At 70.8% G+C, this 57,671-nt stretch carries 40 protein-coding genes and 1 riboswitch (2 of these 41 cut by a window edge); of the genes, 13 read left to right on the top strand and 27 right to left on the bottom strand.

Translation table 11 applies throughout. The annotated features are described in order from the left end of the window. Positions 1–10: the final stretch of a dihydroxy-acid dehydratase gene (gene ilvD, locus AB0J86_RS09435; protein WP_363855036.1), read on the top strand. Its footprint begins 1,838 nt before the window's first position; the window shows 10 of its 1,848 coding nt (coding positions 1,839–1,848); the start codon falls outside the window, past its left edge; it ends in the stop codon at positions 8–10. A gap of 257 nt (positions 11–267) precedes the next feature. Here ilvD and AB0J86_RS09440 read toward each other — a convergent pair whose 3' ends face one another. The 6 genes from AB0J86_RS09440 to AB0J86_RS09465 all read right to left on the bottom strand — a co-directional run bounded on the left by AB0J86_RS09440 (position 268) and on the right by AB0J86_RS09465 (position 12,758). Next, positions 268–483 (bottom strand): hypothetical protein, encoded by a 216-nt coding sequence (locus AB0J86_RS09440; protein ID WP_363855039.1) that lies wholly within the window; start codon positions 481–483, stop codon positions 268–270. A gap of 80 nt (positions 484–563) precedes the next feature. Continuing rightward, positions 564–2,693: a DEAD/DEAH box helicase gene (locus tag AB0J86_RS09445; RefSeq protein ID WP_363855041.1), complete on the bottom strand. Its 2,130-nt coding sequence runs from the start codon at positions 2,691–2,693 to the stop codon at positions 564–566. Next, on the bottom strand, positions 2,690–3,991 hold the full coding sequence (gene brxD, locus AB0J86_RS09450) for a BREX system ATP-binding protein BrxD (RefSeq protein WP_363855043.1): 1,302 nt from the start codon (positions 3,989–3,991) through the stop codon (positions 2,690–2,692). Before brxD ends, AB0J86_RS09445 begins: the two co-directional genes overlap by 4 nt. After that, positions 3,988–6,735: a BREX-2 system phosphatase PglZ gene (gene pglZ, locus AB0J86_RS09455; RefSeq protein ID WP_363855046.1), complete on the bottom strand. Its 2,748-nt coding sequence runs from the start codon at positions 6,733–6,735 to the stop codon at positions 3,988–3,990. Before pglZ ends, brxD begins: the two co-directional genes overlap by 4 nt. Next, positions 6,732–10,454, bottom strand: a complete 3,723-nt coding sequence (locus tag AB0J86_RS09460) for a phage resistance protein (protein ID WP_363855049.1) — start codon at positions 10,452–10,454, stop codon at positions 6,732–6,734. The genes pglZ and AB0J86_RS09460 overlap by 4 nt, the downstream gene beginning before the upstream one ends. A 156-nt stretch (positions 10,455–10,610) precedes the next feature. Next, positions 10,611–12,758, bottom strand: coding sequence for a hypothetical protein (locus AB0J86_RS09465; protein ID WP_363855052.1), 2,148 nt, complete (start codon positions 12,756–12,758; stop codon positions 10,611–10,613). 368 nt (positions 12,759–13,126) lie between these two features. Between AB0J86_RS09465 and AB0J86_RS09470 the strand changes: the two genes are divergently transcribed. The 6 genes from AB0J86_RS09470 (at position 13,127) to AB0J86_RS09495 (ending at position 16,102) form a co-directional block, all read left to right on the top strand. Next, on the top strand, positions 13,127–14,008 hold the full coding sequence (locus AB0J86_RS09470) for a helix-turn-helix transcriptional regulator (protein WP_363855055.1): 882 nt from the start codon (positions 13,127–13,129) through the stop codon (positions 14,006–14,008). Continuing rightward, on the top strand, positions 14,001–14,195 hold the full coding sequence (locus AB0J86_RS09475; protein WP_363855058.1) for a DUF397 domain-containing protein: 195 nt from the start codon (positions 14,001–14,003) through the stop codon (positions 14,193–14,195). Before AB0J86_RS09470 ends, AB0J86_RS09475 begins: the two co-directional genes overlap by 8 nt. A 111-nt stretch (positions 14,196–14,306) precedes the next feature. Beyond that, on the top strand, positions 14,307–14,669 hold the full coding sequence (locus AB0J86_RS09480) for a nuclear transport factor 2 family protein (RefSeq protein ID WP_363855061.1): 363 nt from the start codon (positions 14,307–14,309) through the stop codon (positions 14,667–14,669). 89 nt (positions 14,670–14,758) lie between these two features. Further along, the gene (locus AB0J86_RS09485; protein WP_363855065.1) at positions 14,759–15,019 is read left to right on the top strand and encodes a hypothetical protein; all 261 of its coding nucleotides are present in this window, start codon (positions 14,759–14,761) and stop codon (positions 15,017–15,019) included. Beyond that, the gene (locus tag AB0J86_RS09490; protein WP_363855068.1) at positions 15,016–15,687 is read left to right on the top strand and encodes a hypothetical protein; all 672 of its coding nucleotides are present in this window, start codon (positions 15,016–15,018) and stop codon (positions 15,685–15,687) included. The genes AB0J86_RS09485 and AB0J86_RS09490 overlap by 4 nt, the downstream gene beginning before the upstream one ends. Then, entirely contained in the window at positions 15,671–16,102 is a 432-nt protein-coding gene (locus AB0J86_RS09495) for a hypothetical protein (RefSeq protein ID WP_363855071.1), read from the top strand. The genes AB0J86_RS09490 and AB0J86_RS09495 overlap by 17 nt, the downstream gene beginning before the upstream one ends. A gap of 51 nt (positions 16,103–16,153) precedes the next feature. On the opposite strand, the gene AB0J86_RS09500 is transcribed toward AB0J86_RS09495, so the two are convergent. The 8 genes from AB0J86_RS09500 to AB0J86_RS09535 all read right to left on the bottom strand — a co-directional run bounded on the left by AB0J86_RS09500 (position 16,154) and on the right by AB0J86_RS09535 (position 31,384). Continuing rightward, positions 16,154–17,125, bottom strand: coding sequence for a hypothetical protein (locus tag AB0J86_RS09500; RefSeq protein ID WP_363855074.1), 972 nt, complete (start codon positions 17,123–17,125; stop codon positions 16,154–16,156). 165 nt (positions 17,126–17,290) lie between these two features. Beyond that, positions 17,291–20,782 (bottom strand): BREX-2 system adenine-specific DNA-methyltransferase PglX, encoded by a 3,492-nt coding sequence (gene pglX, locus AB0J86_RS09505; RefSeq protein WP_363855077.1) that lies wholly within the window; start codon positions 20,780–20,782, stop codon positions 17,291–17,293. Further along, positions 20,779–24,903, bottom strand: a complete 4,125-nt coding sequence (pglW, locus tag AB0J86_RS09510; RefSeq protein WP_363855080.1) for a BREX system serine/threonine kinase PglW — start codon at positions 24,901–24,903, stop codon at positions 20,779–20,781. The genes pglX and pglW overlap by 4 nt, the downstream gene beginning before the upstream one ends. Before the next feature lie 206 nt (positions 24,904–25,109). Continuing rightward, a complete protein-coding gene (locus AB0J86_RS09515) occupies positions 25,110–27,107 on the bottom strand; it encodes a DUF2075 domain-containing protein (protein ID WP_363855083.1) in 1,998 nt (665 codons plus the stop codon). A 131-nt stretch (positions 27,108–27,238) separates the two neighbouring features. Beyond that, positions 27,239–29,086 (bottom strand): DUF2075 domain-containing protein, encoded by a 1,848-nt coding sequence (locus AB0J86_RS09520; protein ID WP_363855086.1) that lies wholly within the window; start codon positions 29,084–29,086, stop codon positions 27,239–27,241. Between the two features lie 174 nt (positions 29,087–29,260). Next, a complete protein-coding gene (locus AB0J86_RS09525; protein ID WP_363855089.1) occupies positions 29,261–29,653 on the bottom strand; it encodes a nucleotide pyrophosphohydrolase in 393 nt (130 codons plus the stop codon). A 142-nt stretch (positions 29,654–29,795) separates the two neighbouring features. After that, complete coding sequence (locus AB0J86_RS09530) at positions 29,796–30,215, bottom strand: hypothetical protein (RefSeq protein ID WP_363855090.1); 420 nt, start codon at positions 30,213–30,215, stop codon at positions 29,796–29,798. Between the two features lie 401 nt (positions 30,216–30,616). Continuing rightward, positions 30,617–31,384, bottom strand: coding sequence for a 2-phosphosulfolactate phosphatase (locus tag AB0J86_RS09535; protein ID WP_363855092.1), 768 nt, complete (start codon positions 31,382–31,384; stop codon positions 30,617–30,619). Between the two features lie 188 nt (positions 31,385–31,572). Here AB0J86_RS09535 and AB0J86_RS09540 point away from each other — a divergent pair, with 188 nt between their 5' ends. After that, positions 31,573–32,211, top strand: a complete 639-nt coding sequence (locus AB0J86_RS09540; protein ID WP_363855094.1) for a hypothetical protein — start codon at positions 31,573–31,575, stop codon at positions 32,209–32,211. A gap of 168 nt (positions 32,212–32,379) precedes the next feature. Here the strand turns inward: AB0J86_RS09540 and AB0J86_RS09545 are convergent, their stop codons facing one another. Next, entirely contained in the window at positions 32,380–32,994 is a 615-nt protein-coding gene (locus AB0J86_RS09545; RefSeq protein ID WP_363855097.1) for a helix-turn-helix domain-containing protein, read from the bottom strand. Between the two features lie 38 nt (positions 32,995–33,032). Between AB0J86_RS09545 and AB0J86_RS09550 the strand changes: the two genes are divergently transcribed. Next, positions 33,033–33,359, top strand: a complete 327-nt coding sequence (locus AB0J86_RS09550; RefSeq protein WP_363855100.1) for a rhodanese-like domain-containing protein — start codon at positions 33,033–33,035, stop codon at positions 33,357–33,359. A 149-nt stretch (positions 33,360–33,508) separates the two neighbouring features. Here the strand turns inward: AB0J86_RS09550 and AB0J86_RS09555 are convergent, their stop codons facing one another. From AB0J86_RS09555 to AB0J86_RS09565, 3 genes are all read right to left on the bottom strand, one after another. Next, positions 33,509–35,131 carry a hypothetical protein gene (locus tag AB0J86_RS09555; RefSeq protein WP_363855103.1) on the bottom strand — a complete coding sequence of 541 codons (1,623 nt, stop codon included), beginning with the start codon at positions 35,129–35,131 and terminating at the stop codon, positions 33,509–33,511. Positions 35,132–35,311: 180 nt separating this feature from the next. After that, positions 35,312–37,222 (bottom strand): hypothetical protein, encoded by a 1,911-nt coding sequence (locus AB0J86_RS09560; RefSeq protein ID WP_363855106.1) that lies wholly within the window; start codon positions 37,220–37,222, stop codon positions 35,312–35,314. Between the two features lie 91 nt (positions 37,223–37,313). After that, positions 37,314–38,372, bottom strand: coding sequence for a magnesium and cobalt transport protein CorA (locus AB0J86_RS09565; protein WP_363855109.1), 1,059 nt, complete (start codon positions 38,370–38,372; stop codon positions 37,314–37,316). 341 nt (positions 38,373–38,713) lie between these two features. Between AB0J86_RS09565 and AB0J86_RS09570 the strand changes: the two genes are divergently transcribed. After that, positions 38,714–38,848: a hypothetical protein gene (locus AB0J86_RS09570; protein ID WP_363855112.1), complete on the top strand. Its 135-nt coding sequence runs from the start codon at positions 38,714–38,716 to the stop codon at positions 38,846–38,848. Continuing rightward, positions 38,845–39,555 (top strand): GNAT family N-acetyltransferase, encoded by a 711-nt coding sequence (locus AB0J86_RS09575; RefSeq protein ID WP_363855115.1) that lies wholly within the window; start codon positions 38,845–38,847, stop codon positions 39,553–39,555. Before AB0J86_RS09570 ends, AB0J86_RS09575 begins: the two co-directional genes overlap by 4 nt. Positions 39,556–39,600: 45 nt before the next feature. Here AB0J86_RS09575 and AB0J86_RS09580 read toward each other — a convergent pair whose 3' ends face one another. From AB0J86_RS09580 to AB0J86_RS09600, 5 genes are all read right to left on the bottom strand, one after another. Next, positions 39,601–40,776 carry a hypothetical protein gene (locus AB0J86_RS09580; protein ID WP_363855118.1) on the bottom strand — a complete coding sequence of 392 codons (1,176 nt, stop codon included), beginning with the start codon at positions 40,774–40,776 and terminating at the stop codon, positions 39,601–39,603. A gap of 115 nt (positions 40,777–40,891) precedes the next feature. Further along, on the bottom strand, positions 40,892–43,342 hold the full coding sequence (locus AB0J86_RS09585; RefSeq protein ID WP_363855121.1) for a glycoside hydrolase family 2 TIM barrel-domain containing protein: 2,451 nt from the start codon (positions 43,340–43,342) through the stop codon (positions 40,892–40,894). Positions 43,343–43,373: 31 nt separating this feature from the next. Beyond that, positions 43,374–44,219: a carbohydrate ABC transporter permease gene (locus AB0J86_RS09590; RefSeq protein ID WP_363855360.1), complete on the bottom strand. Its 846-nt coding sequence runs from the start codon at positions 44,217–44,219 to the stop codon at positions 43,374–43,376. Between the two features lie 68 nt (positions 44,220–44,287). Beyond that, the gene (locus tag AB0J86_RS09595) at positions 44,288–45,175 is read right to left on the bottom strand and encodes a sugar ABC transporter permease (protein WP_363855363.1); all 888 of its coding nucleotides are present in this window, start codon (positions 45,173–45,175) and stop codon (positions 44,288–44,290) included. Between the two features lie 557 nt (positions 45,176–45,732). Continuing rightward, positions 45,733–47,007, bottom strand: coding sequence for an extracellular solute-binding protein (locus AB0J86_RS09600; protein ID WP_363855124.1), 1,275 nt, complete (start codon positions 47,005–47,007; stop codon positions 45,733–45,735). Positions 47,008–47,394: 387 nt separating this feature from the next. Between AB0J86_RS09600 and AB0J86_RS09605 the strand changes: the two genes are divergently transcribed. Next, on the top strand, positions 47,395–48,417 hold the full coding sequence (locus tag AB0J86_RS09605; RefSeq protein WP_363855127.1) for a LacI family DNA-binding transcriptional regulator: 1,023 nt from the start codon (positions 47,395–47,397) through the stop codon (positions 48,415–48,417). A gap of 129 nt (positions 48,418–48,546) precedes the next feature. Continuing rightward, a riboswitch (ZMP/ZTP riboswitch) is annotated at positions 48,547–48,632 on the top strand. 23 nt (positions 48,633–48,655) lie between these two features. Next, a complete protein-coding gene (gene glyA / locus AB0J86_RS09610) occupies positions 48,656–49,924 on the top strand; it encodes a serine hydroxymethyltransferase (RefSeq protein ID WP_363855130.1) in 1,269 nt (422 codons plus the stop codon). Positions 49,925–50,084: 160 nt separating this feature from the next. On the opposite strand, the gene AB0J86_RS09615 is transcribed toward glyA, so the two are convergent. The 4 genes from AB0J86_RS09615 to AB0J86_RS09630 form a co-directional block, all read right to left on the bottom strand. Further along, complete coding sequence (locus tag AB0J86_RS09615; RefSeq protein ID WP_363855133.1) at positions 50,085–51,923, bottom strand: AfsR/SARP family transcriptional regulator; 1,839 nt, start codon at positions 51,921–51,923, stop codon at positions 50,085–50,087. Positions 51,924–52,087: 164 nt separating this feature from the next. Then, positions 52,088–52,879: a DUF4184 family protein gene (locus AB0J86_RS09620; protein WP_363855135.1), complete on the bottom strand. Its 792-nt coding sequence runs from the start codon at positions 52,877–52,879 to the stop codon at positions 52,088–52,090. A gap of 42 nt (positions 52,880–52,921) precedes the next feature. Next, complete coding sequence (locus AB0J86_RS09625; RefSeq protein ID WP_363855138.1) at positions 52,922–53,383, bottom strand: hypothetical protein; 462 nt, start codon at positions 53,381–53,383, stop codon at positions 52,922–52,924. Then, positions 53,380–57,671, bottom strand: partial view of a DNRLRE domain-containing protein gene (locus AB0J86_RS09630; protein WP_363855140.1) — the final stretch only. Its footprint extends 4,315 nt past the window's final position; only the last 4,292 of its 8,607 coding nucleotides appear in the window; its start codon lies off the right edge, out of view; its stop codon occupies positions 53,380–53,382. The genes AB0J86_RS09625 and AB0J86_RS09630 overlap by 4 nt, the downstream gene beginning before the upstream one ends.

A 57,671-nucleotide genomic window follows, 5' to 3' on the forward strand; every position in this document is an offset into this window, starting at 1 on the left:
CCCCGAGTAGCCTTCGGTCTTCTCGAAATGGGCCCCTCGTCGCCTCCGTGGTGACGAGGGGCCCTTCCGTATTCGCGTTCCCGAAGTCGAAACCATCCCGACGGCCACGGAAATCGTCGGGCGCTGTCGGATTCTGAACGGCCGACATCGCCGCCTCCCTCGACGGCGGTCCAGGGCCGTGCGACGTCCTGCCAGCCTGACGGGAATCGCGCCGTACCCGTCGCAGAACGCCAATCCCGATCGGGAGGAAGCAACGATGAGGGCTGCTCAGAAAACGCTTGCGGCGACCGTGGGCTGCGCGACGGTGCTGCTCGGGGCCGCGCCCGCAACCGGTGCTACCGGCACGACGGCGCTCACCGGACTGAGCCGGGTCAGCGTCTCCACGACCGTTGGAATCGGCAACAGAGATTCCAGCACGCCGGCCGTCAGCGCGAGCGGCCGCCACGTCGCCTTCGATTCCTGGGCCAGCAAGCTCGTGCGCATTAAGGCTCGGCCCGAGTTATAAGGCCGCCCCGCCCTCAGGGGCTGTTCTCCCTACTCTCGTCGCTTAGCTAGGCGATTGCCTAGCTAGTCATGACGGTAAATCGGGTGGGTTGGCCAAGCACGGCAGCCGCCCCGTCGAGGTCGGCAAGTCGGGCCGCGAGGGTGGCCCTGGCGAGCCGCTCCGGCAACGCCACACCGAACTTCAACCCAGCGAGCGCGCGGTTGTCCACCTCGGGGAGGGAGAGGCCGAGCGATGCGTCTTCGAGCACCGCGCGCCACTCGTCCGGTCGCAAATCCTCCCGAAGCCGGAGGGAGTAGTCGTCGAACCGGTAGGCAGGGTCGACAGCCCGATCGAGACTCGCGGCCAAGGTGGCGTTCGCCCGCAAGCCTGCCCAGGTCCACCAGTGCAGGTCGCCGTTGCGGCTCCGGACGATCAAGCTCCCGCCGGGATGCACCAGCGCCTCTCGGTCCTCACGAGCCTCCGCCAGCCGCGCTACTGCGCGGGTGGTGAGCCGTACGGGCGGGTCCGCGCCGAGCAGGACCTCACGCATCGCGCGGGCCAGTTCGTGCCCCCATCCCACCCATCCAGCAGATGTCCAGCGTGCCCGGCCTCCACCGTCGGCCGGCTCCACGAAGCAGCGGCGCCGCCGCCAGTCGACGTATGTCACCCGCCAGCTCCGGCCGCCCAGCAGCAGCCGCCGATCGCCGCGTACCTCCTCCGTCAACAGGCCGGGATCTACCCGCCCCAGTTCGGTACGTCCCTGCAGCACCGTGAACTCGGGCGGGCCGGTGAACACCGCGGTCAGCTCCATGAAATGGCGACGGCCGAACCGTCGCTCGGCCTCCGGCCCGATGAAGAGCAGGTCCTGGTCGCGGTCGAGAAAGCCATGCTCGACGAGATGCCGGAGAATGGGTTCCGCGCCGGCTCCGAAGGGTGCCAAGCCGTTCCACCACCGCGGCCAGAGCTGGTCGCCGACGCGATGCTCCTGGAGGCAGAGCGCGAGGAGTTGTTGCGCGACGATGTGCCGGGGCTCGGGCGGAGCCACGACCGGCTCGACCCAGCCCCGTCCCCAGAGCACCAGTAACGCCGCCGCCGCGACCAGTTCTGCTCCGCTGCGGCAGAGGAACAGGCAATTACGGACGCTTCCAGGTCGGCGACCGGTGCGACCAAAACGTTGCAAGAAGGAGGCGACCGTCGACGGCGAGTCGATCTGGATGACCCGGTCGAGGTCCCCTACGTCGATTCCGAGTTCCAGCGTGCTGGTGGAGACGATGACGCAGTCCCGTCCCTCCGCGAACGCCTGCTCGGATCGACGCCGCTCGTCAGCCGACAGGGAGGCATGGGAGAGGAATGTCGTGACCCCCTTTTCCCGCAGCAGTTGCCCGAGTTCTTCGACGGTCTGCCGAGACTCGCAGAACACCAGCCGTTTTTCACCGGCGTGCAGACCGGCCACCACGGTGGCGGCGTTGGCCAGTGAGCCGACGTAGTCCAGTTCGATCTCGCCTGGGGATGGACCTCCCGTGATCGGATGGTCGGTGTTTGGGGGTATACGGTCCGGCGCCACGACCCGAGCCGGCCGCGTTGCCGCACCCGAGCCCTGAAGCCAGGCCAACAACTGTTCGGGGTTTCCGACGGTCGCCGAGAGACCAACCCGTTGTACCGGACGGCCAGCCACCCGGGTCAGCCGTTCCAGCACGGCGAGCAGATGCCAGCCGCGGTCGTCGCCGGCGAACGCGTGTACCTCGTCGACCACCACGGCCCGCAGGTTCGCGAAGAAGTTCCGGTGGTCGACGTGCACGCTGACCAGCATCGACTCCAATGACTCGGGCGTGGTGAGGATGACGTCCGGTCGCTGCCAGAGCACCTTGCGCCGGGCCGACGTGTCGACGTCGCCGTGCCAGAGTGCGACCGTACGGCCCAGCCAGCCGGCGTACCGCTCCAGCCTCGGAAGCAGGTTGTTGAGCAGCGCCTTGAGCGGGCAGAGGTAGAGCATCGAGGGGCCGGTCCACCCGTTGCGCGACATGCGGGAGAGCAGCGGGAAGATGGCTGCTTCCGTCTTTCCTCCGGCGGTCGGTGCGATCAGCAGCGCGTCGTCGCCGGCGAGCAGCGGATCGATCGCGGCCCGTTGCAGCGGCCTCAGGTCCGCCCAGCCGAGGTCGTTGACGACGTGGTGCAGCACGACCGGATCGAGCGAGGACTCCTCGTTCACAGCGGTAGGTTGATGTCGTCGGCCGAGGCCGCGTTCCGCTCCACCTCGGTCAGCTCGTCAGCCCGCAGCGTCAACTGGTAGTGCTGGCGCGGATCCCAGTCGTCGAACTGGTCGACCCGGTCGAACACGTCGGCGACGAGCTTCTTGAGGTACACCCGGGGAGCCACCCCAACCTTGCCGCCCAGCCGGCCCGCCACCGCTCGTGCCAGCTCGCCGAGATAGTCGTCGTCCACGGCGGCGGTGACGCGGGGGCTGTCGTAGACGTCGCGTACCCGGGCTCCCAGTTCCACCAGCGCGTCCTCGGTGAAGCCGGGCAGCCGCAGTTGGGTGGCGCGGGGGTTGTCCCAGCGCGCTTCGGCGCCGAAGTCGGTGGCAAGCCGCTGCGCCAGAGGGCCGAGTCGCTGCACCCCCTGCGCCCCGTCGAAGAACGCCGGAGTACCGGTGATGAGGAGGAAAAGACCCGGGAAGCGTCCGGCGTAGATGTCGTCAACCAGCTGCCGCAATGCGTTGAGGGCCTTGTCCCGGGCGTCCGAACGGACCCGCTGAAGGGTCTCCACCTCGTCCAGGACCAGGAGCAGACCGGGGTGCCCGCTGTCGCGCAGCACGGTGAGCAGGCCCTGCAGGAAGCTGAGCGCACCGAAGTGGTCGAGCTCTCCCTTGACTCCCGCCGTACGCCGCGCCGAGGCGGCGACGTGCGGCTGCCCGCCCAGCCAGGCGGCGAGCCCGCCGGCCGTCACCTGGTCCCCCGCCGCGCTCGCCGTCCGGTAGCCACGCAGCGCGGCGGCAAAGCCGGGCGTGGTACGTGAGATGTCGGCCAGCCGCCGTTCGAGCAACTCGCCGACGGCCCGGTCGAGCCCGTCCTGGTCGTCCTCGGCCACGTCCCCACCGGCCAGCACGTCCTCTTCGAGCGCGAAGATCCAGCCGTCCAGGACCGGTCGGAGGGCGCTCGGCGCGAACTGCTCGGTGGCGAGTTGTTCGACCAGCCGGCGGTACACGGTCTCCATTCGGTGCAGCGGCGTTTCCAGCTCCGAGATCTGTACCTCGGAGACGGCGAAGCCCTTCCGCTTGGCCCGCTCGCCCAGCCAGCGCGTGAAGAAGGTCTTGCCGGCGCCGTACTCGCCGCGGACCGCCTTGAAGACGCTACCGCCGCCGGTCACGCGGTCGAGGTCGTCGTCGAGGGCCGCGGTGAACCGGTCCAGGCCGACGGCCAGTACGTCGAGTCCGTTGCTGGGTACAACTCCACGGCGTAGCGCGTCGACGATGTCCCGTCGCCGCCGGGCGCTCACGTCGATGGTCACGGCCACTCCAGCCCGAACTGCTCTGCCAGAAGCGGGATATCGAGTTTGGCGGTCCGCCCGTCAGCGTCCAGGGTGAGTACCGGGTAGCCCTCGACCTGCAGCAGCCGGCGCAGCGCGGTGAACGTGCCGGATATGCGGTGCGCAGGCACCCCGGCCCGCGTGGCGAGCGTGTCCAGGGTCGACCGGCCGTTGCCAGCGACGAGCGCGGCGAGCAGGGCGGCGACGCGTTCGTCCGGCAGGGGCGCGCGGGCGTCCCGACGTTCGGCGTAGACGGGGCTTGCCAGCAGCGCCTCCGTCAGCGACCGGACCGGGTCCGCCGAGATCGCCGGAGGCGGCGGCGGTACCGCCGGTGGCGCTGCGGCCGGCAGGTCGAACAGGCTTTCGTCCTGGGCGGGTGGCCGCTGGCGGCGGCCGGGACGGGGCGCTGGTAGGGCGGGCGCCTCATCGGACCCGGTCGGCGCGGACGCAGGCACCGCGTCGGTTGCCGTCAACGATTCTCGCCACCACTCAGGGCTGGCCACGGGCGCCCCGGACCATCCCGGCACCGCCGCCTCGTCCTGAGCCGCGAATACCAGTAGCGGGATGACCACCTCGGCGGGCGCGGCGCCGCCGTGATAGCCCGCCTTGCGTGGACCGTAGCGCAGTTCCTCCCGCCAGGGCAGGATCACCTTGCCCGCGCCGAGCGCCACCCGGCTGCCGGCAAACAGCAGTTCGCCCTCGCCCGCTGGGGTGGTAGCGGGTCGCCAGCGGTTCTCGCTGGAGTCCGACGCGCGCAGCACCGCCTCCGGTCCCCGGTCCACGACGTGTCCGTGGTCGGAGAGGAGCACCACGACCCGGTCCTGGGCCACGGCGAGCAGATTCCGCAGGCCGTTGATGGTCTCCCTGCTCCACTCGATGGTGCCGGGGTCGCTGCGGTCCAGCGCGTCGTCGATAGTGTTGATGACGGCCGCTACCACCGGTACACCCGGGTCGGCGATGGCGGCGGCGACCTCGGGGTCCACGGCGGCACCTGCGGGCGCCCGCAGGTCCGACTTGTGCAGCAGAACGCTGCCGGGGAAACGACCCCGGAAGGCTTTCAGTTCGTCGTTCCGGTCCCCGACGGCTATCTTCCCGCTGAACAGGCTGTACCGGCTGACGGACGTCACGGTCGGCAGCGCGGCGAGCACGCCGGTCCGTTGCCCGCCCTTCGGGGTCAGTTCGGTCCAGGCCCCGACGCGCGACAGCGAGTCGGCGACCTCGGTACCGGCCGCCGTGCTCATCCCGTCCAGGACCAGCAGCAGGATCCGCCGCTCGTTGTCGAGAATGGGCTGCACGACCCGGTCGAGAACGTCCTCCACCCGCAGTAGGCTGCCCGGTTCGCGTTCGGCGTGGGTGGTGTCCTGCAGCAGCTCCGCGAACTGCTCGTCATGCCGGGCCCGCCGGGCGTCCACCAGTGCGTGCAGCGACCGGTATGCCTGCGCCACCTGCTGGTCCGGGTCACCGGCGAAGACGTCGAGCCGAGCCCGGTCCACCCAGCCGTCGTCCCGCACCTGGCGGTGGAGCGCGTCCAGCAGCGTGACCGGCGCCGGGCCGTCCGGTACGGCGAGCCAGCGCAGCAGCCGGACCGCCATCCGCGCCGTCTCCACCCGGCTGCTGTCCGCCGAGCGGTGTTCCTCCACCTCGGCCAGCCGGTCCTGCGCAGCGGCGATCGGTGCGGCGGCGGGCTGGCCGGTACCGGTGAGCGGCAGCGCCAGCCGCACCGCGGCGGCGAAGGCGCGCATCCGCTGGGTGAACCCACTGGGCAGGACGGTGGAGGCCGCGAGCCGGTCGGCGATTTCGATCTCGGCGGCGATCTCCTCGGCCCGGTGCAGCATCCGGTACGCCTCGCGTCGCGAGGATTCGGCGTCCAGGGCGCGGTAGATCCAGGCTTCGGCGGCGTCGGCGAAGGACACGGCCTGCGCGGCGGTGAGCCGGGTGCCGCCGAACCGGGGTTCCAACCGGGTACGGGCGACGACGACCTCGACCTCCGCCGGCTTGTCCGTGCCCCGGGGCCAGAGGACCCCGGCGAGCAGCCCGATCGGGATGGCGTCGACCCCGTGCCCGGCCCGTACGGCGGCGAGAACGGGTACGGCGACCGGACCGGCGGCGTCGGCGACGAAGCCGGCGATGCCGTCGGCCCACTCCCGTGGCAGCTCGGCGAAGCGGAGCTGTGCCGGTGCGTCAGTGCTCCACTGCAACAGGCCGGCGCCGTCCAACTCGTCGGGGTCGAGGCCGAGCGCCGCCCCGGCGAGATGCCGCAGCGCGTGGTCGCGGGTGAGGATCGTGCCGGCCGGTGGTGGCCAACCGTCCACCGGAGCCAAATCGGTGAGCGCGTCGGCGACCCACCGTCCGGTGCGCACCAGCGTGGAGTCGAGCTGCGCCTGACCACCGAAGGTCTGCCGTACGAGGTCCCACGCGTCGACGCTGCGGACCTGCTGCCGGCTGGTGTGGGCGAGTAGGCCGTCGCCGAGTTCCACCTCGGTGAGGTCGGTCAGGAGCACCAGCTTCTCGCCGGCCGCCCGGTCGGCGAGGGCTGCGCGGGCAGCTATCGGCGTAGGGCAGGGCACGACGCGGACCGGGGTGCCACCGATCCGGAGCACCGGGTCGCCGGTCCACTCCGGCCGGGCACGCAAGGCGATCGCCTCCGCGTTGTCCCGCTCGGCGAGCCACGCCTCGACCTTGCGGCGCACGGCGGCGGGCCGTACGGCGGTCCGGGGCAGGTTCACGGCTGGCCGTCCCCGCCCCGGACCGTCCAGGTCACGGTGATCTGCCGACCGGGCCCGAGCGCGGCCCTGATCTGGTCGGTCAGCTTCCCGAGCCCGGCCGCGTCGCGGACGACCATCTGCCTGACCACCTCGGGCGGGACGATTTCCTCCACGTCGCGGTTCTCGGGCTTGCGCTTCTTCGGGTCATCGGGCGGAAGAGGCGGGGGCGGCGGGGGCAGTGGCCGCTTTTCCTCGGCCAGGATCGCGGCGGCTGCCGCGACCGCCTGCTGCAGGGCCGCCGCAAGATCACCGGCATGCTGCTCGTATCCCGCGACGGTGCGGAGCTGCGCGATGACGTTCCGGGCCCGCGGATCGGTCTCGGCCCGGTGCTCGACCGCCGCCAAGAGCGGCCACTGGGTGGCAGCGAGCGCGGCACGCAGCTTCCCTGCCTGCTTGAAGACCTGGCTGAGCGCCTGCCCATCGAGGTCCCCGAACTGCGCCGGTACGTTCGCGACGATGTTGACCAGTACGACGTCGTCTTGTTCCTGGGAGACCTGGGCGAGCAGGGCGGCGACGCGGCGGGCGGTGGCGAGCCGCCCGGTCGCGGCCTCGGCGTCCAGGCCGAGCACCGCGGCGTGTGCGGTCAACTCATCGACGAGTTGGCCGGCGCTGGTGGCGTAGTCCCGGGCGACCTTTCGCATCGTGCCGGCGAGGGTGCCGAGGTTGGCGGGGTTGCGGAAGAGCGGCAGCACCTCGCCGAAGAAGGGCTGGCCGAAGCGGACGGCCGCCTTCCAGCTCTCCTCGTCGGGCATCGGCGGGTGGCGCAGCTCGAACCGGTCTTCGACGCCGGTCACCAGCGCAACCTTGATCTTCCCGCCATTTTCGTACCAGCTCAACTGCTGTTCGAGCGCGAACACGGCGATGATGAGATTCTGCAGGTCGCGGTCGAAGCCGCGGGCCTTCGGCACGTCCAGTAGCCCGCGCAGCACGTGCACCGGGAAGTGGTCCCGGTAGTCCTGCTTGGCCGCCTCCTGCAGCAGGTGGCGGCTCCAGAAGCAGGTCGTCATGTCGAGCACGTACCGGTGGTCGATCAGCTCGCCGAGCTGCAGGTTGTTGCAGATCCGACGAAGGATCTTCTGGTCCGCCGGTGGCACGCTGACGCCGTGCGTCGGGTCGGCGGCTGCCTTCGTCGCGTAGTCGAGCACCTTGCCCAGTTCCGCCCGGGTCAGCGGCTTTTCGTCCACGGGCAGCGCTGGGGTGCCGGGGTACGACCAGTCGAGCAGCTCGCCGGTGAGGTTGCGGAAGGCGTCGGCGAGGGTGCCGCCGCGCGGGTCGCCGATCCGCAGCCCTTCCGCGAGTGTGTGGAGTACGCCGACCGGGTCGTCCTGCACGTCGGAGGGCTGCGGGTTGGCCGCCCCGTACGCCTGTTTGAGCGCCTGCACCAGCGCGTCGCGCAGCTGGCTCTGCCGCTGCTGGAGGTAGACCTTGCCCTGCTGCCGGTCGGCCTTGGGCCAGTCGGCGGCGAGCGTGTTGAGCCGCTCGCCCGCGCCGCCCACGCCGAGCAGGTAATTGATCTTCGCGAGCTGGGCGACGCGCCCCATCATGTCGTCGGTCAGGTAGAGCGGCAGCCAGAAGACGGTGTTGGAGCCGCGATCAAGTTCCTCGATCCGGGCCCGGTCGGCGCTGCGCGGGTAGTCCTGCGGGTCGAACGGGTAGTCGATGACGATCCGCCAGGACTCTCCGGGAGCGATCAGGGCGGCGACCGGCATGGTGTCGGGGTCGCGGACGTTGCCGAACTTCACCTGCACGACGTGCCGGCGACCTCGCCAGTCGCGCGGGTGCTGCAGTTCGCCGTGGCTGCCCTCGCCGCCCGCGAGCCCCATCTCCGCGATGATCAGCTCCCGGAGCAGTTGCTGCCGTACGCCGGCCGAGGTCTCACCGAGCGGCACGAGGTCGAGCAGCTTGTCGAAGTCGACGGTGTGCAGCTTGAGCGAGACGACCGGGTCGTGGTCGTCGGTCAGGTGCAGCTCACCGGCGTCCTGCTCGATCTTGCGGAGCCGGTTGAGCACCAGGGTGTTCTCGTAGCCGGGGATCGGCGAGGCGATCGAACCGAAGTTCAGCGCGTGCAGCTTCGCGGCGGTCAGGTTGTGCAGCGCCGGCACCTCGGGCACCAGGGCGCCGAGCAGGATGGTCTTGACCAGCTTGTCGTCGAGCTGGAACTGGGTGTGTCCGGTCGCCCGGTCCTCGTCGATGCCGTTGAGCGCGAGCAGGATCGGTCGCAGCTTGCGCAGGTAGAGCGTGCGGGCCGCCTCGAACTGCTGGCGCAGCTTGGGGCGGTCGGGCAGTTCGCCGTGCAAGACCAGCGGGTCGAAGAGGGCGGCGACGCCGATCAGGTCGTTGACCTTCAGGGTGTCCCGCCGGTCGACCAGCAGTTCGGTCATCACCTTCAGCGCGGTGCGTTCCCGTTGCAGCGCCTGCGAGAGCGCAACGAGGGTCGCCACCAGCGCGGGCGAGAACGGATAGAGCTGCCGGAACGAGGTGGCGTCGGAACCGATGCCGGCGTCGCCGTACTGTGCGCCGAGCAGCAGCGTGTCCCAGACCTCGCGGTTGTGCCGTACGGCGGCGAAGGCATTGTCGATGACCGCCCGGGCCGCGTCGTCGTTCGGCTTGAGCAGCCGCTTCTCGGTGATCTCGGGCAGGTTCGTGTCGGCCAGCACGATCTGGCCGAACCGCCCCTGGGCGCTGCGCATCACATCCGCCAGCGCCTCCCGCTCGGTACCGCCGACCTGCGGGCCGAGGAACTCCTCCAGGTTGCGTTGCCGCGCCACGAACGACACCAGCGGCAGCGGCCGGGCCTCGTCGGCCGACTCGATCAGCTTGTTGAGCTTGGCGCCCTCGGTGTTGACGAAGGTGTGGTCGGCGATCCGCCCGGAGAGCCAGAGGATCAGCTCGTCGAGGAAGAGCACGATGGCGTCGTACCCGAGGCTCTTGGCGTGCCGGGTGATGACGGCGAGGCCGGTGTCCAGGTCAAGGTATTCGCCGCTGTGCACCGCGCCCCGGAAGAACGCGGCGGTCAGCGCGCTGACCAGCGTGTCGCGGTCCTTGGTGCCGGGCGGCTGCGCGGCTGCCTCGGCGTACCGCTGCGCGGTCCAGCCCTCGGCCTGGGCCCGCAGCGCGGCGAGCCCGCCCCCGACCGCGCCAGGCGCGGTGCCGCCGTCGCGCAGCGCGGCGAAGAACTTGTCGTCGCCGAGGGTGCGCCGCAGGTCGGCCGCGTTCTCCAGCAGGGCGTCCGACCGGTGTACGGCGGGTACGGGCGCCTCGGGGTGCGCCGCGGTGACCTGGCGCAGGTAGCCCTCCAGGATTGCCTGCTCGACCGAGCGGGCGTCGAGCATGTGCAGCGTGAGGGTGAGGAACTTCCGCTCCGGCAGCCACGGGTCGGCGGCGACGACCGGACCGGCGAGCCCGGGGATCTTCCGGGCGTCCGGGTTGTGCCGCAGGATCTCCCGCAGCACGGCCATGAAGTGCGACTTGCCGGAGCCGAACGAGCCGTGCAGGAACATCGCCTGGGAGCGTGCGGTGGTGACGGCGTGCCCGATCCGCTGTAGCGCGGTGGCGAAGTTGTCCCGGAGCTGATCGGTGACGACGTACCGGTCCAGGTCGGCTCCTTCGGCCGCCTTGACCACGAAATCGCCCTCGCCGACCGAGGTCGGGATATCGATCAATTCGCGCAGCAGCGTCACGCCGTGTCCTCCCCAGGCTTCCCAGCGTGCCCACGCTACCCATCGAGGCGGCGATGCGGTATCCGGATTGGACGGTTCCATTTCGCCCTGGCGGCTTTGCCGCACTGGCCGGCGAACCGTCCGGCATCGGCTGAACGTCGGAGTTCCCGCAGGCCGTCATCGTTCTTCCGGCAGGCCCAGATTTTCCGGCAAGCCAAGGGCGCGCAGGGCGGCGGGCAGGTCGACGGCCTCGGCGAGCGGGCGTACGCCGCCGTCGCCGCCCGTGACGCGGACGGCACAGCGGTTCCGGGCGAACCAAACCGTGACGGTCTGGCCGGCGTGCCGGGCGGCGAGCCGCTCCAGCGCCGGCACCGGGTCGACGCCGAGCGGTGCGGCGGGCGCGGCCGGCACGGGGACGGCATGCTCCGGTTCGGCCGGTACCGTCCCGGCGAGCGCGCCGTCGAGATACTCCAGGAAGTAGGCGACGGCCGCCGCCACGCCCGGGCAGTGCGGAGCGTCGGGCCGCTCGGGTTCGGCGTCCCGGGGCAGCAGGTCGACCGACCAGCGCACCCCGTCGAGGCGTACCGGGTCGCCGGCGTTCCGGCGCAGGTCGCAGACGCTGACCAGCAGGGCCAGGTCCAGCCCGAGGACGAGCCGGACCAGCTCCGCCAGCGGCGGCACCTCGGGCGGGTCGGCCACCACCAGCAGCCGGGCGGCGGGCAGACCACGACCGGCCGAGCGGACGTACTCGCCGACCGGGTCGGCGCCGCGCCAGGGCAGGGTGACGTGCCCGTCCCGCAGGTCCGGCCCGATCTCGTGGCCGCCGTCGGCCTCGGTCAGCTCCTCCGGGCGTACGCCGAGCACGGCCGCCCAGGAGCCGAGCCGGTACCGCTGCGGCAGCCGGACCACCGGCTGCCCGCCGGGGTGGGTGGCGACCAGCGGGGCGACCTCCGCCGTGCCGGCCCGCCAGGTCAGGTGCAGCACCCGGTGCCGCAGGTCCGTCATGGTCACCACGACCGCCTGGTGCAGCCGGTGGCTTCCGCCGCAGGTCGGGCAGGGCAGCGACGAGGTACGCATGCCGGCCCCGCCGCAGTCGGCGCACGCGGGGTCGGGGGCGGCGCGACCGGCCAGGCAGGAGCAGGTGCGCAGCCGGCTGCCGGGCCGGCAGTCCGGGCAGGGGCGCGACGGGATCGGCTCGCCGAGCCAGCCCGGCGCGGGCGGCTCCGCGCCCCGGCGCAGCGGCACCCGCTCGCGGCGGACGATCTGGCCGGTCGGCTGCTCGACCAGCGTCTCGATCGGATCGCCGGGGCGCAGGCTGGTGTGCCACCAGCGGCCGTCGCGCCAGATCGCCTGCGCGCCGGGCAGCTCCGCGCCGCTGAGCCGATCGACGCAGTCGGCGAGGACGCGGCGTTCGATCTGGTCGGCGTCGACCGCCGGGACCGCGAACCAGCCGGTAGCCGGGCCGGCGCCCAGGGCCGGGCCGGGCGGCGCGAGCCGGTGAGCGGGCGCGGTCAGCCCGCGGGCGCCGAGCCCGTCGAGGGCCTCGGCCACGTCGGTGGCGGCCAGCGCCGCCGGCAGCCGCGCGGCCCAGGCTCGGGTCTTCGCGGGTACGGGGCCGCCGGGCACCTCGTACCGGACGTCCCAGCCGAGCGTGCCGTACTCCCGGCGTGCCTCCACCACCAGGTCCAGCAGGAGCAGCTGGGCGACGTGGCAGAGCCGGGCCAGCCGGGCGTCCGGGTCGGGCGCGGGCGGCGCGGTGGAGCGGCCGATCAGGACGCGCCACGGGTCGCGGTCCTCCGCGACGATGGCGAGGGCCTCCAGCTCGTACCGGCGCGCCTCGGGCAGGTCGGGGCGCCAGGCGCGGGGTAGCCGCAGGGTCAGCGGCTCGGGGGTCACGGCGGCGCCGACGGTGGCGGCGAGTTCGCGTACCCGGGGAGTCAGCTCCACCACCCAGCGGCCCGACGGGTCCGGGCGGGGGTCGAGCGCACCGGGCACGACCTGCGCGGACGCGACCGCGCCGGTGTCGGCGTTGGCCACGGTCAGCACGAGCTGCGCGCGGCGCCGGCCGCGCCGGTGGCAGCGTACGCACTCGGTCGCGACGGTGCCGGCGCCCCGGCAGACCTCGCACTCCCGGTACGCCTCGCGGCGCCCGGCCAGGTCGCGATCCGCCTCGTCCACGAGGAACCGGTCTCCGCCCTCCGTGCAGCGGCACGGCCGCAGGCGGAAGCTCAGCTCCTCGCAGTCCGGACAGGTGATCGTCATCGGCGCGGTCGCCACCGGGGCGGTCGACGCGGGCTCGCCGGTCGACGCAGGCTCGCCGGTCATCGGGGCAGCCTCGACGAGGCGAACGGCCGCGCGGCGGTCGCGTCGGCGGCGGTGAAGGGCAGGTGTGCCACGTACCGGGGGCTCATCGCTCGCCCACCCCCGGGGTACCGGAATTCGCGCGCACGACAGCATCGCTCCTTTCTCGAATCTGATCTCGCGAAGCGATCTCGGGAATTGATCTCGCGGCGGTATTTGATTGCCGTGGAAGTTGCACGGGCATCGCGCCTTGTCGGTGCCATCTTGTATGGTCAGGGGCACCCTGGCAATAAAAGTGAGCGCGAACGGAACCTGTTTCGGGGCCGGTGTTTCCGGGTTCCATCGCGGTCGGCGGAATGTTAAAAAATTCGACGGGGAGGGGTGGTTCCGGAATGGCGGAAGATCTGGGTTCGACCGTGCCACGGCGGCAACTCGGCCGGACCCTGCGCCAGTTGCGCATCGAGGCGGGGGTGACGCTGGACGCGGCGGCCGAGGTGCTGGAGTGCAGCCGGCAGAAGGTCTGGCGGATCGAGAGTGGACTCGGCGCGGTGCGCGCCGTGGATGTACGCGCCATGTGCGAGCTGTACGGCGCGACGCCCAAACTGACCAGCGCCCTGCTCGGGCTCGCCACCGCCACGAAGGACAAGGGCTGGTGGCACGCGTACGGCGACGCCATCCCCGAGTGGTTCGAGCTGTACGTCAGCCTCGAATCCGCCGCCCGCCGCCTGCGGTTCTTCAACGAGTCGACGATCCCTGGGATGTTGCAGGTTCGCCGTTACGCCCTCGCGGCTTTCGAACACCGGCCGGAGGTGCCCCTCGATGAGCGGGATCGCCTCGTGGAGGTCCGGTTGCAGCGACAGGCGCTGCTGGACCGTCGACTTCCGCCGGCCCCACGACTGGAGGTCATCCTCTCCGAGGCCGCGCTACTCCGAACCGTCGGCGACCACCAAACGATGGCCGAGCAGTTGCGCCACCTGCTAACCATTGGCGCGCGGGACAGGGTGGTGGTCCGCGTGCTCCCGTTCGCCGCCGGGTTGCATCGCGGGTACGAGGCGGGCACCTTCGTCATGCTCGAATTCCCGGCCGGCAATCGGTCGACCCCGGAGCCACCCGTGGTCTACACCGAATCGTGGACCGGCGCGCTCTACCTGGACCGGCCGGAGGAGTTCGCGGCCTACGAGAAGGTCTGGGCGAGCCTCGATGAACTGGCGCTGGATGAGGAACAATCGAGGTTGCTGATCAACAAGATCCTTGGAGAGGTTCATCATGGTTGATCTGACCGAGGCGCGCTGGCACAAGAGCACCCGCAGCGGCACGAACGGCGGCGAGTGCGTCGAGGTGGCCGACAACCTGCCGGGCGTGGTCGCCGTACGCGACAGCAAGGACCCGGCCGGACCGGCCCTCACCTTCACCTCCACCGCCTGGGCCGCCTTCATCGACGCGACCCGAACCGCCCGCTGACGACGTACCCGAAAGCCAACGGTGCCCCCGGCGAACCCGCCGGGGCACTGGTTCTTCTGCCCGTGGCGAATAGGACCCACTCGACGCCGCGCGGCTTGGCAGGCTGGGTCCATGGGTCCGGACGGATTCGAGGATCGGCAGCGCCAGCTCACCGACCTGTACGCGGCCTTCAACCGGCGAGACGTGCCGGCGCTGCTCGCGGCCATGACGCCCGATGTCGCCTGGCCGAACGGCTGGGAGGGTGGCACCGTGCACGGCCGCGACGCGGTGCGCGAGTACTGGACGCGCCAATGGGCCCAGATCGATCCGACGGTCGAGCCGGTCGGCTTCGCGCGAGAGGACGACGGGCGCGTCGCCGTCACCGTGCACCAGGTGGTACGCGACCTGGCCGGCGCCATCGTCGCGGAGGGAACAGTCACCCACGTGTGCCGCTTCGCCGGTGACCTCGTCTCGGAGATGGAAATCCGCCAGTGAGGCGGGCGGCCGAGTTCGTACCGGTCGCATAGGGTTGAATCGATGACACCCTCAGTTAATCGGCGCAGCCGCGGATTGACGCGGAAGCCATGACCATCGAGGCCGTGAAGGCGACGATCCGGCAGGGCATCCAGGCCGCCCACGAGGCCGAACAGACGATCAAGCGCACCAACGCCAGCCTCAACGACGGCAGGTCACTCGCCCTGGCCACCCTGCATGACAGCGAACACGACGAGGTACGCCAGGCCCGCGCCAAACTCAAGGAAGCCGCCGACGAGATCGAGCTGGTGCTGCGCCGACTCGCGTCAGCCAAGGCACACGCCCACGCCTACCTCGGAACGCTCGGATGAGCCAAATCGAGGAGATTGTCGCCCAGCTTCGCAGTGCCACCGAGACACTCGACGCGGCCAGCGTCACCGCGCTACGGGCCGAGGCCGACGCCCGGCAGGCGCAGGCACGCTTCGACGAGGCCGGTACCGGCAGCGGCCACCGGGACATCACAGCGGCCTTCACCGAAAGCCGTACCGCCGCCGAGAAGGCAGCCAAGGTCGGCCGCCTCATCGCCGAAGCCACCCGACACATCGCCACCTACGCCAACACCATCAACCCCGGCTCGATGCCCGGCGGCCAAGCCAGCGAACTCGCCACCCCCTCCGGCGAGCAACTGTTGACGGAGGCGGTGCAACGAGAGTCGGCCCGAAGGAACGTCGGTTCCTTCCTCGGCACACTGACGCGCAAGGTCGAGGACGTCCAGGACCACACCCAGAAGACCGTGGCCGCGATCAGGAAGGCGACCGAGTTCATCCGAGGCCCGGACGGGCCGTCGGGTTCGGTTAAGGCTGGCACCACGACCCCGACAGTCGGCACGCCAGCCGGGCAGAGCCCTAAAATCGATGCACCCGAGGCCGCCGGTCACCTCGTCGTTGTCGGCCTCGTCGCCGGCGTAGCGATTCACCGTTCATACCAGTCGATCCGCAGAGGAATGTCGAGGTTACGGAAACGTGAGCGTACGGACTGAGCTGAGCGACCTGATCCGGGCGATGGCCCGGCGTGACTGGGGCACGGTGGACAGGCTGGTGGACGCGTGGGAGAAGGCGGGGTGGACCGGCGGCGTTCAGATGATCGGTGCGGCTTTCGCCATCCTGGTCAATCGGCGCTTTTCCGCCGGCCACACCCCCACCGATGTCGCCCGCTTCGTAACCGAGACCCGGGCCCAGTTCCCCGGGGCAGACGAGCTACCAACGTTGGAGATGGAAGGGCTGGTACGCGCCGCCCTGGGTGAGCCGGACCTTGCGGAAAGCATCAACCTCGAAAATGCGCTCCAAATTCAGATCGTCGTACTCGGCAAGCTGTTGCAGGACGAGGAGCTGACCGAGCCGCAGCTCGAAGAGTTCATCGGCGAGGTGGAACGCACGGCCGCGGAGTACATGTAGCGACGGCAGCCACGACCTGTTCGCCGGCGTCACTTGAGTTGGAGGGCGACCTCACGCGTTATCGCTGGCGGTCATGGCCGAATCTGCTGCCTTGGTGGAGCTGAGAACCGCCTCGCGTAGCGGGTGCAGGAAGGGGGCCTGCTGCCACCCGCTGGGGCCGTACCGGCAGTAGGCATACAGAACGGCGTGGCACCACGCAGACGGGCCCGACAGCCGCAGCGGTTCGACGCCAGCGAAGGTCAGGATGCACGCCGGACCATCGATGACGTACTCCAAGGCGGCCTCATGGTCGAACGCCAGCCACCGGCCGTCGATACAGCACCACGTCGTCAGCGGCGTCACCACAACCCGGGCGTACGCGAACTCGCGCCATTGCGGCCGTGCCAGGTTCGCGGCTCGGGTCTTCGCGATGCTGTTGCCGATGACATTGCCAATCAGCGCGCCGGTGACGACCGCAGGAGATCCATAGGCGTAGGTCCAGCTCTGCCCGTAGGTAACCGTGGTGCCGTAGAAGCGGGAGTAAAGCAGCGGAGCATCCATATGGATCGCGCCCGGTCCGAGGAATCCGGGCGCGATTACGGACGGCGGCCCCTCACCCCTGGCGAGTCGCTGGTACAGGTGGATCGCTTCCTGCCAGCCCTGCCGCAGTGCCACGTCGGACTGGCGCGGTTGGGCTGCACGACGTGGCGGCAGCAGCCGACCCAGCCCGAACGCGAACGCGTAGGCAAGGAGCGCCCATGGGCCGGTGAGGCCGACCACGACGACGCATATCCACCGACCGCACGCGAAGCGGTGTCTCGCCCGCCCGTCAACGATCCCGAGGACGAAACCCACGACGCCGGTCACCAACGCGATGGCGTAGAGGGCGATAACGATGGCGCCCGTCAACATGGTGGCCCCGTAACACGGTCCGGCCACACCGTCGACCCTGCCGGTTGACGCGGGACCATACTTGCCGACGCACGACTCGTAGCTCGCGTACACGGGAAGGTAGAAGACCACCAACACCGGCACCACGAGCATCCCGACGGCCGTGACAACCCAGTGCCGTCCGCCGCGCGGACGGGATATTGGTCGTTCCCCGGCTATGTCCGGGTTAAGCCCACCCATGCGCTGCCTCCCCAAGAATTCACTCCAGCGCTCCGTCGTGGTGCTCGGTCAGCCGTAGTTGTCGCGGAGATCGAGGCGTCAGGCACCTTCCGCAGCCGCGACCAACGCAGCCCGGTCGGCGCCAAGGTGAGACAGTTCCGCGTCGAGCAGGTCGGTGAAGAACTGGGCCGGCGGGCCGGGGAAGTTGGGACGCTCGTCGGCGTACCACTGGTGCAGCCACGGTTCCAGCTCGGCGATACCGGCGAGCAGGGGCAGCAGCCGCTCCTTCGGCCACGCGGCCTGCGTCTTGCGGTCGAGGTACACGGTGGCCAGGGCCTGGGCCTGCGCCAGGTGATCCCAGCCGGCCCAGCCGAGCAACTCCGTGCCGTCCGAATCGCGGCCCGCCTTCGGGTACGAGATGAAGCGTTCCTTCGGCACGTCGAGCTTGCCGCGGTTACGCCAGTACGACGGCTTGGCGAAGTCTGCCGAGGTGTACTTGGGCGGCACCGGAATCTGCACCTCCTCGCCCGCGTCCTCCAGGCGTTGCAGCGCCCAAGTGCGCTCCCACTGCTGCCGCTTGCGCAGCCCGGACGGCTTGTACCGCTGCACCGGCAGGTAGGGCACGTGCTCGTCGGCGACCAGCTTGGCGAGCGTCTTGGTCAGGTCGTAGTCGTCACGCCCAACCCACAGCTCCAACACCGAGCGGAAGTCCTCGTCGTGGCGCACCTTGTCGGCAAGCTGCGCCACGGATTGCGGGGTCGGCGCAGGACCCCACAGCTCGGGCGCCTCCAGCCGGTCGAGCAGCCAGTCCCGCAGCGCCTTGGCCTGCATCGCGTCCCAGCCCTCGGTGGCCCAACGGCGCTTGCACTCCGGCCGCTCGATCAGCCCGATGTGTCGGTTGGACTCGATCATCTCGATCCGCCGCTGCACCAGCGCCCGATAGTCGTCCGGCCAGTGTGCCGGCAGCTCCGTGATCGGCGTCGACCCGTGCCGCACGAACCACTGCGTCTCGACCTCGCCGGCCGCCATCTTGCGGGCCAGCACGATCTCAAACGCCCGCTCTCCCAACTTCAACTCGGGCGGCTCCGCGCAGGTCAGGTCGTCGTCAATCAGCCCGTAGAGCCGGTAGACCTCCCAGTCCAGTTCCTCTTGCATGGCGATCATCTGAGCCCGAACCGACTCGTACTCCGTACGCGTCTCGCGCAGTCGGTCCCTCGTTGGCGCTCCCGACTCCGCGACCGCCGCCGGGGCCAGGCTGGCAAGCCGCTGCGCCAGCGAGTCGAGCAGCCGTGCCCGCTCCAACGGGTACGCCTCCGGCAGGGGAAATTGTTCCAACTTTGTAGCGTTGAACTGATAAAATCTCTCCCACGGCTGCGATTTGAATCCTTCATTAACCCCCTGGCCACCCTTATTGTGACAGACCTGTTTGAGCCAGAAGCAGGCAGTTGAGCTGCTCAGGAGGCCAGACAGAGAAACGGCATGGCGCTCACCCACCTCCCCGGAGAGTTTGATAACAGGCGCCGTTTGACTGTAAATCTTTCCACCGCGATCCAGGACGAAGTGATTGTGCGTCGCGACCTCCGCATAGACAATCAACAAAGGCGCAATAAGCTTATCTCGATACAACTCGCGCAGATCATACCATTTCAGATGAGCTATTTCTTCAACGGGGATGCCGAATCGCTTTCGCACCTCCAGCACGCGACGATTCGGCCAAAGGAATCGAATTGCATTGCGAATCTTATCGATTGCACTGCGAGTCAAGTCATCTTCGTATGGAAAAACGCAGAGATCCCCCTCATGCAGAGCAAAATCCCGCACGTCTCCCCCACTTACCGCGCGTCGAGTTGATTTCAACGTGCGGCGTGCAGCGGTTCCATTATCAACGAGAAAGGCGTCATCCTCGCCGGATATTGCGGCAAAGCCAATGGAAGCCTTCAAATGAAGGCGATCTGCGCAGTTTCGTAGAGATTCCATCAAGTCAACCGCGCCACCGCCTGAGAGACTCCAAGGATGGACGGTCAACCGTCGTCGCGGCAGATCTGCGACAGTAACCCAATCGGACTCAGACGGACAGTCAATCTGGGAGCAGATCGCTTGCCATACGGCGCCCTCGGCTGGATTAACAGGGGCAGATACCTCTCCACTGACCCCTAGAACCGTTCGGACGGTCGCCGTCCGATGCCGGTAATTGGCACGGCCGATCAGGATTACCGTCGGCGTACCGTGGCCGGGGATGTAGGCGCCCGAGGTGTCGATCACCTCGGTCAGTTCGACCTCGTGGGCGAAGTACTTCTCGATCAGGTGCTTCCCGAACTCGCGCTTCATGAAGGCGTTGCCGGTGATCTGGCCGACGTGACCGGCGCCCTCGCCGTGCTCGTCCGACCGCTTGGCCAGTTCGAAGAAGCGCTTGGCGAACGGCACGGTCAGCGCGTACTGCCGGTGGCACACCGTCGAATACTCCGACCGGTACCGCTCGTTGAGGGCCTTGTCCTTGACGGTGATGTAGGGCGGGTTGCCGACCACCACCGTGTACTGCCCCTCGCGTAGGTACTCGCCGAGCACATCGGCATCCTCCGTGACGTACGCGAAAGCCTCCTTGCCCTCCAGCGGCGCCAGCATGTCTCCCTGCACTCGGGAGGTTCGACCCCAGTGCAGCAGCGAGTCGCCGGTCGCCACCCGCACGCCCCAGGCGGGCGTACGTTCCAGCGACGACAGCCCGCACTCCTTCATCCCGGCGATCAGCAGCCGGAACCGGGCGATGGCCACCGCGAACGGGTTGATGTCGACCCCGGTCACCTGGCCGAGCGCCCGTTCGACCAGCACTCGCATGTCGCCGGCCGGCTCGCGGTCGCGCCACTTGCGCACCAGCCGGCCGAACGCGCCGAGCAGGAAGTGCCCGGAGCCGCAGGTCGGGTCGATAACCTTCGTCTCCGAGAGGCCGAACTCCCGCACCGCCGGTTCGAAGGTCCGGTCGAGGATGAACTCCTCCACGAACTCCGGCGTCTGCAGCAGCGCGTACGTCTTCTTCGCGTGCGTCGACAGGTCCTGGTAGAGGTCGCCGAGGAACCGGGTGTCCAGGTCGTCCCGGCGCAGCGAGACGGCGCCCGGGCCGCGCCGGAAGAACTCCGACAGCCTCTCGGCCGCCTCACCAGAGATGTCGAAGCGCCACACCGGGTTGTGCTCGTCGAAGATCTTGCCGGTGGCGCGCAGCCCGCGCAGGTACCCGAACGCCTCCCGCAGCCAGTGCCGGTCGTTGTACCGCGGCTTCTCGATCAGGTACTGCTGCCGGTGCTGCACCGCCCGCTCGGCCGGGGCGGCCGGTTCGGCGCCGCCGATCCAGAGCGGCTCGACCAGCGAGTTGTCCTCGCAGAAGCGGACGAAGACGCAGCCCAGCACCCAGGCCACCGCCGCCTGGTCGAGGACGTCCTCCAGCCAGCTCTCGAAGGTGCCCGCCGTACGCTTCGCGGCTGTCGCCTGCGCGTGCTCCTTCTCCAGCGACGACGCTAGTTCGGAGTCGCGGCCGACCTGCTCGCGCAGGTCATCGGTGAGCGCGGTGACCTGGGCCTGGAGCGCCTTCAGCGCGATCATCGGGGGGTGGTCCTCTCGGGGGCGGGGTTGATCCACTCGTCGGGCAGCCACAGGGACTGGCTCGGCGAGGTGAGGGGAAGTTGCTGGTTGTCGAGCATCGCCGGCTCCGACTTGCGGGCGGCCACCAGCAGCAGCCGGGCGGCCGGGCGGGCGCGGGTCGGGTCGGCCAACTCCTGAACGAGCCGAAGCTGCTGGTAGCGGGCCAGCGGCGCGGCCTCGGTGATCAGCACGGGCCGATCGGTGCCGGCCAGCGCCTCCTCTACCGCCGGTACGACGTGGTGCTGCACCAGCTCGACCAGAGATCGAAAGTCCGCGTCGGCCGGGGCGCCGTTGTCGGCCGCGACGATCGCCTCCCACGGGAAGCCGAGCCCGCGCAGCCGCTCCAGCATGATCGCGGTGACGTCAACCTCGACCAGGCCGAGCCGGTCCAGCAGCGCCCGGCGGGCCGCGACGAGCCGCCGGATCGACGCCAGCACCACCAGGAAACCGCGCCGGTCGAGCAGGCCGGTCAGCCGGGTGTGGGTCTGCGCGCCGGCGTCCGGGCCGAGGATCGGCCCGGTGGTGCTCGCCACCCGGGTACCGGTCAGCGACGAGTTCTGCGCCGGCGGGACGAAGCGGTTCAGCGTGGCGTGCCACGTCAGCGGGATCTCCCGCAGCAGGTCGTCCAGCGCCGGCCGGGGCGGCAGCTCCTGCGCGCGCGGGAACCGGGCGCGGATGCGCTTGCGTACCGTCTCGGGGTCGAGTTCCTGCCCGACCAGCGCGCCCGCGGCGAGTCGCAGCGCCCGCTCGGCGGGCATCCCCGCCGGATAGAGCTGGCCCTGCGCGTTGACGGCCGCCTCGCCGCCGCTGCCGGCGGCGGCGAGCTGCAGCAGCCGGGCTTCGCTCAGCGGCGGCATCCCGGCCGGCGGCGGTTCCAGCGCCCGCAGCTCCTCCACCGCCCGCTGCCGGCTCGGCAGCGGGTCGGCGGCGGCCAGCGCGGCGGCCCGCCGGCCCAGCCGCACCACGTACCCGAGCAGGTCCGCCGCCGTGCGCTCGGCGGTCGGGTCGTCCGGCTCCTGGCCGATCAGCACCGTGTCGGAGCCGCGCAGCCGCTGGATCGCCAGCCGGGCGTTCCCGCCCTGGCTCAGCTCGGTCTCCACGGCCGCGCGGACCAGGCCGATCGCCTGCGCGGTCCGCTTCGGCTCGCTGGTGTAGGAGCCGCGCGCCGCGATCAACGCCTCGGCTACCTCCTCGCTCGACGCGGCACCGCCCCGGGCGTCGAGCAGCGCGACGATCTCGTTCCGGACCGTGGCCAGCGCCGGGTTGGCCTGCCACTCCTTCTCGATCGTGCGGCGCAGCAGCACCGACACCTGCGGTTGCAGCTTGCCGGTGAGCCGGGCCACCTCGCCCTGCGACGGCCAGCGCGGGTAGTGGCCGTCCTCGCCCGCCACCTGGCCGAGCAGCACCCGCAGCGCCGAACGCTGCCAGGTCGTACGCCCGTTGCCGGGCGGTAGCAGCGTGGCGCAGAGCGCCTCGATCCCCTGGGCCGTCGCGCCGCCCGGTGCCGCCGGCTGCTCCGGCGTGCCGGCGGCGAGCCGGGCGCGCAGTTCCCGGGTCCGCGCCAGGATCTCCTTGCGGGTCGCGTCCGGCACGCCGCGCGCCCGGGTGAGCGCCGACGGTTCGGCGTCCAACAGCTCGCCGACGGTGAGGATGCCGAGCCGCTCCAGCGCGGACCGGGCACGGGCGGTCAGCTCGGTCGCCTCCAGCGGCGACGTACGCCGCAGCGGCGCGACCCCGCCGGTGTCGTCGGTGACCAGCGGCGATTCGGGGATCTCCCGGAAGACCGCCCGCCACGCGTCGAGCATCTCGTCGAGGGTGTCGAACCGGGCCCGGACGTCCCGGGCCAGCGCCTTGGCGAAGAAGGCGACCAGCCGGTCCGCGATCGCCGGATCGAACGCGGCCGGGTCGAGGCTGACCTCGTCGGTGACGGCGGCCGGGTTGGCCCCGCCACCCCACTGGGGCAGCGTGCCCGTGGCCATCTCGTAGAGGGTGACCGCGGCGGCGAACCGCTCGGCCGCGGCGTCGTAGCGCAGCCGAGCCGGCGGCCCGAGGAACGGGTCCAGGTAGGCCGTCGTACCGGCGGTGAGCTGGTCGGCCGGCACCGCCGCCAGGGAGAAGTCGAAGATGCACAGGTGCGGCTGCTTATCCTTCGGCCGGGGCCGCGAGGCGAGGTTCGCCGGCTTGATGTCCCGGTGCCACACCCCCTGGCCGTCGAGGAACGACACGATCTCCAGCAGGTCGCGGCCGTAGCGTTCGAGCAGGTCCAGGGCGAGCCGCCCGCCGCGCAGGTCCTCGGCGAGGGTGCGCTCGCCGGCGCTCTCCAACAGCAGCGCCGTCCGGTTGCCCACCCGGATCGGGCCCTGCACCAGCGCGGCCACCCGCGCGTCGCGCAGCTTGTCGACGGTACGGGCCTCGGCGGCGAAGCGGTCCGCGAACTGCTCGTCCCGCGCCACCTTGAGCACCAGACGGTCGTCGTCCGACTCGCGGCGCACCAGCAGGGCGGTGGCCGTGGCGCCGCTGCCGAGTCGGCCCAGCACCACCAGGCCGCCGTCGAGCACGTCCCCACGGTGCGCCTGCAGCGGGTCGATCACCGGTTCCGGCTCGGGCGCGGTCAGCTCCTCCCAGACCAGGTCGAGGTTCGCCAGGAAGTGGGCGACTCGCTTCATCCGGTGCGCGGGGTCGCCCCGGGTCGCGTCGTAGATGCTCTCCACCAGGGCGTACGGCATGCCGTCGGCCACCGCGTCGAGGTGCAGCCCGCCGCCGGCCACCGCCGCCACCAACTCCTCGGCGGTCGTCGCCGGATCCTTCCCCGCGAAGATCCGGTACGCGAGCGCGCCAAGGGAGAAGATGTCGAGCTGGTGCCCTGGCAGGTCGTCAAGGGTGGCCGCCTCCGGCGCCTGGTAGCGGCGCACCACGTCGTCGAAGAAGAGCTCCAGGCTGGCCGGGTCGGTGGCGGACGGAAGCTGGGTCATCCGGGTGCCGGGCAGCCGGCCGCCGGTCTGCCAGTCGGTGACCATCAGCGTGGGACGCGGGCCCTCCGGGTCGCAGACGTAGATCGCCCTCGGGTTGAGCGAGCGGTGCGACAGCCGGCGCGAGTGCGCATAGCTGACGATCTCGGCGAGATCCTGTACGAGTTGCAGCCGCTGGGCCAGTTGCAGCTTGCCGTCGCGCCCGGCGAGCCACTGGTCGAGGCGTACCCATTCCTCGCGGTGGTCGAAGACGACGGCCGGCCCCCACGGGTGCTCGACCAGGTCCAGCGCGCGGGCGATCCCGGGGTGGTGGATGCCCTGCAGAAGCCGGAACTCGCGCTCGGCGGCCCGCTTGATCGCCGGTACGTCCTCCTCGGCGGCCCGGCTGGTCAGGTAGAAGCGGACTCGACGCAGCAGCGAGGCGTCCACGGCGTGGTCGGCGAGGAAGTCCTGCCAGCCGATGCCCTCGGCGAACGGGCGCTGGTGCAGCGTGAGCTGGTTGATCCGGCGATCGGCCACCGACGGGCGGATCCGGGCACCGCGCACCAGCTCGACGATCTGCCGGGCGCGGACGGCGTCGACGAAGTGTCGCTGCTCGGCCGGGCGGGAGAGCAGCATGGTCTTCAGGCTGGGCAGCCGGGACGACGAGTGGGCGTCCAACCCGTAGACGTGCTGGCGGCCGATCTCGTCCAGGCCGGACTGCATGTTGCGGGCGTGCAGGAAGACGGCCGCCCCCACGTACGGAATCCGAGCACCATGCGGCGCGTACTGGCGCATCACGCTGGCGAACCGCTTGGCCTTGCGGTTGGCCAGGATCACCGGGCTGTCCACCACCCAGCGGCTGCCGCTGGGCATCCGACGTCGCCACTGCTGGCCGTCGCCGGAGATCTCGCCCTGCCAGTGCTTGAGTTCCAGCACCCACAGGCCGCTGGGAGTCAGCACCAGCGCGTCTACCTCGTTGATCGAGCCGTCTGTACCGACGAACTCCACATTGGCCCAGACGTGGTACGGCTCCGCGTCCGGCAGGTAGGACGCCAGCTCGCGCAGGCCATCCTGCTCGTGGGGGAAGATGCTCGGGTTTATCTGCTCCCAACGCGGCGAGTCCTCACGCATACCGCGCCCCACGCGCCGGCGTAGTCATGGCAGTCACTCCCCATGTTCAGTTGAGCCAACCTGTGGACCGTAGTCGTCGGTTCCGGCGATCGAAAACCCGCTTTTCGTACCGCCATGCATCCCGATTCGCCGACCATGCCTCTTACCTGCGATTTCGATCGTCCGTTCGAGCCCAATTCCGACGAGTCGGGATGCCGACAACCGGGTCAGGGGCCACCATCGGTCGACTGGGTCTTCCCCGGCACCGAGGCACCGTCCGCCTCCTGACGGACAACGTCACCGGGCCGCTGCGGGACGGCCCTGGACGGCGCGAGGCGCTGCACGCCCTCGGCCTCTCGGATCCGCAGCCTGCGCACAGGGGGAATGAGCCGGCTGAGAAACTCCTGCGTGTCCTTGTCGACCGAGTAGACCAACGTTCCGCGCAGCCCCCGAGTGAGCAGCACCTTGTAGGTATTGCGGATCAGTTTGTCGACGTTCCTGGCTCGCTTGTCGACGATGGCGGGGTCGTGCGACCTCTCGGGTCTGGTGATGAGCCGGCCGTTGTTCACCACGAGATCACCGCCGACGATCACTCCGGACCAGTCGTACTCGAAACCCTGGGCGGTGTAGATGCAGCCGACCTGGTCGAATCCGCGCGGGTCCGTCGCCCAGTAGGAACCCTTTGGTACGCCCCGGACACTGTAGCCGTCGTCGAGGTTCCACGGCCGCGACCACCGTCCGATCGTCACGTCCGGAACGAGACGTCCGTCACGCGGCTCGTGGGTCCACTCCCAGCAGAAGCCCGCCGAAATCCGCGCCGTTTCGTTCGCATCCTGCCGCTGCCGGAGCCGCGCCTCCATCTCCTCCGGCGAGGAAACCAACTCCAGTCGGAAGTTCTCGTCTCCCGGCCACGGGTACGGTCCGCCGGGGACCAGCCCGAGCAGGCGAAGCAACCACCGCTCGTACCGTGGACTGCCGCCGCAGCGGAACTGCGCGCCCAGGATGACCGGGTCGACGTCCAAGTCCCGCCGTTCCGCTGCCTCCTGGATCAGCTCCACGCTCCCCACCTCGTTCGGCCGCACCACCTGGTCCGCGTCGAGCAGGAAGACGGGCACCTTCGCCGCGTCGATCAGCTCGTCGACCTGCGACCGGGAGCCCGTCACGCCGCCCCGGTACGAACGCTCCCGGATGCGGTGCGCCTCGTCGCAAATCAGCACGTCGATGCGATCCGGCCGCTCCCGCATGAAGTCAAAGAAGTAGTTGAAAACCGGGACGGTCCGTTGGTACGGATCGCGTGACCGTCTGGCGTACTGCTTCAGGCTCCGGGTGAACGCCCTCGACCCTGTGGCGTGCGCCACTTGGCGGCCCTCCCGAGCCAGGTCGGCGAGAAGGTTGAGCGCGATCGCGCTCTTGCCGCTGCCCGGCCCACCCGAAATCACCACCAGCCGCTTGCGCCGCCCCTCGTCGGCCCAGCGCACGGCCCGTCGGACCAGTTCGTACGCCTCGCGCTGCTCGTCGAGCAGGGTGAAGTGACTACGGCTGCCAATCTCCTCGGCGGTGAGGGTCAGCAGTTGCCGGCTCGCCCGGATCGGACTGGTGAGCAGCCGGTGCGCGGCATGGCCGCTCCGGGCCGTGGCAAACCGACGCTTGAGGTAGCCGGCGAACTCGACCTTACGGTCACGGGTGTAGACCATGCTTTGGTACGGCCGCTCCCGCGCGAGTAGCTCGGGAATCCTGTCTCGCGTTGCGTTGTGCAGATAGGCCATCCCGTGAACGGCGTCCGGCCACTCCGGAAGCCACGAGACAAAGTCGACCAGGTACGAACAGTAGGCCTGGACCTGTATCGCGGGATGCAACTGGCGCTCATGCATCCCGGGAACGTTCAGCAGGCTCTCGCTACCGTCGTACCAGTTTGCCCAGCTCCACTGTTTCAGCTCCACGACGAGGTAGGCGGGGCGCCCTGACCCCGGTGCCGCGCCGGCGAGGACGACATCGATCCGACGGCTGCTGCGCGGAAGCTGGTACTCCACGAGCGCGTCGAGATCGCCGAACCCCAGCTCGCAGAGGTGGCGGGCGAGGGTCGGCAAACTGTTCCGCCAGGCACGTCTTTCGTTCTCGCCGATGTCGCACCCGGCCTCGGTCAGATGTTGGGCCACCTCAGTTTCGAGCTGTCCTGCGTCGTCAAGCTGGACGATCTGGTTGGGCGTGGTATGGAACGCCGACACTGGTAGGCCCCCGTGACACGAAGATCTCGTGCGGTGGGGGCATGTCCCTCGGCTGGGAAGCCCGTCGGTCCGCTGGACTGGCGATAGCTGTTGATTGCGTGGTCACCTTGGCGACCCTGGAGCGCCGCCGGCTACCCGGCGCTCCCTCCGGAGCGCGTCTCGTACACCGTTTCCGGCGGACGGCGTACCTGGACGAGGCGGCGCAGGTGGTCCCGCGTCTCCGGGTCGGTCGCGTAGAGGACCGTGCCGCGCATGCCGCGGGTGAGCAGCACCTTGTACGTGTTCCGGATCAGCCGGTCGGCCTCGTCGTCGCTGACCGACCGCCGGCTGCGGAACGCCGGATCCTTTGACTCCTCGCGCCGGGTCACCAGCCGCCCGTTCCGCGCCACCAGGTCCGGGCCAATGATCACGCCGGACCAGTCGTACTCGAAGCCCTGCGCGGTGTAGACGCAGCCCACCTGGCCGAAGCCGTTCGGGTCGGTGGCCCAGAACGCGCTACCCGGCGCGTCGGCGACGCTGCGTTCGCTCTTGACGTTCCACGGCCGGGCCCAACCCCCGATGACGACGTCCGGCACGAGCGTGCCGTCCGGCCGTGGGTCGCTCCAGGGCCAGCAGTACCCGGCGGACATCCGGGCCGTACCGGCGACGACCTGCCGCTCGGCGAGGTAGCGCTCCAACTCCTCGGGCGACTCCGCCACCCGTACGTCGAACCGCCCGTCGCCCTCCCAGACGGTCGGCGCGCCGCCGTCGAGACCGAGCAGGTCGAGCACCCACTGCTCGTACGCCTCGCTCCCGCCGCACCGGAACTGGTCGTGCAGCGAAACGACCTCGACCTCCAGGCCCAGCTTCTCCGCGTGCGCGGAGATGACCTCAACGTTGCCCAACTCGCCCGGCTTGACCACCTGATGTTCGTCGAGCAGGAAGACGGGCACGCGCGCGGCGCTCATCAGCTCCTCGATCTGTGGCCGCGCGACGCCCCGGGTCACCTTCGGCGTGAACCGGTTGACCGAGGTTTCCCGGATCCGGTGCGCCTCGTCGCAGAGCAGGACCTCAAAGTCGTTGGGCGACGCCGTCATGAAGCTGTTGAAGTACTTGAACATGTCCCGCAGCCGAGTCGATCCACGGCCCGCGTAGCGGCGCAGGGTCTGGGTGAACGACCGGGATCCCGTGGCGTGCAACACCGACCGGTTCTGCCGGGCCAACTCGCCGAGGACCGAGAGGGCGATGACGCTCTTGCCGCTGCCCGGTCCGCCCGCCACCACCACCGCTCGCTTGCGGTTCGCGGTCCGCGCCCGCTCCACCGCGTGCATCACCAGTTCGTACGCCACGTGCTGCTCGTCCAGCAGGGTGAAGTGCGACCGCTCCTTCAGCTCGGCGGCCGCGTATGCGAGAAGGTGCCTGCTCGGCCGGACGGTGCTGGTGAGGAAGCGGTCGGCCGCACCGGCGCCGGAGACCGGCGCGAACTGGCTTCGCAGGTGATCGAGCCAGCGGCCCCGGTGCTGCTTCGTGAAGATCCGGCTCTGCTCGTCCGCGCGTCGGACGAAAAGGTCGGCGACGTCGCGGTCGACCGCGTTGTGCAGGTAAGCAGCCCCGCGCAGCTGTTTCGGCGCACGCCCGAAGACGCCGAGGAAATCGGTCAGGTACCGGCAGTAGTCCGCGACCTGCAGCCCCGGGTGCAGCCGTGGTCCGCGGACTCCCTCGACCGCCACCAGGCTGTCCGAGTCCTCGTACGCCGTGGCGTACGACCACTGCTTCAGCTCCACCACCAGGTAGGTGTCGTCGCCGGTACGAGCGTCCACCCCCGCCAGGACCGCGTCCACTCGTCGGCTCGTCAGCGGCAACTGGTACTCGACCAGGACCTCGACCTCGCCCAGACCCGCGTCGACGAGATCCTGTGCCAGCACGGGAAGGCTACGGGCCCACGACTTTTTCTCGGCGGGCGCCACCCCGTGCCCGCTCATCCGCACCTGCTCGCCCACCCGGTCCGCGAGGCTCCCATCGGCGGCCAAGCGCAACAAACCAGCAGCAGACGTACGGTACGCCGACATCGACAGGTGCCCCCGGGCAGCACGAAGTGATCGTGCGGATGGGGGGCATATCCGTACGCCGGAAGCCCGTCGGACCGCTTACTTGTCACGACTGTAGCGAGGAGATCAACCCTCCGCTACGCCCGGGGGCGCCTTCGCCGCAGACCCTCGGGACTGCTCGACCGGATAACGGCGCGCCGAGTCCGCCAGTTTGTCGATGGCGGCCTCCACCAGGTCGATACCGAGCACGTCGGCCAACCGGACCAGATAGATCGTCACGTCGCCGATCTCGGCCCGTACCCGTGCGCCAGCCACGGGATCCGCCATCACCCGCGCCGACTCTTCCGGCGTCAGCCACTGCAGTTCGGCGAGCAGTTCGCCGACCTCGCCGGCGAGTGCCATCGCCAGGTTCTTCGGGGTATGGAACGGCTGCCAGTCCCGCTCCTGCGCGAACCCACGGAGCCGCTCGGCGAGATCGCGAAGGTCCTCGTTCCCGCCTGCGTAGTCTGATGAACTCACGGTTCCGGACGATAGCCCGGACGCGGGTGCGGCGCCTGCGGCCAGGTCATCGCTTCCGGGTGGCTCGCTGCGCACCGGCTGGCCGAGGGCGGGCCAGGATCGCCCGCCGGAGGTGGCGGGCGACCTCGGGCGGATCGCTCGTTCACTCGATGAACTGGTAGTCGGCGACGATACGACCGTCGGGGCCGAGCATCAGGATCTCCAACCCGACCCCGGCGACCTCGCCGCTGTCCCGGGCGACCATCTCCCAGCTGAGCTTGACGACGTCGCGCAGTCGCTCGGCGTTGCCGCGCGAGCGGAACACGAAGCTGCCGGGCGCGACGAACTCTTCGTACGCCCGCGTGACCCGGAACTCCAGCGCCTCGTGGCCACGGGCCTCCAGGACGGTCAGGTCGAAGCCGATCCGATCGGCGTTCTCCCGCATTTCCTGCGGCGGCTGCAGTACGTGAGTCGCGTCGGCCGACCACAGCTCGCGGACGGCCGCACGGCGGCGCTCCGCGTCGGGTTCGTTCCAGATCGCGGCGTACCGGTCGGCGAGCTGCTGCGTGTCGATTGCGGTCATGGTGGCGTTCCCCCGTCTTCTCGAGTGATCAGGCGTGCGGCAACGACTCTGCTGGTCCCGTCGTGGACCGGCAATTCCCGGCGGGGAATCGTCGAGGCGCGGCGCTCACCGGCGGCGGGCATCAGCCGCAGCGAACGGTTGCTACGTTGGCGCCGTAACGAGGACCCGGTCTCCTCTCACGTGCGGGCTCCCGGGCGCGCTGCTGCTCATCGTGATCCTCCTGGTCAGCCGCGTGGTGCAGCCCGACTAAGACCCGGTACGCGATGACGTCGGCGAGGGCTCGGCCGTGGGCACGGCAGCACGCACGCCGCCTCCGGGTGGCGTGGCCGTCGGCCGGGCGGCGCGAACATCGCCTTCCAGGCGCCCGCGGCCGGACCTCAATCCAGCCGCCCAGCCTCAGGTCACGGGACGTCGACGGGCCGGAACCGCTCGCCGTCCAGTACCGGCACCCGCGTGCTCGACGCGACCTCGGCGGCGATGTCGACGTCTTCCGGGTAGCCGTACTGGATCAGCTCGCGCCCGCTGGCGCAGTCCCGCAACGCCTCGCCGACGCGGGCCGCCACCTGTCGGTACGACGCCGCCGCCACCTCCGCCTCGGGTGAGAGCCCACCGACTCCCTCGTCGGACAGGCCGGTGACGAACGCGCCCGCGCCCCACAGGTCTTCCACCGCCGGACGCAGGGACCCGTCCGCGTTCCACCGCTCCCCGGCCGGGACCACCGCGATGGCCGCGTCCGGCCCGAGCTGGCGGGCGGCCCATCGCGCGGCGGCGCGGGCGTTCCGCAGGGAGACGCCGATGACGGTCGCCCCCTGCTCGGCCAGGCGCCGGGCGATGGTGGACCCGTTGGGCGACGGCAGCACCAGCCGCGTCAGGCCGGCGCAGGACCGGATCGTGGCCGGCGAGAGGCTCACCGGCGCGTCCGGGCCCACCTGCGATCGACCGACCGCCAGCATCGCCCCGTGGCGCTCGGCGAAGGCGACGGCCCGGTCGTCGCGCCAGCGGTACGGAAAGACCTCGACACCGCGATCCGCCGCGACGGTCAGGGCGGTGGTGAACGACAGGACGTCGACCACTGCCACGATCTGGGCGCCGGGGCCGACGGCGTCCCCACCGATCGGCCCCCAGTCACACCGGATCCGGTATCCGACCTGCGCGTACGGGTTGATCATTAGGCCAGCCTACAAGCGATCGGGTCTACCACCTGGCCGGGGCGACACGGTCGGCGCACGAGGACTCGGGTCGTCCCCCCGGACCCTTCACGAGGGCCGATCCGACGACAGCGTCCACCGCTTATCGTGGAAGAAATCGAAGTTCGACCGTACCACCGGCGGGATCCCCGGGCCCGAAAGGGGTGGCGATGGCTGTGGCGATCATCGGTCTCGTCGGCGCGCTGCTGGGTGCGGTGACCACCCTGCTCGGCGTGGTGCTGACCGAGCGGGGCCAGGCCCGCCGGGAGGAGGCCAGGTGGCGGCGGGACCAGCGCGCGGCGGCGTACGACGGGACGCTCCGTCACCTCCTGCGGGCCGCGAACCTGCGGTCCGAGTTCGCCGAGGGCGGCGGAATGGCCGTCGTACGGCAGGAGCACCAGCGCGAGTGGTTCGACGACCTCGTCCAGGCACAGTTCTGGCTGCACCAGCTCATCCGGTACTGCGACGGGTCGCAGCTGCCCGGCCTCCAGGCCGCCGCCGCCCGGCTGGACCTGCACGTCGCCCGTCTGATCACCGCCGAGAGCTACGGCGGCAAGGGCTTCTCGATCCTGGCGATCCTGCAGGAGTGCATCGCGGTCGTGACGGCGAGCGCCCGTGCCGACGGGGGTCAACCGCTTCCGCCCGGCCGGTTCACCGGCCCGGAAGCACCGGGGCCGGCCGGGGTCGAGCCGGCCGCCTCGCAGATACCGATGTCCCCGCCGCGTCGCATTCGCGTCGCTCAGGAGGGGCGGGACACGGGGATTTCGAACATCGTCTTCCAACCGACCGATCGGCCTCCCGAGCCGTGAACCGGCCGGGCGCTCGCCCCCGATGCGCCGACACGTGGCACGGGGCGCCCCGCCACGCGAGGAACCGCCCGGGCATCCGCCCTCCCGCGCGCACCTGACGAGGGCGCGCATGACCAGGGCGCGCTCGATCGAGGCCGAGATGCCGGCCGGCGCCGGACCCGCGGCGGGTCACCGCAGCTGACCGGCGATGCGGCGCAGCCCGGCCCGGATGCGCGGCTCGCCGAGTTCTGGCAAGACCGCGGCCACGTGCTCGGCGGCCAGGGCGGCGAGCAGCGCGTGGGCGGTGTGGTCCGGGTCGGGCAGGCCGTCGAGCAGGATCGCCACGTGTCGGTGCCAAAACCGGTAGGCCCCGATCCGGTACCGGGCGCCGGGCGCCGCGGTCTCGGACATCCGTACCAGGTCCAGGTGCTCCAGCAGGTAGTCGAGGTAGGCGTCGACGAACGCGGTGAGTCGTTCGGCCGGCGGCGCTCCGGGGCCCAGCGGCGGCGGTCCGTGCAGGATCGCCTCCTGCAACCGCCGCTCCCGCGCGTCGAGCAGCGCGACGGCCAGCCCGGACTTGTCGCCGAACCGGCGGAACAGCGTGCCCTTGCCCACCCCGGCCGCGGCCGCGACCTGATCCATGGAGACGGCGGCCACACCGTGCTCGGCGAAGAGCCGGGCGGCCGCGTCGAGCACGGCGGCCCGGTTGCGCGCGGCGTCGGCGCGCTCCTTGGGCGGAGGGGTACGGAGCAGGTCCAGCGGGATTGCAGAACCGGACTGCGGTCCGCTACTCTTCTCGGGCATAGTCGGACTATAGTCCGTTTCACTCTGGAGGTAGCGACGTGACCGCTCTGATCACTCGTGACGAACTGGAGGCGGAGATTGCCGCCGGTACCGTGACCGTCGTCGACGCGCTGGGCGGCGAGTACCACGCCAAGCAGCACCTGCCCGGCGCCCTCGCCCTGACCCCGGGCGAGGTGGACGCCAAGGCGGCGACCGTGCTGCCGGACCGTGACGCCGCGATCGTCACGTACTGCTCCAACCCGTCCTGCCCGAACAGCGGCCAGGTAGCCGACCGGCTCACCGCGCTCGGCTACCGCAACGTCCGGAAGTACCGGGAGGGCATCGAGGACTGGGTGGGCGCCGGCCTGCCCACCGAGTCCGCCTGACGGCGCCGGAATCCGTCCCGCTCGTATCCGGAGCGGCGGCCCCGGCCGCTGCTCGTGGTGTACGGGTGCGAGGCGGCCGGTGCGGGCCGTCCACGCGTCGACGCGCGGGCGGCCCCCTTCGCGGCGAGATCGACGAGAGACGACGGGCCTCAGCCCGGTCGGGACACCACGAGTTCCATGTGCATGGTGTCGGTGGACTCGCCGCCCCACGCCATGCCGACGTCGAACCCGTGCTGCGCCATGGCCACCATGAACTCCGCGTTGAAGTGTTCCCGACCGGCGGCGGGGTCGCGCGGGTTGAAGAAGCCCCGGTCCAGCAGTTGCGCCATCGACGGGGTGTCGGCGACCGCCTGCGTGGTGGGCCGCTGGCCCCGGCGGCGCTGGGCCGCGCCGAAGAGGAACGCCGGTTGGCCGAGCTTCGTACGCAGCGACGCCAGCCGGTCGACGATCTCCCGCGCGCCCACCAAGGGCCGCAGCGCCTCCGTGGCCCGCTGCGCGTGCTCGGCCAGCCGGGTGACGCGCTCGGCGAAGGCGGCCGGTGGTGCGGCGTCCGGCGCGGCCGGCTGCCCGGCGGCGGGCGTCGTGGCAGGGGATGGGGTGGCCGGCGATGCCGGCAGGCCGGCCTGCTGTTCCCAGCGGTCGAGCCGCTGCCACAGCGGCGAGTTCGCCGCCGGCTCCCGCCCCCGGGCCGCGCGCAGCGCGGCGGTGGCGGCGTGGGCGGCCTGCTCGATCCGGGTGATCCGCGCAGTGAGCTGGGCGCGGGGCGGCAACGCGGCGGGGTCGAGCCCCGCGGCCGTGGCCGAGTTCCGCAGCCGCTGCTCCTCCGCACCGATCGCGTCGAACCAGGGCTGGATCACCGGCGGCACCTCGGCCAGCACGGCGGCCCGGTCGGCGTCGGTGGTCGCCTCGAAATACCGGGTACGCAGCTCGAAGAACCGGTCCCGGTTGGCGCCGAGGCTGGCCTGGAACGCCTGCGACGCGGTCGCGAGCCGCTGCGACTCGCTGCGGATCTGGTCGAACAGGGCCGTGGCGGCGGCCGACGGCGGCTCGCCGGCCTCGGTCGCGTCACCGGCGGCCCGGATGACCGCCCGCCGGGCGGAGTACTCCCCCAGTTGCGCGTTGCTGGGACCGCCGCCGACCAGCCGCAGCAGCTCGGCGGTCTCGCCCCGCCCGATGCGGGGCATGTTGATCGCGTCGTAGTCGATGGCGTACCCGAGGGTGTGCATCGACGCGCCACCGTAGTGGGTCTGGTCGCTGAAGGCGCGGCGGAACGCGAAGGCGACGGTCGTGGACGGTGCGGGCCCGCCAAGGCTGGCGATCGCGGCCTCCAGCCGGACCTTCGCGTCGCGGTGCAGGTACGGTCCCCCGGGCGCCGCGCAGCGCTCGATCGCCGCGAAGTGGGCCAGCGTCGCCTCGTTGGAGCCGAACCACTCGCGGCCGGCGCGCAGGAATTCCCGCCGCTGGGTCTCGGTCGCCAGCGGTACGGCGCCGCCGCCACGTACGACCTCGGGCAGCGACTCGACCTGGCTCAGCGCGGTCTCGTCGTCGATGTCGCGCTGCACCACGACATCGGGCCGCACCACGGCCGGCCGCCCGGAGAGCAACCTGCCGGTGGCCGCGTTGCCGGCCTGCCGTTGCAGCCGCAGGAGCGCGGCGGTCGTCGGCTCGGCCTCGGGGACACGATCGTCCGGGCCCGCCACCCGTCCGCCGGACACGCCGGCGTGGCGGTCGTGCCGGGGCGGCGCGCCGCTGGCGGCATGCCGGTGCGACATGTGTCCAGCGTAGGGAAGCGGACGGCGGATGCGGGGGCAGCATCACCCGCCCGAAGGTGCACGCCGCACCACCCCCCGCACCGCGTACTACCAGAGCACGAGCGGTACCCCGAAGCACGAGTGCCCAAGGGCGAACCCGCTGGGGCACTCGTTCGCACGCCGAAGTCCGGCTCCGCCCGGTCAGGAACTGGCCGCCACCTCGAAGTAGTACCAGTTCGACTCGCTGACCGAACCGTCGGCCCGTACGGCTTGGACGGTCAGATCAACCCAGCCGCTCGAACTCGGCGTCCACTCGACGGTCGCCCTGCCGTCGGCGCCGGCCGGTACCTCGGTCGGCTCCGGCGCGCCCCCGAAGTTGTAGCGGTAGGCGACGGTGTCCGTCCAGCCCGGCGGCGGGGAGAAGGTGAACGTTCCCTCGATGCCCACGCCACCCACCGCGTGCCCGTCCGGCGGGTAGAAGTAGACGTCCGATGCCACCCCGGGCCAGGGGTCGAAGAAGACGGACCAGCCCGCGCTCTGGGAGACGAAGCCGTTGTCGCTGCGGCTGCGTACCGAGAGCCTGTGCCCGACCGGATTGTCCGCGACGAAACTGAAGTGCGCCGTACCGTCCGGCTCCGCCTGTCGGGTCACGGGCTGCCCGCCGTCGAGCGCAATCTCGTACTCACGGACGCCCACCATCCCGCTCACCGGGGTGAACGTGAACCGGACCTCCTGGCCCCACTGCGGCGTCCCGCTCTCGACCCGCACGTTCGGCGCGGACCAGGGCACCCGGGTGGTGTACCGGGCCTCCGCCGAGACGTTACCGGCGAGGTCGATCGCGCGGACCGTCAACCGCTGCTCGAATCCATTGACGGGGTTGAGGGTGACGGTCGCGGAGCCGCCCGGAACATCGGCCCTGACGGTGTTGGTTGCCGCGAACGGGTCGGTACAGACGGTCTGACCGACGTGGCCGCCGGAACTGCAGACCGGGACTCCCAAGTCGGCCCACGAGTACTCGAACCCGACGATGTCCTGGTCCCCACGAGCGGAAAAGGTGAACACCCCCGGTACACCCACCGGCGCGAAAGTGCCGTCCGACGGGTAGTTCTCCGAACTGATCGTCGGCGCCGAGGGCGCTTTGCCGTCGTAGGTGAAGAAGCAGGTTTCCGACCAGTCCGAGGTCTCTCTGCCGTCGCTGACCCTGGCCTGCCAGACGTACGACTTCCCGTCTACGAGCGTGCCCGTCGGCAGGCTGACCGAACCTACTCTCCCGGACTGCACCTGGTCCTGGCTGACGACGGTCCGGGCCGCCGGATCGTCCGCGGGCCAGACCGCGAACTCGGTCTTCAGCCGGTACTGGTCCCGCTCGTCCGAGTCGGTGCCCACCGCTTCCAGGCGCCTCGCGAATCCCCCGAGCACCCGGTACGGCTGGGCGTGCGAGCACGGAAACCCACCGTTGAACATCAGGCCGCTGTCGATCGTCGGTGCCGCGTTGTGCTCCACGGTCAGGCCGACGCTCTTGTACCAGTTCAGCCGCCGGCCATAGGCCGGATCGCCCTCGTACGGCTGCGGCACCCGGATCTCGAAGGTGACCCGTCGCCGGTCGTGCTCCACCGCGTCCTGCACGGCGGCACCCACGTCGAAGGAAAGGGTTGCCCCGGGGCAGGACTGGATGGTCAGGATCTCGTCGAGCTTCGCGATTTCCTGGGGAGCACGGTTCCAGCTCGGAGTCTCGCCCACCGGCTCAGTGCGCCAGATCTCGATCGCCCGCTTGGTGCAGTCCGCGGCGCTGGACTCCTGGATGAAGACCGTGCCCCCGTAGATCTTCGCGTCCTGGAACTGGGTGAGGTCGAAAGTCGCGTACACGCGAGAGGTGTGGGAGCCGCCGGTGCCGTCCGTCGAGGTGCCCAGCGGCATGTTGACTCCCTCGGTCCAACCGTAGGGCGTGGACGGTGTGGCCGAGTCGGTCCAGCCGATCTGGACCGACGGGGCCGAGTCGAAATGCCCGCTCGCCACGGCGGCGCCGCCCGTGGAGACGACCGCGAGCCCGGCGGCGCTGAGCGTCAGCGCGAGCGCGGCGACGAGGCCACGACGTGGCCGAGGCTGAATCACAGTGAAGGGTCCTCCCGTGTGCCCGTTCCGTGTCCGAACGGTCACCGGGATTCAACCGTCCCGGTACGACATCCAGCAACGCCGTTTCCCGTCACAACCAGTCTCGGTGCTTGAAGATCAGATAGAGGCTGCCGGAGACCACGAGCATCAGCGCCACCGCGAACGGGTAGCCGAGCACCCAGTGCAGCTCGGGCATGTGGTCGAAGTTCATGCCGTACACGGTGCCGATCAGGGTCGGGGCGAAGAGGATCGCCGCCCAGGCGGAGATCTTCTTGATCTCCTCGTTCTGCGCGTAACTGGCCTCTGTCAGGTTCTTGACCTCCTCGTTCTGCGTCTGGGAGACCAGCGTCGCGTTGAGGGCGAGGATCTCGCCGAGGATCTGCCGGAAGCCGTGCACCCGCTCGGCCACGGTGGTCGCGTGGTCGGCCACGTCGGCCAGGTAACGGCGCAGCTCGTCGTCGGTGTCGTACTTCTCGAAGCCGGCGGTGAGGCTCCGCAGGATGTCGATCAGCGGTCGGGTCGCCCGCTGGAACTCGATCACCTCGCGGGAGAGTTCGTAGATCCGCCGCGTCACCTGCGGGTCGCGGAGGAAGACCTCGCTCTCGATCTCGTCGATGTCGTGCTGCAGTCCGCCGATGACCGGGGCGTAGCCGTCGACCACGCTGTCCAGGATCGCGTACAGGATCGCCTCCGGGCCGCGCCGCAACAGGTCCGGGTCGTCCTCCATCCGACCGCGTACGGCGGTCAGTTCGGGCGCCTGGCCGTGCCGTACCGTCACCACGAAGTTCCCCCCGACGAAAATGTGCACCTCGCCGAAGTCGACCTCCTCCGTCTCGTCCAGGTACCGGGCGGCGCGCAGTACGACGAAGAGCGTCTCGCCGTACCGTTCCAGCTTCGGGCGCTGGTGGGCGACGATCGCGTCCTCGACCGCCAGCTCGTGCAGGCCGAACTCCTCCGCCAGCGCCAGCAGCTGCGCCTCGGTCGGCCGGTACAGCCCGATCCACGCCAACGTGCCGGGTTGCTCGCGCAGCAACCGGCACGCCTCGGCGACGTTCGGCGGGGTGGCGACCCGGCGGCCGTCCCGGTAGATCGCCGAAGTGACCACACTCTCCTCGACCGGCCCGGTGGAGACGCGGGCCCGTGGGTCCATCGACAGCTCCGGGGGCGAGAGCTGCGGATAGCGCTCCGGGGAGCGGCGCGCGGACCTCGTGGGACGCGACGAACGCGGACGCCTCTCCGGCACGGCACCCTCCACCCCGGGTCGACACCCCTCGCGGCCGGCCGGCGCGCGCCGGTCGGCCGATCCGTCAGTCCACCCCATCAAACCAGCCATAAAAGCCCGCAATGCCGTAAATCGGCAGCCGCGGACCCGGCCATGGTCAGACGAGGCACACCCGGGTCGGCGGACCGAGGCCCGGGGCGTGTCCGCCCGGCGACGAACGCCCTGATGCCAGTCGAAGGCTTGGCGGTCGATCGCGGGATTCTCGTCACGTGGCGACCGATCCGGTGCGGGTGTTGGGCAAGATGGAACGGCTCACCGTACGGGTGGAGGAGAACGTCGTGATCACAGCAGCTTCCGGCTCGGCCCCGTCGTACCGGGCGCGCCCGCACCGGGTCCTGGCATGACCGCCGCCGGGGCGCTCGACAGCGCCGTGCTCGACCGGGTGGTCTGGGCCTCCCTGACCGGCGCGCCCACCGGCCTGGTCGAGGTGGCCGGCGAGGCCGCCCGCTACCACCCGGACGTCTCGCCCTTCGCGAGCGTCGCCGACCCGGCCGACCCGCGCGGCTGGCACGACCTGGCCGCGCTCGCCGGACCGGGCGGGGAGGTGCTGCTGACGGGCGAGGACTTCCCGCCGCCGGAGAGCTGGGAGATCACCTGGCGCGTCGACGGGGTACAGATGGTCGGCCTCGCCGTGGCCGCCGCCGACGATCCCGAGGTCGTGCCGCTCGGCCCGGACGACGTACCGGAGATGCTCGACCTGACCGAGCGGACCAGGCCGGGACCGTTCCGTCCGCGCACCGTCGAGATGGGAACCTACCTGGGCATCCGCCGCGACGGTCGGCTCGCCGCGATGGCCGGCGAGCGGCTGCGCCCGCCGGGCTGGACGGAGATCAGTGCCGTCTGCACCGATCCGGCGTACCGCGGCCAGGGGCTCGCCGGCCGGCTGATCAGGGCGGTCGCCGCCGGCATCCGCCGCCGCGACGAGATCCCGTTCCTGCACACCGGTGCCGACAACACCAACGCGATCCGGCTGTACGAGGCGCTCGGCTTCGAGCTGCGCCGCGAGGTCACCTTCGCCGTCGCGCGGGTACCGCAGCCGCCGACTCCCTGAGCCGCGCGTTCCCGTCCACAGCTAACTCCGCCGCGGCGTCGCGCGCTACCGCAGCATCGCGGCCAGCCGCGAGGGCGAACTGGTGTGCAGGACGCCGGGGATGGAACGGACGGTCTGTTCGACGGGTGCCATGCTCTCGGGGCTGGAGTAGAGGATCACCCTGGTCTGGTTGCCGGCACCGCGCATGGCCTGGACGAGTTCGAGTCCCGCCCGTGGGTTGTAGTTGCCGCCCCGTTCGACCCGGCCCATGTCGGAGACGACCAGGTCGACCGGCCCCTCGGTGGCCAGCAGGTGCAGCGCCTCGGCGGTCGAGCGCGCCTGCAGCACGGAATAGCCGGCCTCCACGGCCCGCGCCCGTTCGTACACGATCGTGTCCGGCTCGTCGTCGACCCAGAGCAGCTTCCCGCTGGAGATGGGCGGGGGCGCGACCGGCCCCGGCGTTCCCCACGGAATGGGCGGCGGTACGGACGGCAGCGGTGGCGGTACGGGCGCCGGGCCCTGCGTCCCCGGGCCCCACGTTCCCGGAACCGGCGTTCCCGGGACCGGCGTTCCCGGGACCGGCGTCCCCGGAAACTGCGTTACCGGACCCGGTGTCACCGGCGGCTCGGTCCGGGCGGGCGGCGGCTCGTCGGAGGCGGGCACCCCCGGCTCGCGGTCGGCCGCGGCCCCCGGCTCGGCACGCTCATCCGGTCCCGTCTCCCGGTCGTCCTCGCTCTCCGGCACCGAGCCGTACCCGCCCGGGGCACCGCCGTAGGAACCACCGGGCGCCGAGCCGTAGGGATCGCCCGGTGCCGAGCCGTAGGGACCGCCCGGCACCGGGCCGTACCCGCCCGGGACACCGCCGTAGCCACCGCCGGGGACGGGTACGGGAGGCTGCGGCGCGCCGGGGTACGGCGGCCACGGCGCGTAGGGATCGTTGGTCGAGGGCGGCCCGGGCGGCGGCATCGGGACCGGCGGGTACCACCCTCCGCCGTCCACGGCGGCCGGCGCGGTGACCCCCTGCTCAAGGGTGTTGATCCGGTCCTGGAGATCCTCGATCAGTTTCCGGGTCTCGTCGGTGGCGCGCTGCACGCCGACCCGGTTCCCGGCGATCTCGATCTCGAAGGAGCTGCTGTCGTTCAGCAGCCTCCGGACGATCGGAAGCAGCGCCAGGACCACCCCGCCGATGACGATCGGCCAGATCAGCGCTGCGATGGCTTTGAGTAACTCCGCGATCTGCATGGTCCCCGACACGTTCGCTCTCGGCGGCTCGGACAGTCGCAGAGACTACAGCCGATCGGCACTGTGGACGGTCGGGCCCCTTGCCATACCGGTGATGGCAAGGAGCCCTTCCCGCTCAGCTCGCCCGGTCGTTGACGTGGCGCAGCACCGGATGGCGCGCGAGGTCCTTCGGGTCCAGCGGTTCGCCCGATCGGACCAGGAACGTCGCCGACTCGCCCGGCAGGAGCGTGACCAGCGCGTTGTCGACCTCCGCGGCCGGATCGAGCCGGTCGGGGAAGAGGGTCAGGTCGCGCAGGATGGTCTCGGCGGTGACCCGTACCAGCAGCCCGCCGTCGACCCGCTCGGCCGTGACCCCGTACGCCCCGGACGGGTACTCGACGTCGCGGTCCTCCGCGAAGAACCAGAGGGCCCGCTCCGCCTCGCCGCCGTCGGAGTCGACGAGCAGCAACTCACGACGGGGCTCCTCGGCGACCGCCAGCTCGACCGGCAGCGGCACGGTCACCGCCGAGTACGCCGGCACGTCCAGCTCGATCGAGAGCTTGGCGCGGGGCTGCCCGGTCAGCGTCAGGCGGCTCACCTCCGCCGCCCCGGTCCACGGCCGCGCGGTCTCGTTCACCGCGACCACGGCCAGCCCGCCGTCGCGCGGCTGCACGGTGAGCAGCCGGTCGGCGAAGACCCGGCGCAGCGCGTACCACAGGGGCTTGCGCCGCCCGTCCCCGTCCACGGCGGACCACGAGGTGACCGGCCAGCAGTCGTTGAGCTGCCAGACGATCGCGCCCATGCAGACCGGACGGTGCGACCGGAAGTGCTCGATACCCAGCGCGATCGCCCGCGCCTGGTTGACCTGCGTCAGGTAGTGCCAGTCGTCGAAGTCGCGCGGCGCCGGCAGGTGCGCGTCCAGCCCGCGTCGCAGCTTGGCGTCCCCGTCGCTCGCCTTCTGGTGGTGGGCCATGCCGGGCGAGTCGTGCGCCAGCGACTCGTCCGAGAGGGCCCGGCGCAGCGTCGCGTACGCCGGCGGCGCCTGGTAGCCGAACTCCGCCACGAACCGGGGCACGTAGTCCCGGTAGTGGACGTAGTCCACCCGGTTCCAGACGTCCCAGATGTGCATGCTGCCGTACGACGGGTCGTTCGGGTGCCGGTCCGGGCTGCCCGACCAGGGGCTGCCGGGCCAGTACGGCCGGGTCGGGTCCAGCGCGCCGACGATGCCGGGCAGCACCTCGTGGTAGTAGCCGGCGCCCCAGGTCCGGTCGCCGAGCTGCTCCTGCCAACCCCAGTCGTGCCAGCCCCAGATGTTCTCGTTGTTGCCGGTCCACATCACCAGGCTCGGATGGCTGGCCAGCCGGGTCACCTGCTCGGTCGCCTCGGCGGCAACCTCGCTGGCGAACGGCTCCTCCTCCGGGTACGCCGCGCAGGCGAAGAGGAAGTCCTGCATCACCAGCAGCCCCAGCTCGTCGGCGAGCTCGTAGAAGTCCTCGGACTCGTACCGGCCGCCGCCCCAGACCCGCAGCAGGTTGACGTTGGCCTCGACCGCCTGCGCGAACCGCCGCGCGTACCGGGGCCGGTCGACCCGGGTGGGGAACGCGTCGTCGGGGATCCAGTTCACCCCGCGCGCGAAGATCGGCAGGTCGTTGACCACGATCGTGAACGCCGAGCCGTGCTCGTCCGCCCCGCTGTCGAGGCGTACCGAGCGGAAGCCGATCCGGCGCGACCACGTGTCCCGTACCGCGCCGTCGGGGCCCTGCAGGGCCACGTCGAGCGGGTAGAGCGGCTGCTCGCCGTAGCCGCGGGGCCACCAGAGCCGGGGGGACGCGACGGTGGCGGTCAGCACCGCCGTACGCTCGCCGGGCGCGAGGACCGCCTCTGCGCGTACGCCGTCGACGGTGGCGTGGACGGTGAGCGGCTCGTCGCTCGCCCGCTCGACCTCGACGTGCACCTCGACCCGGCCCGCGCCGTCCGCGACCGTCACCAGCGGGCGTACGCTCGCCAGCCGTGCCACGCCCCAGGAGTGCAGCCCGATCTCCTGCCAGATGCCGGCGGTGACCAGCGTCGGTCCCCAGTCCCAGCCGAAGTTGCAGGCCATCTTGCGGATGAAGGCGAACGGCTCGGGGTAGGCGTTGGGCAGCTCGCCGAGGCGGGTGCGCTGCGCCTCGGCATACCGGTAGGCCGATTCGAACCGGACCCGGAGCACGTTCTCGCCGACGCGCAGCAGATCGCGCACGTCGAAGCGGTAGCCCCGGTGCATGTTGGCGGTGCGCCCCACCTCCACGTCGTTGAGCAGTACCGTCGCCACCGTGTCCAGCCCGGCGCAGACCAGGTCCACCCGGGGATCCTCGCCGCCGTCCCACTCGAACGTGGTCTCGTAGACCCAGTCGGTCCGGCCGATCCAGGCCAGTCCGGTCTCGTTGTCGTCCAGGTACGGGTCGGGGATGAGCCCGGCGGCGAGCAGGTCGGTGTGCACGCAGCCCGGCACGGTCGCCGGTACCCGCACCTCCGCGATCTCCGCCGGTACCTGCGGCCCGGGTACGGCCCGCAGGTACCAGCCGTCGTGCAGCGTCTGGATCGTCACGGCCACCTCGGCTGGCCCGCGTCACGACTGATCAAGATTTCACCGCGCCTTCCATGATCCCTCGAACAATTTGCCGGCCCCCGACGAAGAGCATCACCAGCAGGGGCAGTGTCGCCACGAAGGCGCCGGCCAGCACCCGACGGTAGATCACGTAGTTCCCGCTGGCCAGGTCCGAGATCGCGACCATCGAGGTGGGGTAGTCCGTGCCGCTCAGCGTGATCAATGGCCACTGGAAGTCGTTCCAGGTGGCGACGAAGGTCAGCAGCCCGAGCACCGCGAGCGCCGGGCGGATCGACGGCAGCACGACGCTCCAGAAAATCCGCATCGTGGTCGCCCCGTCCACCCGGCCGGACTCGACCAGTTCGTCCGGTACGGCGTTGACGATGAACTGCCGCATGTAGAAGACCCCAAAGGCGGTCACCAGCCCGGGCGCGATGACGGCGAGCAGGGTGCCGTTCCAGCCCAGCTTGCCCATCACGATGTAGAGCGCGACGACGCCGAGCTGGTTCGGCACGGTCAGGGTGAGCACCACCAGCAGCATCAGCAGCCGGCTGCCCGCGAAGCGCAGCTTGGCGAAGGCGAAGCCGGCCAGCGAGCAGAAGAACAGCACCGACGCGGTCACCACGGTCGAGACGATGACGCTGTTCACCAGCGACGCGGCGAAGTACACGTCCTGGAGCGAGAAGACCTCGCGCAGGTTGACCAGCAGTTGGCTGCCCGGCACCACCGTCGGCGGGATCTGCGCCAGCGCCTCGTCGGTACTGGTGGCGATCACGAACATCCAGTAGATCGGGAACGCCGCGAAGAGGCTGATCAGGGAGAGCAGCACGTACGTCCAGAACCCCCCGGGGGTGTCCTGCGGGGCGCGCCCCAGCAGCCTCGGCCGGGCACGCCTGGCGGTGCTCGCCGGTACGGTCGCCGGCCTCTCCTCCACGGGCACTGTGCTCACCGGCGCCCACCTCCCACCCGGTTGGTCAGCAGCGTGTTGATCCCCGCGACGACGAGGATGATCAGGAATAGAGCCCAGGACATCGCGCCCGCGTAGCCCAGGTTGAGGTCCTTCCAGCCGACCTTGTAGATCAGCTGTGCGATCGTCTGCCACTCCCCGTTCGCGCCGCCGGTCGCGGCCTGCGCGTTCAGGTCGAAGAGCATCGGCTCGGTGAAGAGCTGCAACCCGCCGATGGTGGAGAGCACGACGGTGAAGAGCACCACCGGCCGGATCATCGGTACGGTGATCCGCCAGAGCTGCCGCCACCAGCCCGCCCCGTCCAGCGCCGCGGCCTCGTAGACGTCGCGCGGGATCGACTGCATCGCGGCCAGGTACAGCAGCGCGTTGTAGCCGATCCACTTCCAGTTCACCATCGTCGCGATGGCGATCCAGGCGTGCAGCTTGTCCGCGCGCCAGTCGATCGGATGGTCCGCGCCGCCCACGCCGAGGAGCCCGAGCGCCCAGTTCGCCATCCCGTTGTCGCGGGCGAAGAAGACGTTGAAGACGATGGTGGAGGCGGTGATCGGGGTGACGTACGGCAGCAGCACGCTCACCCGCCACCAGGTCTGCGCCCGCAGTCTGCGGTTCAGCACCGACGCGATCACCAGCGCCAGGAAGAGCTGCGGCACCGTCGACAACACGAAGATCCCGAAGGTGTTGTAGAGCGCGTTCCAGAAGTCCCCGTCCTGCAGCAACTGGCTGAAGTTGGCGAACCCGGCCCAACCGGTCAGCGTCGGGTCGTCCAGCCGCCAGTTCCGCAGCGCGACCACCCCGTTGAAGATCAACGGAAACAGGCCGAATATCGCGAAGAGCAGGAAGAAGGGCACGATCATCAGGTACGGCATGTACCGGATGTCGAACCGGTGCAGCCGATCCCGCCAGGTCAACCGCGGGGCGTCGGTACCGGACCCGGTACCGCGCGAACCCTCGGTACCCGGTTCGGGGGCGGCGCCGCGGCCGCCTGCCGCGGCCGGCGCGGCACGGGTGGTGGACATTGGACACTCCAGAGCCGTAGACAGATCAATCGACAACGCCACGCCGGGACGTGGTGAAAATGGCGGCAACCCGCCACGCCCGGCAACGCCGGACGGGATTCGGTAGCGGCCGTGGCGCCTCCGGTCCGGTCCGGAGGCGCCGCGGAACAGCCGTTCGGATCTCCGACGGACCCCCGGTACGCGCGGAGCGAGCCCACCGGTCTGCGTGGCGGGGAACCACCGGCACGCGCGGACCGAGACCACCGGATCCGGCGGGGCCCACCGTGCCCAGCGAAGACATCAAGCCTGACGGGCTGAGCTGGGCATGGTGGGCCCCGCCCCCACCGCGACCACGACGAACCGAGACCACGACAAACCGAGACCACGACGAACCGCGACCAGGATCGGCCGCGAGCGCGACGGAGGAATCAGGAGGTCGACGCCTTCTGCGCCTCCTTGGTCGCCTCCGCCCACGCGTCCGCCGGCTTGAGCGACCCGTTCTCCACGCGCCGGATCACGTTCTCGACCGCCACCCGCGTCGGACCGTTCTTCTTGCCGAGGTACTGCGGCTTCAGCCCCTCGGCCATCTTCGGGAAGATCTGCCCGACCGGGGCGTTGTTCATGAACGGGTTCTTGAAGTCGACGATCGCCGGGTCCTTGTAGAGCGCCGGCTGCGAGGGCAGGTTGCCCACCTTCTTGAAGATGTCGATCTGCTGCTCCGGCTGCACGAGCCACTCCAGCAGCTTGTACGCCTCGTCGACGTTCTTGCTCTGCTTCGGGATGGTCAGGAACGAGCCGCCCCAGTTGCCGCTGCCGCCCGGTACCGCCGCGATGTCCCACTTGCCGGACTGCTGCGGCGCGGTGTCCTTGATGTGACCGAGCATCCAGGCGGGGCAGGCCAGCACGGCGAACGAGTCGTTCAGGAAGCCCTTGTCCCAGTCGGCCTGGAAGCTGGTCAGGTTCGCCGACAGGCCGGCCTGGATCGCCTTGACCGAGTAGTCGAACGCGACCTTGGGACCGCCCTCCATCTGGAGGTTGTTGCTCTCGTCGTAGAAGCCGACGGGCTGCTGGCCGAGGATCGGGTTGAACAGGTTGGTCGCGGAGTCGACGAACTTCTTCTTGCTCTTCGCCGTGTACTCCTGGCCGACCTCGATGAACTTGTCCCAGGTGGGCCAGAGCGCGGAGACCTGGTCGCGTTCCGTGGGCAGGCCGGCGGCCTTGAAGAGGTCGGTGCGGTAGCACATCGCCAGCCCGCCGACGTCGGTACCGAGACCGAGCTGGCTCTTGCCGTCCGGCGAGAGCGACTGCTGCCACTTCCACGGCAGGTACTTGCTCTGGTACGAGCTGGCGCCCTTGTCGAGGAGGTTGACGAACTTGTCGGACTGGCCCCGGAACTGGACGATGAAGCCCTCGTCGATGGCCGCGATGTCGGGCGCGCCGGAGCCGGCGATGAGCTTCTTCTGCAGGTCCTCGTGCTGGGCGTTGAACTCGCCCGAGTTGAGGCTGATGGTCACGTTCGGGTGCTCGGCCTCGTACTTCGCCTTGAGGTCCTGGAGCCCGAAGTCGCCCCAGAAGTTGATTTTCAAGTTGACCTTGCCGTCGGAGCCGCCGCCGCCCGGATTGCCGCTGCAGCCGGCGACCAGGGCGACGGCGGTGGCACCAACGGCCGCCACCCGGACCCAGTGCGTCCAGGACCGTTTCATGTCATCCTCCGAACCAGATGGGAACGCTCCCGGGATCGAGAAACGTTGACTGAACCGGATAAGTGAGGCCACGGTACGGGCGGCACCTGGGCATGTCAATGGCGGCTAAATGGCGCAACCAAGGCGTGATCTCCGCCCCGGGCCGACGCACGAAACTGCTCGGTAGAGCGCTCCACAGCGCACCCGGGAGCGCGGGCGGACGGCTGTGGGCCGCCGCGGAAGCCGTACGACCGGTACGCTTAACCGCGCAAGCAACGGCGCCCGGCGCCCGCGTCGAGCCTCCGGTGCGGTAGCGTCCAGACACCCAGCGCCAGGCGTACCGCCGGCGGCAGGCGCCCGAGCGGCCCCCGCCCGCGTCCGGGCCGATCCAGCAGAAGAGGAGCACCGGTGAAACGGCCCACGATCGCGGACATCGCCAGACGGGCCGGGGTCTCCAAGGGTGCCGTCTCGTACGCGCTCAACGGCCAGCCGGGGGTCTCCGAGGCGACCCGCCAGCGCATCCTCGCCATCGCCCAGGAGATCGGGTTCAACCCGAACAGCGCGGCGCGGGCCCTCTCCGGGGCGACCGCCAACGCCATCGGCCTGGCGCTCTGCCGCCCCGCCCGGATCCTCGGCGTCGAACCGTTCTTCATGGAGTTGATCAGCGGGGTCGAGGCCGAACTCTCCGCGCGCTCGTACGCCCTGACGTTGCAGATCGTCAGCGAGCAGGAGACCGAGATCGCGGTCTACCGGCGGTGGTGGGGCGAGCGGCGGGTGGACGGCGTCCTCGTCTGCGACCTGCGGGTCGACGACCGGCGGGTGGCGGCGCTGGAGGAACTGCAACTGCCCGCCGTGGTGATCGGCGGTCCCGGCCACACCGGCGGGCTGGCGAGCGTCTGGTCCGATGACGCGGCGGCGCTGGTGGAGGCGGTGGAGTACCTGGTGGCGCTCGGGCACCGGCGGATCGCCCGGGTCGGCGGACTGCCCGGACTGCTCCACACCGAGCGGCGCACCGACGCCTTCGCCGCGGTCTGCGGGCGGGCCGGCCTGGAGCACGCCGTCACCGTGCCGTCGGACTACACCGGCGAGGAGGGGGCGCGGGCCACCCGCCGGCTGCTCAGCGCCGCCGACCGGCCGACCGCGATCCTCTACGACAACGACGTGATGGCGATCGCGGGGCTCTCGGTCGCCCAGGAGATGGGGCTGGCGGTCCCGGCCGACCTCTCCATCGTGGCGTGGGACGACTCGCCGCTCTGCCAGCTGGTGCATCCGCCGCTGACGGCGCTCGGCCGCGACATCCCCGCGTACGGCGCGCACGCGGCCCGGCGGCTGCTCGCGCTGGTGGCCGGGGGCCCGGTGGGGACGTACCAGGACGAGACGGCGCACCTCACGCCCCGGGGCAGCACGGCACCGCCCCGCCCGTCGATCTAGGGCAAATCCCCGTAGTTTAATCTTCAATCACCACGATTTGCCCTAGATCGGCGGGACTGACACCTCGGACTGAACCGGTTAAGCGGCCACGTCGGGCCGGGCTCCGGCCGGCGCACCCGATAGCATCGACCTCGTACTCGCGACTGGCGCAGCGAGGTGGAAGCGACCACCGGGGAGCGACCGTGGACCGTGCACCGCGCGCCTGGGTGTACGTCGAGAGCCGAGCCAGGAGGACGCCGTGCACGTACCACCGATCCCCAGCCTGACCGCCGTAGACCCGCAGCTCGCCGGCCTGATCGAGGCCGAGGCGCAGCGCCAGCACGACAAGCTGCGCCTGATCGCCTCCGAGAACTACGTCTCCACCGCCGTGCTGGAGGCGAGCGGCACGGTGCTGACCAACAAGTACTCCGAGGGCTACGCGGGCCGGCGCTACTACGAGGGCCAGCAGTTCGTCGACCAGATCGAGTCGCTGGCCATCGCCCGGGCCCGCGAGCTGTTCCAGGTCGACCACGCCAACGTGCAGCCGTACTCCGGCTCCCCCGCGAACCTCGCCGTCTACCTCGCCTTCCTCTCCCCCGGCGACAAGGTGATGGGGATGGCCCTGCCGATGGGCGGGCACCTCACCCACGGCTGGTCGGTCTCGGCCACCGGCAAGTGGTTCACCCCGGTCCGCTACAACGTCTCCCAGGAGACCGGGCGGATCGACCTGGACGAGGTCCGCGACCTGGCCCGCCGCGAGCGGCCCAAGGTGATCTTCTGCGGCGGCACGGCGGTGCCACGCACCATCGACTTCCCCGGCTTCGCCGAGATCGCCCGCGAGGTCGGCGCCGTGCTGGTCGCCGACATCGCCCACATCGCCGGTCTGATCGCCGGCGGGGCGCACCCGTCGCCGGTGGGGCACGCGGATGTCATCACCACCACCACGCACAAGACGCTGCGCGGTCCCCGCGGCGCCATGATCATGACGACCGCGGAGCACGCCGCCGCGATCGACAAGGCCGTCTTCCCGGGCCTGCAGGGCGGCCCGCACAACCACACCACCGCCGGCATCGCGGTGGCGCTCAAGGAGGCGGCCACCGACGACTTCCGCCGGTACGCCCACCAGGTCGTCGCCAACGCCAAGGCGCTCGCCGACGAGCTGGCCGAGCGGGGCTTCGCCCTCTCCTCCGGCGGTACCGACAACCACCTGATCCTGGCCGACCTCACCGCCAAGGGCATCGGCGGCAAGCCCGCCGCCCAGGCGCTGGACCGGGCCGGCATCGAGCTGAACTACAACACCGTCCCGTACGACACCCGCAAGCCCTTCGACCCGTCCGGGATCCGGCTCGGCACCGCCGCGCTGACCACCCGCGGCCTGACCGAGCAGCACATGCCGCAGGTGGCGGCCTGGATGGACGAGGCCGTCAGCGCCGCCGTCAAGGAGGACGAGGCGACGCTGAACCGGATCGCCGGCGAGGTGTCGGACCTGCTCGCCGGGTACCCGATGCCGGGCTTCGCCCGCGCGTAGCGCCCGCTTCCCGCCTCCATTGCGGCAGCGGTAGGGCCCGCCACCGTTGCGGCAGCGGTAGGGCCCGCCGGGCCCGGCGAATCCCGTCAGGCGTGACGTCTTCGCCGGGCCGGGCGGGCCCCACCCGCCTCCGCGGTCGAACCGCCCGGCCGCCGCGGCCTCAGGCGGTGGCGAGTTGCGGCGCGGCCAGCTCGTCGGCGTACTGGCGCAGCAGGGCCGGCAGGCGGTACCGTCCCGACCCCTCGCCGACCGCCAGGTGCGCGTCGACCAGCCCTTCCAGCGATCGCCAGGCGCGCAACGGCGGCACCCCCAGCCGCGCCGCCGCCTCCTGCGCGGTCGCGCCCGACGGTTCCCGGCCGAGCAGCTGGAACATCGGCTCGACCAGCGCGTCGTCCAGCCGCGCCGCGTGGTAGCCACGCGCGACGCTGTCCCGGACCGACGACCCCTCGTACGTCAGCCCGTCGAGCCGGTACCGCTCGTCCGTGAGCTGCTCGGCCAGCATCGCGACGCTCCAGCCGGGCCGGCCGGCCAGTCTGGCCCCGGCGATCCGCAGCGCCAGCGGCAGCCCGCCGCAGAGCCGGACCAGCTCGGCGGTGGCCGCCGGATCGGCGGCCACCCGCGACGCGCCGGCGAGCCGGGCGAGCAGCGCCTCCGCGTCGGAGACGGCGAGCGGCCCCACGGGCACCCGCCGCACCCCGTCGAGGGCGCCGAGGCGTCGCCACGAGGTGAGCAGCAGCGCGGATCCGGCCTCGGCCGGAATCAGCGGGCGTACCTGGTCGGCGTGCCACACGTCGTCGACCACGACCAGCACCCGGCGGCCGGCCAACCGGGACCGGTACCAGCCGGTCAGCTCGTCCAGCTGCGGCGGGAGCCCGCCGGGCGGCGGGCCCAGGGCGCGCAGCGCCCGGGCCACCAGGCGGTCGGCGGTCACGGCGGCGGGGGTCGAGCCGTGGCCGCCGAGGTCGATGAAGATCTGCCCGTCCGGGAAATCGGCGGCGAGCAGGTGCGCCGCCCGCACCACGAGGGCGGAGCGGCCGCTTCCGGCCGGTCCGGAGATCGCGACCACCGCCGGAACACCGGCCGCCGCCCGGCCCGCCGTCAGCAGCTGGTCGAGTTCGGCGCCCCGCCCGACGAGCCGCGCCCGGTCCGCCGGCAGCTCCCGGGGTACGACCGGCGGGCCGGCGGCGGTGGTCGCGACCTCCCCCGCGGGCGGAGCCGACGCCGGGCGCGACGTCTCCGCCACGGCGCGGTGCGGGGCGGGCGGCGGGACGCGGTCCAGCACCGCGCGGTGCAGCGCGGCCAGCTCGGTACCGGGTTCGAGGCCGAGCTGCTCGTCCAGGACGGTACGGGCCGAGCGGTACGCGTCGAGCGCGCCGGCGACGTCCCCGCCCCGGTAGAGGGCGAGCATCAGCTGGGCCCAGGCCCGTTCCCGCAACGGATGGTCGGCGAGGTACTGCCGCAGCGGCCGGACCAGGTTGGCGTGCTCGCCCAGCGCCAGCCGCGCCTCGGCCAGGTCCTCGAAGACCTGGCGGCGCTGCTCCTGGAGGGCCGCCAGGTGCGCCTCCAGCACGGGGCCGCAGCGCAGCCGCTCGCCCGCCACCGCGCCGCGCCAGAGCGCCAGGGCGGCGGTGAGGCTCGACGCGGCGGAGCTCGGGTCGTCCTTGGCCAGCGCCGCCCGACCCGCGCCGGCCAGCGCGGTGAACTCGTCGGCGTCGAGCTCGCCCGCCCCGATCCGCAGCCGGTACGCCCCGGGCCCGGCCACGACCCGGTCGCCGAGCACCTGCCGCAGGGCGGCGGCGTGCGTGCGGAGGTTGGCCACCATGGACCGGGGCGGCTGCCCGGCCCAGACCATGCTGGCGAGCCGCTCCAGGGAGACCTGCCGCTCGTGCTCCAGTGCGAGCCCGGCCAGCACCGCCTGCCGCTTGGCCGGGCCCAGTACGGCCGGCCGGCCGTCGACCCGTACCTCGACGGCGCCCAGCAACCGGATCTCGATGCGCATCACGACTCCCCCGCTTGATGATCATCACCCTAGGCGGCCGGCGGAATGCGCATCAAGAAATGTGGATGCCCGACGATCGTGAGAAGAGTCAGTCGGCAAATCGGGCGTGCGGGTGTGACAAAAAGCGGGCCGCGGACGCTACGGGCGGAAATCGTGACCCGCCTTCAGTCGGGACGGACCGCGCCGCTCGACCGGCCCGTACGGGGCGCCGGCCGCGACGCGGTCACGACCCGCACCGCGAGGGCGCCGGCGAGCAGCGCCAGCGCGAACACGCACAGGATCCGTACGACGGTGGCGGCGAGGAGACCGGCCGCGGGCAGGTGCGGCAGCGCCGCGCAGCCGACCGCCGCCACGACCGCCGCGCCGCCCCAGAAGACGCCCGGTCGCCGCGGTACCGGTCGGGCTGGCGGGGCGGCACCGGCCAGCAGCAGACGGCGCCGGCCGATCCGGGCCGCGAGCAGAACCGTGACGAGCGCGCCGACGGCCGTGCTGGTCAGGTCCGACACCGTCCACCACGGAACCCCCGTCGCCTCGTACCAGTGCACCCCGAAGAGGGTGGACAACCAGCCGTCGGTGTGGGTGAGCCAATCCCAGCCGACGTGGGTGGCGGCTCCGAGCAGCGCCGAGCCGACCGTGATCCACCACCGGTGCCGCACGGACCCGAGGACCCCGTAGTCCCGCCACGCGAACCACCGACTCCGGGGCAGGTGCGCCGCGATCGTCCCGGCCGAGCGCCGGAGGAGCCAGGTCCCGGCGAGCGCCACCGGCAGGCACCACCAGAGCAGGGCCGGGAGCGCGTGCGTGTCGGCGAAGAGGTCGCCGCGCCCGTTCGTCGCCACGTAGCTCAGGTCGGGGGCGACCGCACCGCAGACCAGCGCGACGCCGTCGAACCACCGGGGCCGCCACAGCTTCAACGGCAGTACGGGTGCCAGGTGGGAGGGGAACGTCAACGGCACGAGGAAGCCAAACCTCCGGGTAGGACCGAGCGGCCACCGGCATCAGGACGCGGCCGGTCCCACCATGACGACGACGAGTTCGCTCTGGCCGCTCTCGATGGACGAGGTCTGCGCGGCCGTGAGACCCAGCCCGTCCGGTGGACGCCGGCCCCGTTCGAGGTTCTTGACGTGCACGGCGCAGGTACCGTCCGCCATGCGGAGCGATCCCTTGCCGACGAGCCGATACGGCGCGATCGGAACGTCGCCGCCGGGGACCAGGTCGAGCCGGCCGCTCGGAGCGGTCGTCGAGATCGCCCCGACCGGGTCGGTCGTGACCGGCCCGACGAAGGGAACCCCGATCCAGTCATGGTCGTCGTACGGCTTTCCCGAGGCGTGGCCCGCGATGGCAACCGCATCCGCGCAGCGCCTGACCTGCCGGTCCGGCCCGCCCTGGCAACCGGTGGTCGCCAGCAGCAGGATCACGCACGGCGCCAGCGCGGCCCACCCGCCGGCTCCGACCCTCACAGGACCGGCCATTGGAACAACGAACGGTACGGGAAGATCCGGGTCGCGAAGCTGTCCTCGGCGACGCCGCGGAAGAAGTCGTAGCCCGGCCGCACGTCGCGACCGTACACGTAGTTCTGCGCGTCGGCGTTCACCTGGCCCGTCTGCGCCATCTCGATCATGTTGTCGACCCCTTGGTTGTACCCGACCGCGATCAGTTGGTCGCTGCGCAGGCTCGAATTGTTTTCCACCCCGGCCAACGCCTTCTGAAGATCCGCGACGTGGTAGGCCATCGCGGTGATCGCCAGTTCGTCGTCGTCGATCATTTCTTCCCAGCTGCGTCCCTCGAAGACGTCGGGGTGCGCGGCAGCCGTGTCCTTGAACGTCTGCTCCTGCATCTGGCCCATTCCGATCGACGGGGTACCAGGGTACAGCCCCAGCCGGGCGAGCTGGACCTGCGCTCTTTCCCAGTTGCGGGCGCCGTTCCCGCCGATCGCCCGCAGGTTGCCCTCCTTCAACAGCAGGCCCATGACGGTCCGCGGGTCCACCCCCGCCTGGTCGGACACCTCCTGGACGGTGGCGGTGTGCGACAGCTGCTCCGAGATGGGCGGGAGGTTGAGGTCCTTGTCGTCCCCGAACAAGGCACTGCTGGTGACGTCCACGGCGACCCCGACCGCTGCCACCACACCCGCGAAGATGTCTCCGAAGTCATGGCCGTCCACCTCGACGTTGGAGATCGGGTTGCCGCCGGCGAAGGCGTACCGGTTGCCGGTGAAGGGGCTGATGCCCAGGTTCATGTCGGCGAGGGCACCGTTGTAGCTGTCGCGGGACAGGAAGCGGTTCAGGCCCGGGCTGTAGTCGCGGAAGCCCATGTCGTAGTTGCCGGAGCCCTGGTCCCACCGCTTCGCGTTGAACCGGTACGCGTTGTAGGGCTCCTTCGTCGGGTCGCCGGCATCCGGCTTGTCGATGCCGGTGAACTGGGCGTCGTCGTTGCTGCCGTACGCGGTGTAGCCGTACGTCGCCTTCGTGTCGCCGTTCTCGTCGGTCACCTGCTCGACGTCGGTGTGCGGGTTGTACCCGTAGTAGCCGTCCTCCTCGGTGCCGTCGTCCTTGTGCGTGACCTGCGACAGCCGCTGGCCCCACGGCGAGTACTGGTACGACTTGGTCACCTTGCCGGCGGCCTCCTCGTCCAGCACCTCGCTGGAGAGCCCCAGGTAGTTGAAGGTGGTCGTCTTCTGCTTCGCGGTACCCGCGTCCGTGGTCTTCGTCGTCGTCCGGTCCAGCGGGTCGAACGTGAACTTCGTGGTCGCCGTGCCACCGGCGCTCGTCTTCCGGTTCTCCACCACGTGGTCGAAGCCGTCGTAGACGTTGCGCTCCAGGACGGTACCGCCCGAGGTGACCGTGTCCAGGCGTCCGAACGGGTCGTAGTTGTACGAGGCGGTCGCCCCGCCCGCCGAGCTGGTGAGCAGCCGGTTCCGGTCGTAGTTGTACGTGGTGGTGACGCCCTTGAGCGTCTGGCTGACGACGTTGTTGTTGGCGTCGTGGACGTAGGTCTCGGTCCCGGCACCCGTCCCCGTCTTGGTCACCCGCGCCACCCGGTCCCGGGGGTCGTAGGTGTAGTCGGACTGGGTGGTGATGGTCGCCGCGTGGTTGTCGGCGTTCATCTTGGTGTTGGTATCCCGGGACGGGTTGCCGTTCAGGTCGTAGTCGATCGAATGGTCGGAGACCGGGGTCCCGTTCGACTTCTTCTCGACCTCGGTCTTCAGCAGTCCGTCGAGGTAGTAGGTGTAGTCGACGGTGTTGCCGTTGCCCTTCACCTCGCGCAGCCGCTCCGCCCGGTCGGTGTACGTGTACGTCGTCACCTTCGGGTCCACGTCGGCGACCGACTTGCCGACGCTGACCTTGGAGACCAGGTCCCGCGGGTCGTACTCGTAGACCGAGTACTGCTCGTCGTGTTTCGTGGTCGCCGGCGCGCTGTTCTCGTTGTACGTGAACGAGGTGGTGTTCACCGTGCCACCGGACTTCAGCTCGGTCACCGTGTCGACCTGGTTCAACCCGGTGTACGTCACGTCGTATTTGTCGACCCGAGCGCCGGGGCTGTTGTCGGTGATGGTGGTGAGGTTGCCGTTCGGGTCGTACCGGTACGAGTAGTCCTGCTTCTCGTTGTCGACCTCGCCCGCGTTGGCGCGGACCAGCTTGACCGCGTCGGCGACGACCGTACCGCCGGCCTGATCCGACAGGCTGATCTTCTGGGCGTTGCCCTCGGCGAAGCTGTACGAGCCCAGCGACACCCACGTGCCGCTCCCGGTGGTCTGGTCGACCGTCTTGACGGTGCTGCCGCCGTTGTGGTTGACCGTGTACTTCGCGTCGGTGGCCGCGCCGGTGACCTGCGGGTACCGGACGAACACCTCGTAGCTGCCGGCCTGCGGGACGTTCAGCTGCCAGGTGTGGGTGTTGGCGCCGGTGCCGGCCGCGTGGGTGGCGTAGTTCGTGCCGTACCTGCCGGTGGCGGTGTTCGCCGTCGGCCAGGTACCGGTGGCGGTGGTGTTGTTGAAGTCGGAGTTGTCGACCAGCACCACCTGCTGCCCGACCGGTACCCCGTCGTCGGCCCGGGTCGCGAGCTTGCCGTCCGGGAAGTAGCTCCAGGTCATGACCCGGTTCGACGACCCGCCGGCCGAGGTCACCTTCCGCTCGGTCTGCGCGCCGAGGTCGTCGTACCTGTAGGAGGTGACGATGTCCCACGGGTCGCCGCTGCTGCGGGTCCAGCCGTTGTCGAAGTACGTGTACGTGGTGTCGTTGCGCACCGACTCGCCCGACGACGGCGGCGCCGACAGGGTCTTGAGCCGCCCCACCTCGTCGTACTCGTAGGTGGTGACGTCCGCCGTGGTGTACCGGGCGTCGTCCTTGTCGTACGCGGTCCGGACCTCCTTGACCCGGTTCAGCTTGTCGTAGACCGTGACCTGGGCGAAGTCGTCCGGGTCGTCCGTGGTCGCCACGCCCCGCGGCGAGATGACCCTGGTCTGGTTGCCGACCTCGTCGTACTCGTAGCGCGTGGTCCGGTAGGTGATCGTGCCGGCCACGTCCTCGTGCGGCACCTTCACCTCGGTCGGCCTGCCCCGGGCGTCCAGCACCGTGGTCACGGTGTTGCCGAGCTGGTCGGTGGTCGCGGTGACCAGACCGTCCCGGTCGTACGTGCTGCTGGTGTACTTGCCGAGCGCGTCCGTGGTCCTGGTGACCCGGTGCGCCCAGTCGTACTCCAGCTTCGTGGTGTAGTCGGCGGTGTCCGTCGTCGCGTTCTTCCGCGGGTCGACCACCGTGGTCACGTTGCCGACGTTGTCGTACTCGTAGCTGATCTTCTGGCCCTTGGCGTTGACCACCGAGGTGAGCTGGTAGATCTCGTCGTACCCGCTCGTGGTGACGTAGTCGCCGGACTCCGGGCTCAGGTTGCCCTTCGGCTCGGTCGTGGTGCGCAGGTTGCCGACCTTGTCGTAGGTGTACGACGTCTTCCGTTCCGGGTCGCCGGCCACGTCCACCGGCGCGAGGCTGTACTTGAGCTGGTCCGCCTCGTCGTAGACCGCCGTCGAGACCGCACCGTTCGGCGCCGTCGAGCGCAGGACGTTGTCGTTGGCGTCGTAGGCCGGCGGCGGGGTGACGATGAACTTCCCGGCCGCCTGGTCCAGCGGCACCCGGTTCTCCTTCGGGCGACCGAAGGTGTCGTACGTCTGCGTGGTGGTCTTGAGCAGCGCGTCGGTGACCGAGAGGACCTGGCCACGCACGTCGTAGGCGAACTTCGTCTGCCTCGTCTCCGCGTCGGTGATCACCCTCGGGTAGCCGTTGTCGTCGAAGTCGCCGTTGAGGGTGGCGTTGCCCCTGGCGTCGATCTCCCTGGTGCGCTGCCCGTACTGGTCGTACTCGTACCGGGTGGTGTAGTCGTCCGGGTTGGTGGGGGTGGTGGCACCCATCGGATCAGTCACCGAGGCGAGATCGCCGTTGGTGGTGTAACCGAAGGCCCACCTCCGTCCCTCGGGGCTGGTCTTGGTGGCCAGGTCGGCGACGTACCCGTCGAGTTGCGACTGGTAGGTCAGCACCGTGCCCGGCGTGCCGCGACGGACCGCCTCGGCGTCCCTGACCTCCGTCGGGTAGCCGGTCTTCTGGTCGTACGACCAGGTCGACACCGCCCCGTTCGCCTCTTCGAGGCGGACCACGTTGTGGTCGTCGTCCCAACCCAGCTTCGTGGTCTGGTTCTTGGCGTTGGTGGTCTGGGTGGGCCGGCCGTAGCCGTCCATCACGTACCCGGTCGTGTGGTTCT

It is taken from the genome of Micromonospora sp. NPDC049559 (assembly GCF_040676675.1).
Taxonomy (GTDB): domain Bacteria; phylum Actinomycetota; class Actinomycetes; order Mycobacteriales; family Micromonosporaceae; genus JBFAPK01.

Coding starts and splice junctions, on each gene's coding strand:
- AB0J86_RS09485 (WP_363855065.1), top strand. CDS start 14,759: ATGACCATCGAGGCCGTGAAGGCGACGATCCGGCAGGGCATCCAGGCC.
- AB0J86_RS09600 (WP_363855124.1), bottom strand. CDS start 47,007: ATGAAACGGTCCTGGACGCACTGGGTCCGGGTGGCGGCCGTTGGTGCC.
- AB0J86_RS09540 (WP_363855094.1), top strand. CDS start 31,573: ATGGCTGTGGCGATCATCGGTCTCGTCGGCGCGCTGCTGGGTGCGGTG.
- AB0J86_RS09580 (WP_363855118.1), bottom strand. CDS start 40,776: ATGCAGATCGCGGAGTTACTCAAAGCCATCGCAGCGCTGATCTGGCCG.
- AB0J86_RS09490 (WP_363855068.1), top strand. CDS start 15,016: ATGAGCCAAATCGAGGAGATTGTCGCCCAGCTTCGCAGTGCCACCGAG.
- AB0J86_RS09555 (WP_363855103.1), bottom strand. CDS start 35,131: ATGTCGCACCGGCATGCCGCCAGCGGCGCGCCGCCCCGGCACGACCGC.
- AB0J86_RS09565 (WP_363855109.1), bottom strand. CDS start 38,372: ATGGACCCACGGGCCCGCGTCTCCACCGGGCCGGTCGAGGAGAGTGTG.
- AB0J86_RS09500 (WP_363855074.1), bottom strand. CDS start 17,125: ATGCTCGTGGTGCCGGTGTTGGTGGTCTTCTACCTTCCCGTGTACGCG.
- AB0J86_RS09480 (WP_363855061.1), top strand. CDS start 14,307: ATGGGTCCGGACGGATTCGAGGATCGGCAGCGCCAGCTCACCGACCTG.
- AB0J86_RS09615 (WP_363855133.1), bottom strand. CDS start 51,923: ATGCGCATCGAGATCCGGTTGCTGGGCGCCGTCGAGGTACGGGTCGAC.
- pglX (WP_363855077.1), bottom strand. CDS start 20,782: ATGATCGCGCTGAAGGCGCTCCAGGCCCAGGTCACCGCGCTCACCGAT.
- AB0J86_RS09535 (WP_363855092.1), bottom strand. CDS start 31,384: ATGATCAACCCGTACGCGCAGGTCGGATACCGGATCCGGTGTGACTGG.
- AB0J86_RS09545 (WP_363855097.1), bottom strand. CDS start 32,994: ATGCCCGAGAAGAGTAGCGGACCGCAGTCCGGTTCTGCAATCCCGCTG.
- AB0J86_RS09475 (WP_363855058.1), top strand. CDS start 14,001: ATGGTTGATCTGACCGAGGCGCGCTGGCACAAGAGCACCCGCAGCGGC.
- AB0J86_RS09575 (WP_363855115.1), top strand. CDS start 38,845: ATGACCGCCGCCGGGGCGCTCGACAGCGCCGTGCTCGACCGGGTGGTC.
- AB0J86_RS09595 (WP_363855363.1), bottom strand. CDS start 45,175: ATGCCGTACCTGATGATCGTGCCCTTCTTCCTGCTCTTCGCGATATTC.
- AB0J86_RS09470 (WP_363855055.1), top strand. CDS start 13,127: ATGGCGGAAGATCTGGGTTCGACCGTGCCACGGCGGCAACTCGGCCGG.
- AB0J86_RS09530 (WP_363855090.1), bottom strand. CDS start 30,215: ATGACCGCAATCGACACGCAGCAGCTCGCCGACCGGTACGCCGCGATC.
- AB0J86_RS09465 (WP_363855052.1), bottom strand. CDS start 12,758: ATGACCGGCGAGCCTGCGTCGACCGGCGAGCCCGCGTCGACCGCCCCG.
- pglW (WP_363855080.1), bottom strand. CDS start 24,903: ATGCGTGAGGACTCGCCGCGTTGGGAGCAGATAAACCCGAGCATCTTC.
- AB0J86_RS09440 (WP_363855039.1), bottom strand. CDS start 483: ATGCGCACGAGCTTGCTGGCCCAGGAATCGAAGGCGACGTGGCGGCCG.